Below are 57,671 nucleotides of genomic sequence, written 5' to 3'. Positions count from 1 at the left end.
AAGGTCAGAAGCTTGTCACGAGAAAAAACATGTTTCTGGCTATTATCAATCTTGCCAAGCATATTTTTACTTTCCATAATTTGCCAGGTTTTCTCGTTGGCGTATATATCCATGCCATATTTACGAGCTAAAACGCCTACACCATGGATGTGATCCTTGTGTTCATGCGTTACTAAGATTGCATCCAAATCACTCGGATCACGATCAATCTCAGCTAGCAAACTTGTGATTTTCTTACCAGACAAACCAGCATCTACAAGAATCTTCTTCTCTGGAGTTTCCAAGTAAAAGGAATTACCAGTTGACCCTGAAGCCAAAATACTATATTTAAACCCTAAATCTGAGGTCATTTTTACTACATCTCCCATTCATCAACCATCATGGCATCCTTGTCATATGGAAGCACAATTGTAAAAGTTGAACCCTTACCATACTCACTCTTAGCCCAAATAAAGCCCTTATGTTGTTTAATAATTTCTTTTGCAATGGACAAGCCTAGACCAGTTCCACCTTGGGCACGACTTCTAGCCTTATCAACACGGTAAAAACGGTCGAAAATCAGAGGCAAATCTTTCTTAGGAATACCCAAACCTTGGTCAGAAATAGAAACGATCAACTGTGAATCAGTTGTCTTCATAGACACTGTAATCTTACCACCATCAGGCGAATACTTGATAGCATTATTAAGAATATTATCCACGACCTGGGTCATCTTATCTGTATCAATCTCCACCCAAATTGAGTTTACCGGATAATCGCGAATGATTTCGTAAGTTTTACCTGTATTGGTTTCTTGACTTTTAATCTGATCAAAACGATTCAAGATATAGGTCATGAAGGCCGTGAAATTGGTCATTTCAACATCAAGTTGAGTACTCTTATTATCAATACGTGACAGTGCCAAGAGGTCAGAAATCATTCGCATCATACGATTGGTCTCATCCAAAGAGACTTTGATAAAGTTAGGAGCAATCTCTTCATCGAGAGCACCATCATCAAGTGCCTCCAGATAGGATTTTACAGAAGTCAAAGGTGTACGTAACTCATGACTAACGTTTGATACAAAGAGACGGCGTTCACGCTCTTCTTTTTCCTGCTCAGTAGCATCATGAAGAACGGCAACCAGACCTGAGATAAAGCCTGATTCTTTACGAATAAGGGCAAAGTTAACACGTAAGGTCACAAACTCATCATTGGCATCTCGACGTGACAAATGAATTTCAGGAGTCTTAGAGAGCAATTCACTATAAGTATAGGGATTTTCACCATCTAATAAATCTAAAATGGACATCTGTGTCGCTGTTTCAAAATCTAGATTCAACAAACGCTGAGCTGTGCTGTTAATCATGGTAATTTGACCACGTCGATTAGTCGCAATGACTCCATCACTCATGTAAGAGAGGACTGATGATAAGCGGTTTTTTTCCTGGGCTAGATTTTCATGCGTCAAACGAAAGACGTCCGATAAATCATTCAAGCTGTCAGCTAGCTCTAAAAGCTCTGGATCACCCTTTAAGCGTAACTCCTCGTTATAGTTACCTGCCATTAAGGACTTGACCCTCTTGGTCAACTTTCGAATATTTTTGACTCGTCGATAATCACGATATGCAAGAAAAATAAAGTAGAAAGCCACAAAGAGGAGCGTAAAGAGTAAGGCTAGTTCAAAGCTTGTGATGTTTAAGCCAATACTAGTCATAATTCTTCATATAATAACCAACACCACGACGCGTCAAAATATATTCAGGACGACTAGGTGTATCTTCAATTTTTTCACGGAGACGACGAATGGTTACGTCAACCGTACGAACATCACCAAAATAGTCATAACCCCAAACAGTTTCAAGTAAATGCTCACGCGTCATCACTTGTCCCATGTGAGTTGCCAGATGGAAAAGCAACTCAAATTCACGGTGTGTGAGCTCAACTTCATTTCCACGTTTTTTAGCAACAAACGCATCTGGAACAATAATCAACTCACCAATTGAAATCTCCTGCTTGCCAGAGTTAGAACTTTCCTCTGCTGCTGTTTCAATAGTCTCTGTACGACGCAAGTGAGCTTTGATACGTGCCAACAATTCACGATTAGAAAATGGTTTCGTCACATAGTCATCTGCCCCAATTTCTAGCCCGATAACCTTATCAAACTCGCTATCCTTAGCTGAAAGCATGATAATCGGTGTGTGACTTGTCTTTCGAATTTCTTTAGCAACTTCTAAGCCATCTAGTTCAGGCAACATCAAGTCCAGGATGACCAAGTCTGGTTTTTCAGCTTCAAACTGCTCCAAAGCTTCACGACCATCAAAGGCTGTAACCACTTCATAACCTTCTTTAGTTAGATTAAACTTGATGATATCCGAGATTGGTCTTTCATCATCAACTACTAGAATTTTTTTCATATAAACACCTCATCGGTTTTCTTAAGTCATTCAATTTTGTAAAGTAGAAAACTTTACGTATCAAACATATTATACCAAAAAATAGGTTAAGGACCAAGTTTCTACTATAGATATTAAGCTGATATACAAGCTTTCCTTGTTTTTTGAGGTAGCTTTGCTATCTGTAATCTGTTAAATGACGAACATTATGATTGAATTTTCAAACATTTTTGACATTTTACTATATCTATAGTAAAATACACTCTTGTTGTTACATATATTAATGTAAAATTTTAGGAGGCTCTTATGGCACTTATCGAATTTAAAAATGTCAATAAATACTACGGAGATTATCATGCACTTCGTGACATTAATCTAGAAATTGAAAAAGGACAAGTTGTGGTTCTCTTGGGACCTTCTGGGTCTGGGAAATCTACCCTTATCCGTACAATCAACGCCTTGGAATCCATTGATAACGGTACACTTATCGTTAACGGACATAATGTGACGGAAGCTTCTGCCAAAGATTTGGTTGAGCTTCGTAAGGAAGCAGGGATGGTATTCCAACACTTTAACCTCTACCCGCATAAAACCGTTCTTGAAAATGTAACCTTGGCACCTATCAAGGTTCTTGGAATCAGTAAGGCAGACGCCGAAAAGACTGCTGAAAAATTCCTTCGCTACGTTAACATGTGGGACAAGAAAGATTCTTATCCAGGCATGCTTTCTGGTGGGCAAAAACAACGTATCGCTATTGCCCGTGGTCTTGCTATGAACCCTGAGCTCTTGCTCTTTGACGAACCAACGTCAGCCCTTGACCCAGAGACTATCGGTGACGTGCTTGCGGTTATGCAAAACCTTGCCAAAGGTGGTATGAACATGGTTGTCGTAACCCACGAAATGGGCTTTGCCCGCAGTGTGGCTGACCGTATCATTTTCATGGCTGAAGGTCAGGTTCTTGTAGACACTACGGATGTGGATGGTTTCTTCGACAATCCAACTGAACCTCGTGCAGTTCAATTCCTTTCTAAGATTATCGACCACAACTCTGATCGTGTCCAAGTGGATGCCTAAGGAGGACTTATGTTAATCAAGAAACTTAGTCGCATTTTAGCTATCTCTGTTATAGCTTTTCTAGCAGTTCTCCTCTGGAACACTAAAAGTAGTCAGGCAGATGAAAGCAGTAAACTACTCAATAGTGCTGCAATTCAAAAAATTGTCAAAAAAGGGACACTAAACGTTGGTGTCAAACAGGATGTCCCAAACTTTGGTTACTATTCAGCCAAAACTAATACCTATCAAGGGATGGAAATTGACCTCGCTAAGAAAATTGCCAAAGAACTTAAGGTTAAGGTGAATTTTACAGCGGTTACCCCACAAACTCGTGAAGCCCTTATGGATAACGGAACTATTGACATGCTTATCGCTACTTATACCATTACAGATGAGCGTAAGGCTTCATATGCCATGTCAAATCCTTACTACTACGACCAAATCGGTTTCCTCGTTCAAACCAAATCTGGCTATAAGAAACTTTCTGACCTAAACGGTAAAACTATTGGAGTGTCTCAAGGGTCATCTGCCAAAGCTGCTGTTGAAGAGTACGCTTCAGCTAATAACCTTAAGTTTGACTACGTTCAACTTGGATCTTATCCTGAGTTAGCCGTATCACTCTATGCTTACCGTATTGACGCCTTTGCTGGTGATAAATCAATCTTGTCAGGTTACGAAAGTGATAAAACCAAGATCCTTGATGAAGGTTTCAAAACACAAGAGTACGGTATTGCTTCAAGTAAGTCTAACCAAGAGTTGATTGATTATACCAACGATTTGATTGCTAAATGGCAAAAAGATGGTAGCCTTCAAAAACTCTACGATAAGTATCACTTGAAACCAGCTAAGGCTGAAGATAAATAGAAAGGAGTCCTGAATTTATGTATCTTTTAACTGAAACGGCTAGTCCTTTCGCTCTTGAACGTTGGGCTGCTTTCTTCGCTAACTTTGGGCAATTTGCCAAAGGTTTCTTTTACACCCTTGGCATTTCAATTGGTGCCTTGATTGTAGCTCTTCTTCTTGGGCTTATCTTTGGAGCTATGAGTTCGACTCACAACAAGGTCCTTCGTGGCATTTCACGTGTTTATGTCGAAATCTTCCAGAACACACCCTTGCTTGTGCAATTCGTGGTTGTCTTCTATGGGATTTCAATCTTGACTGATGGTCATGTCATGATCCCAATTTCATTGACGGCTATCCTTTGTGTGGGTGTCTACACAGGAGCCTATATCTCTGAAATTATTCGTACAGGTATCGAGGCAGTTCCTAAAGGTCAAACCGAAGCCGCTTTGTCTCAAGGATTCACCTACGCTGATACCATGCGTATCATCATCTTGCCTCAAGCAGTCCGTACTATCTTGCCACCATTGACTAACCAAGTGGTTAACTTGATCAAAAACACTTCTACAGTTGCCATCATCTCTGGGGCAGATATCATGTTCACGGCTAAGGCTTGGGCTTATGATACCACTAACTATGTGCCGGCCTTTGCTGGGGCTGCCTTCCTCTACTTTATCATGTGTTTCCCTCTAGCTACTTGGGCACGTCGTAAAGAAGAAGAGAATAAGAAAGCTTACTAAGGAGGTCCACTATGTCAGAAGTTTTATCAGCTACTAACCTTAAATTCTTGGCACAAGGGATGTGGACGACTCTTTACTTGTCTTTCTTCATCATCGTGCTATCTACCCTGTTCGGAACTATTCTGGCGGTAATGCGTAACGGAAAGAATCCTATCCTTCGTTGGATTGCTTCTATCTACGTTGAGTTCGTCCGTAATGTTCCTAACTTGCTTTGGATTTTCATTATCTTCCTGGTCTTCCAACTCAAGTCAACCGCTGCAGGGATTACCTCTTTCACGGTCTTTACTTCAGCTGCCTTGGCGGAAATCATTCGTGGGGGATTGAACTCTATTGACCATGGCCAAACGGAAGCCGGCTTGTCTCAAGGATTTAACAACAAACAAATCTTTATTTACATCATCTTCCCACAAGCTATTCGTAAGATGTTGCCATCTATCATCTCTCAATTCGTAACAGTTATCAAGGATACTTCTTTCCTTTACTCTGTTATCGCCTTACAAGAATTGTTTGGTAAGAGTCAGATTTTGATGGGTGGTTACTACGAACCTAGTCAAATCTTTACCTTATACGGTATTGTGGCTTTAGCTTATTTCGTGGTTAACTTTGCCATCTCTAGCTACTCTCGCTACCTCTCTAAACAATGGGAGCAAGCTAGTGAATAAAACAAAAAATCACCTACGGGTGGTTTTTTGTTTGTTCATATTTATGTCAAAATAATGATTAATTATATAGCAAAACCCGAACGTTTTTGAAAGAATATTCGGAATTTTTTGACTTTCGGCTTTACTTATGCTAAAATTTAGTACATGTTAGAAAAGCTAACAACTAAATCCATTATTAGGAGGTTCTTATGGCACTTATCGAATTTAAAAATGTCAATAAATATTACGGAGACTATCATGCACTTCGTGATATCAATCTAGAAATTGAAAAAGGACAAGTTGTGGTTCTCTTGGGACCTTCTGGGTCTGGGAAATCCACTCTCATCCGTACAATCAACGCCTTAGAATCAATCGATAACGGTACGCTTATCGTTAACGGACATAATGTGACGGAAGCTTCTGCCAAAGATTTGGTAGAATTGCGTAAGGAAGCCGGTATGGTTTTCCAACACTTTAACCTCTACCCGCACAAAACCGTTCTTGAAAATGTAACCTTGGCACCTATCAAGGTTCTTGGAATCAGTAAGGCAGACGCTGAAAAGACTGCTGAAAAATTCCTTCGCTACGTTAACATGTGGGACAAGAAGGATTCATACCCTGGCATGCTTTCTGGTGGACAAAAACAACGTATCGCTATCGCCCGTGGTCTTGCTATGAATCCTGAGCTCTTGCTCTTTGACGAACCAACGTCAGCTCTTGACCCAGAGACTATCGGTGACGTGCTTGCGGTTATGCAAAAACTTGCCAAAGGTGGTATGAATATGGTTGTCGTAACCCACGAAATGGGCTTTGCCCGTAGTGTGGCTGACCGTATCATTTTCATGGCTGACGGTCAGATTCTTGTAGACACTACGGATGTGGATGGTTTCTTTGACAATCCAACTGAACCTCGTGCGGTTCAATTCCTTTCTAAGATTATCGATCACAACTCTGATAATGTCCAAGTGGATGCCTAAGGAGGTTGCCTATGATTTTCAAAAAAATCTTACGTTACCTAACTGTTGCAAGCTTGGCAATTCTCACTATTTTTCTTATCACGAGTCACAAGACTAAGGCGGAAGACACTAGTAAGCTTCTTGATAGTAAAGCAGTCCAAAAGATTGTTAAGCGAGGGACACTCAATGTCGGTGTGAAGCAAGACGTTCCTAACTTTGGTTACTATTCTGCTAAGACTAATACCTACGAAGGTATGGAAGTTGATCTTGCTAAGAAGATTGCTGATGAGTTAAAAGTTAAAGTGAATTATATCCCAGTAACGACGCAAACTCGTGAACCACTTATGGATAACGGTACTATCGACTTGCTTATCGCTACCTATACCATTAATGATGAACGTAAGGCTTCTTACGCTATCTCAACTCCTTACTACTATGACCAAATCGGTTTCTTGGTTCTTAAGGATTCAGGTATTAACAAAATCTCAGATTTGAATGGTAAGACTATCGGTGTTTCTCAAGGGGCGTCAACTAAGGCTGCGTTGCAAGAGTACGCTTCAGCTAATAACCTTAAGTTCAACTATGTTCAACTCGGATCTTTCCCAGAATTGGCTGTTTCTCTTTACGCTCACCGTGTAGATGCTTTCTCAGTTGATAAATCTATCCTCTCTGGATATGAAAGTAAGAAAACTAAAACCTTAAAAGAAGGTTTCAAAACACAAGAATACGGTATCGCTTCAAGCAAGTCTAACCAAGAGTTGATTGATTATACCAACGATTTGATTGCTAAATGGCAAAAAGATGGTAGCCTTCAAAAACTCTACGATAAGTATCACTTGAAACTAGCTAAGGCTGAAGATAAATAGAAAGGAGTCCTGAATTTATGTATCTTTTAACTGAAACGGCTAGTCCTTTCGCTCTTGAACGTTGGGCTGCTTTCTTCGCTAACTTTGGGCAATTTGCCAAAGGTTTCTTTTACACCCTTGGCATTTCAATTGGTGCCTTGATTGTAGCTCTTCTTCTTGGGCTTATCTTTGGAGCTATGAGTTCGACTCACAACAAGGTCCTTCGTGGCATTTCACGTGTTTATGTCGAAATCTTCCAGAACACACCCTTGCTTGTGCAATTCGTGGTTGTCTTCTATGGGATTTCAATCTTGACTGATGGTCATGTCATGATCCCAATTTCATTGACGGCTATCCTTTGTGTGGGTGTCTACACAGGAGCCTATATCTCTGAAATTATTCGTACAGGTATCGAGGCAGTTCCTAAAGGTCAAACCGAAGCCGCTTTGTCTCAAGGATTCACCTACGCTGATACCATGCGTATCATCATCTTGCCTCAAGCAGTCCGTACTATCTTGCCACCATTGACTAACCAAGTGGTTAACTTGATCAAAAACACTTCTACAGTTGCCATCATCTCTGGGGCAGATATCATGTTCACGGCTAAGGCTTGGGCTTATGATACCACTAACTATGTGCCGGCCTTTGCTGGGGCTGCCTTCCTCTACTTTATCATGTGTTTCCCTCTAGCTACTTGGGCACGTCGTAAAGAAGAAGAGAATAAGAAAGCTTACTAAGGAGGTCCACTATGTCAGAAGTTTTATCAGCTACTAACCTTAAATTCTTGGCACAAGGGATGTGGACGACTCTTTACTTGTCTTTCTTCATCATCGTGCTATCTACCCTGTTCGGAACTATTCTGGCGGTAATGCGTAACGGAAAGAATCCTATCCTTCGTTGGATTGCTTCTATCTACGTTGAGTTCGTCCGTAATGTTCCTAACTTGCTTTGGATTTTCATTATCTTCCTGGTCTTCCAACTCAAGTCAACCGCTGCAGGGATTACCTCTTTCACGGTCTTTACTTCAGCTGCCTTGGCGGAAATCATTCGTGGGGGATTGAACTCTATTGACCATGGCCAAACGGAAGCCGGCTTGTCTCAAGGATTTAACAACAAACAAATCTTTATTTACATCATCTTCCCACAAGCTATTCGTAAGATGTTGCCATCTATCATCTCTCAATTCGTAACAGTTATCAAGGATACTTCTTTCCTTTACTCTGTTATCGCCTTACAAGAATTGTTTGGTAAGAGTCAGATTTTGATGGGTGGTTACTACGAACCTAGTCAAATCTTTACCTTATACGGTATTGTGGCTTTAGCTTATTTCGTGGTTAACTTTGCCATCTCTAGCTACTCTCGCTACCTCTCTAAACAATGGGAGCAAGCTAGTGAATAAACAAAAACTCACCTGCGGGTGGGTTTTTGTTTTTCTAGATACTAAAAACGACTCCGGTTGGAGTCGTTTTTTCATTAATTCACCGTTACTTTCCCTGAATAATAATCTAGGGTAATTCCCTGTTGGACATTTGGAACGAAGACGTTGAACTCAAGCGAGCCATCTGCTGACTTGGCTTCAAGATGTGATCCTGATGGAATCAGGTTATCTCCTTCATAAATGAGGGTAACGCGATAACGGACACGTTTATTTTTATCTTGAGCTTTTCGTACCAGGCTTTCATAATAGTTTTGGCCTGTGGAAGTTTCGCTATTAGCTTGGTTAGCCCAAGCAGTTTGAACGGCAATATTTTCTGGATTTGAAGTCGAGGCATCAAATCCTTTGAGACCACCTACAAGTGCATAACCTAACAAATGGCCTCGGTCTACGGCATGGCTATACTCTCCTGAAAGATTGTGAACTTGATGCCATCCAGCTGGTGTCCAAGAAGTTGAGCCATTCCCTGTTTCTTGACGATTTTTGTACTGTCTGGTCGCTTTACTTAACAAGGCATTCGCAACTGTAGGAACCGTTTGTCCTTGAACCGTTTTAACTTGGTTATTAGCGTAGGGTTGGCTAGATACCTTAGCATTAAGATTGGTTTTATTACCGTTAACAATATAGGCACCAGCCCCATTCCATTCTATGGCGTTTCCTAGTTGACTCTTGACAGAGCTAGTCATCACCGTCTCTGCGAGTTGCTCTTGTGGCGTAGACTGCCCACTTGTTGAGCCGTTTGATTTGGCGGAGTTATTGGATTTTCCCGAGACTAGACTAGCTACCTGCTTGATTGGATTGTTAGGTGAGAGCTTATTACTCGTTCCAATGTAACCTAAAACTGCAATCAAAACCGCTATTAGTAACGAGACTAGCTGACGTTTCTGTTTATTTGTTAAAGATGTCTTTCTTTTTGCCATTGTTCTCTTTCTTTTATATGAATGTCATGACTAAAGGAGCGGGATTACTTCCCACTCCCTTTTATTTTCCTGTAAATTTAGCAACAATTGCCTGCCAAGTTTCTGGTTTTAAGATGCTTATTGGATCCTTGCCCTCTCCTAAAACAGCATAGCCAATCATCAAACCGATAGCTAGAAAAGCAAGGCCAATCACACACACACTCAAAACAAGTAATAATTGACGAAAAACATAGCCTTTACCAGTTTCCATACTAAGCCTCACTTACACGTGAAATATTTGCTCCTAGTTTAGCTAGTTTCTCATGGAATTGATAGTAACCACGATCCAAGTGTGTTAATTTACCAACAGTCGTTGTTCCTTCAGCTACCATTCCTGTAAGAATAAGTGCTGCCGAAGCTCGAAGGTCAGTAGACATAACTTGAGCACCTTGAAGTGGCAAACCACCGTGAATCATAGCCGTATCACGAAGGATTTCTGAATGAAGTCCCATACGACGCATTTCTTCCAAGTGTTGGAAGCGATTCTCAAAGACTGTTTCAATCATGGTTGATTCCCCGTTTACCACTGCCATAAGTGCTGTAAATTGAGCCTGCATGTCAGTTGGGAAACCAGGGTGAGGTAGAGTTTTAACGGTTACTGGTTTCAATTGTGAAACATCAGATTTAACACGAATGCCACCTTCTTCTTCCTTAACATCAACACCCATTTCCAATAATTTTGAAATCAAAGGACGGTTATGTTCCCAGATAGCATCTTTGATGAGGACATCTCCAGAAGTCATGGCTGCTGCTACCATAAAGGTACCTGCTTCAATACGGTCCTGAACAACTGCATGTTTAGTACCATGGAGAGCTTTAACACCTTTAATCACGAGCGTTTCAGTTCCAGCACCTTTGACGTCTGCTCCCATCTCGTTAAGAAGGAGGGCCAAGTCAACAATTTCTGGTTCACGCGCAGCATTTTCAATGGTTGTAACACCATCAGCCAAAGTTGCTGCCATCATAAGGTTTTGAGTGGCACCAACAGATGGGAAGTCCATATAAATGGTTGCACCTTTAAGGTTTTCTGCTGTCGCAGTAATGTCACCACCAACTTGGGTAATTTTAGCCCCCATTGCTTCTAAACCTTTAAGGTGGAGGTCGATTGGACGACTACCAATCGTACAACCGCCAGGCATTGAAACCTTAGCGTGACCATTACGGGCAAGAATAGGTCCGAGAACTACGATTGACGCACGCATCTTGCTAACATACTCGTATGGTGCTTGATCAAGAATTTCTCCACTAGCATCAACGACAACGGTATTGTTTTCTTCGTCAAAGTCTACAGCAATATCTAAACCACGAACAACATTATTCATCGTGTAAACATCTGACAAGATTGGAACATTAGTTAAGGTTGTTTGACCTTCCGAGGCCAAGATAGTCGCCGCCAACAAAGGGAGGACAGCGTTTTTAGCACCTTCAATGACAACCTCACCACTTAATCGAGTGTTGCCACCCTGCACAATAATTTTATCCATAAGGATTCCTTTCAAGGGTCATTTTCATCTTTTTGTATTATATCAAAAGTCTTTTAAAATCACTAATTTAAGAAATCGAGCTAGCCATATTCTGTCCAAAAGCTAAAACCGACAGAACAAAGGAGCTGATAAGATAGCCTAAGGCAATACTGATAAAGAGCAAAAAGAGTTTCAATTTTCCAGTATTTTCAATCGGATTTTTGATAATCTTCGCCCAATCAAAGAGGCTAATCAGCATTTGGTAGCTCAATCCTATAAATACAAGGTGACTCGCCAAAGTGACGAATTGATTAATAATAGTCATAATTTCATTATACCATAGAAAGCTAAGCTAAAACATAAAAAGAGGGTGAGACAGTTCTAAATCTGTAATCATTTAGTGACCGCTTCCACTCCTCTTCTCTTTATTTTTGAAGCTACTAGATTAGGGATAGTTTAAAATAATCTAGTGCTTATCTTACGCTCTCTAGGAACTGATAATTTGAGTTATGCTACTTAGTCTTCATAACCGTTTGGGTTAGTCGTTTGCCAACGCCATGAATCTCTAACCATTTCTTTCAAGGTCTTCTTAGCTTCCCAGCCAAGGACTTCTTTGGCCTTTTCAGGAGAGGCATAGCAAGTAGCAATATCACCAGCACGACGTCCTTGAATACGGTATGGGATAGCAACCTTGTTTTCAGCTTCGAAAGTCTTAACGAGATCCAAAACGCTATAACCATGTCCAGTACCCAAGTTGAAAATCTCAGCACCTTTATGACTCAAATTATATTTGACAGCAGCCAAGTGACCTGAGGCCAGGTCAAGAACGTGAATGTAGTCACGCACACCTGTACCATCTGGAGTTGGATAGTCATCCCCAAAGACGTTAAGCTCAGGCAGTTTACCGATAGCTACTTGTGTAATATATGGCATCAGGTTGTTTGGAATACCGTTTGGCAATTCCCCAATCAAACCACTTTCATGAGCACCAATAGGATTGAAATAACGAAGATTTGTGACAGACCATGACGGATCTGATGCAGCTACGTCTGTAAGAATTTGTTCCATCATCAACTTAGTATAACCGTATGGGTTGATAGCTGATGTTGGCATATCTTCGGTCATTGGAGAAGGATTATTGGTACCGTAAACTGTGGCACTTGAACTGAAGACGATGTTTTTAACATCATACTCCTTCATTTTTTCAAGAAGGGTAATGGTACCACTGATATTGTTCTTATAATATTTCAAAGGTTTTTGAACAGATTCACCCACTGCTTTAAAGGCTGCAAAGTGAATAACTAGCTCAATATTTTCATTTGTGAAAACCTTATCCAAGAAATCAGTATCTAAAATTGATCCTTGATAAAATGGAAACTTTTTACCTGTAATCTTTTCCAAACGTTCAAGTACTGCTGGTGAACTATTTGAAAAGTCGTCAACTAAGACTACATCGAAACCTGCATTAAGGAGTTCAACGGTTGTGTGGCTACCGATATAGCCAGCTCCTCCTGTAATTAAAATAGACATTTATTTTTCCTTTCTTACTTGCCAGTGCCTTTTTGATCCTTTTGAATCGTTGCTAATTTAGGCATGACTTCTCCTTCAAAACCTTTCATGGCAAAATGAACCGAAGGCTCTTGTGTCATTGGAGATAGAATTCCTAGCTTCACTTGATAGTTCTGATCTTTGGAATAGGCGAAACTTGCCTTAAGTTCAGTTGTTTGATCTGGAAGCAATTCAGACAAACGACAATCAAGTTGTTGTGCTTGAAGAACCTTGCCATTAGCATTACACAAGTATAATACCACAGGCCAATCCCCATATAAAGGGGCAACCCCAGAATTTTCCAAATTAAGGGTAATATCAACCTTGCTCTCTCCTTTAGAAATTGCCAAACCTGACACCCAGAGGCGATAGCCCATGTTCTTCAAAAGCTCCTTATAAGCAGCATGTCCGTCACCGATATCTTCAGCAACCTTTGGACCCAAGAAGGTCAAATGAGCAGCCTTAGCTTCTTCAGTTAACTCATCTAAGTTATTACCTAGTAAGCTAGACATAGACTGCGAACTTGTCAATTCACCACCGATAGGAGCCTTTTCCCAAGCCTTAGGCATAGCTTTCAAGGCGGCTTGCTCTTGGGTTTGATCGTATGAGCCACCATTTTGAATCCAATTTAACCAGGTTTTAGTTGCTGATTTGTCTCCAAAGACATCATTGTAGATTCCAAAATCACCTTCCAAACCTGTATCAAAAGGTCTTCTCATAAGAATCTTCGCTTTAGGAAAGGCTGGTTGAAACGGTGCGATGTAATCCTTACGAACTTCTTTTCGTGGTAATTGGCGAATGCCAGCATCTGAGTGAACATGCCACTCGCCCCAGTGTCCTAAGCCACCAAGTTCGATGTAGGCGATAAAATCATCATTGCCCCAACGCTGTCCCATAGCAGTCACAGCTTCTTTATAGTATTTTCTAAGCAGTTTATTTTGGTAATTTGGTGAAAATCCCTTACCGTAGGATGTGTTATAAGCATCCCCAAGGTCAGAAATTTCATTTCCTAACCAGTCAGGAATATCCTTATGACTTGATTTGCCAGGGTAATCTAGTAAGAAACGTAAGACGACCTGCTTGCCTTCTTTCTTCCATCGTTTGAACTGGTTACTTTCTTCAATCGTTTCCCAGTTATAGTGGCCCTTTTTAGGTTCCAATTCTTTCCATGTGATATCAACATAGACAAGATGAACATCTTCAGAAACTGTTTTTTCTTCCGCTGAAGGGACATAACCCATGAGCGGATTACCAAAGCTCTTGTCTGAAAGCGTATATTCAAACTTGGTACCTGTATTTCTGGTATTCAAATACACAAAAATGGCATAAAGACCACTCGTAATGATGATTAGACAGATGACGAGCCAAAGTTTCTTCTTTCGACTACTCCAACTCTTCTTCTCACGTTTACTAGCCATGGTATTCGCCGTTGTATTGGATCAGCGTAAGGTCTTTGACACCTTCGATAGATTTAATGTTTTCAACGAAGGTAAGGTCGTTATTTTTCACAAAGACTTCAATAGCCATCTCAACACTGTCTTTTCGCATAGTTTCAGACTTGATAAAGTGTTTGATGCGACCAAGTTCTTGAATAACTTTGTCACCTGTGTGCTCACCATCATAGTGAACCACAGCGATATACACCTTACCAGTCTCTTGCAAGCGGCTAAAGACAATAAGCATCAGTAGGATAACAAGGGACGTTACAACGGCTAGGACATACATACCTGCCCCTACCGTAATCCCTGAAGTAATTGCCCAGAACAGATAGAGCAAGTCCATAGGATCCTTAACAGCGGTACGGTAACGGACGATAGAGAGGGCACCGACCATACCAAGTGAGATAACGATATTTGAACTGATTGCCAGTGTTACCATTGACGTAAGCAAGGTCATACCGACCAAGGTCATGGCAAAACTGCGTGAATAAATAACGCCTGTAAAGAAATGCTGGTAAACCTTATAGATAAAGGCTCCAATCAACAAGGCAAGTAGCAAGACGATAACAATACGAAACGGCGACTGCGTCGCATAGTTATCAGACTGCAAGATTGATTTTTTTATAAAATCTTGAACACTCATAAATTCCCCTTCTTATACTAAGTTCTTTCAAACTTAGCACTTTTCCTATTTATATATTCCCATCTTCCCAGTATTCAAAACCATTTAGATACTGAGATTTTTCATAAGCCAATACGTACTTAGAGACAGCCATCATGTCTGCTTTCCCTGGCAAGACACTCTGGACAATCTTTGGCAGATACTCTGTATATTTAACTTCGAAAACCATCTTTTCTGGATCAATGACTGGAATTGTTGGTAAGTCTGGATCAAAAATATCAAAACTTCCAACCGCTACTCTGACATTTTGGTCAAAGGTTAAGCGAACTGTTCCAAAGTCATAGACCCAAGGCTCTCGCTCATAGTCAACGATGGTCCGTGGACGCATCATGTTACTAACGCATTCATAGTAAAATTCCTGACAGAGAGGATATGGACTTTTTAAGAGAAAGTCATAGTCCCCATCAATAATTTTATAAAATTCTTCAACGGTTAGAGGTGCATCCTCTTTCAAAATGTAGGTATCTACCTTTTTCTTACGCTCTAGTTTGATACTATTGGTCCCGAAATTATAGATACGAATCCGATATTTTTTACGAACTAGAATACCTGCGTCTTTTTCAGCATAGGCACTATTCCAATAGTCGTCAAAGTAAAGACTCCGAATGGTATAACCACCATTTGTCGCATGCTTATCCAATTGAATCAAATGTTTAAAACGCTCAGTCAGCAGAGCCTTTTCTGGTTCACCAATGACATATTTCAACTCATGGCGAAAGGGCTTCTCTTTAGTCTTCATAACCATCTACCCCAATTTTTCCATCTTCAAGGACAAAGAAGCTCATGATACCAAATTGTTTAGAGTTATCACTATTGACATAGTAGTCAAAGGCACGTTGTGATTGTCCTGCTTCGTTAGTTGCAGTCACACGCACAAAATATTGTCCCTTAGGCAAGGTATCTGTTTCAGCACTGAGGGTTTTGAGACCAGATTTTTCAAAGACCTTGTCTTTAAATTCATAGTCCTTAGCTAACTCAACTGTGTAAGTCAACTTGCTGTTATTGAAGTCGTAAGAGGCACCCCAACTTAATTTCAATTTGTTATTGGCCACTTCCGGCTTATTGATAAAGAATGGTTGCGGTTTTTCAAGACTTGTTTTGTAAATCTTGTAGTTGTTCTCCAACTCATTTGGCAAATCTGCCAAAATCTTGTCGTAATTATCAGGTGTTGTCTTAGCATGCATTTGGTCAGGCATCTTAGCTAGGTAAGGTTTAATAACTGCTGCGTATTCATTACTCATAGAAGTAATCTTGTCACCAGTAATCGTCTTACGTAGCTCATCCATCTTCTCATCTAGACCCTTGCGGAACTCTTTTGACTTGAGCAAACGTTGGAAAAGTTGGTTACCCCAATAGTTGCTGACACCGACTTCCCAGCTATTAGCTTGGTCACTGTCCTTACTTACCAAACGACGTTCATTCTTCATCAAGATACTATCGTTATCCCAAGGAATGATGTACCATTTGGTTGAGTTTTGTGGGCTATAGAGATACATGTTACGACTCTGTGTATCATCATTACCAAGCAACATCTGGAAGGCCATCCAATATTGGATATTCTCAGGATCTACATACTTGTCCATGATGGTTTCAATCTTCACCGATGGATCGTTGAGCTTGGTTAGAAAATCAATAAGTTTGGTATGATCATGGCTACCTTTAATTTCCAAAAGTTTCTCGAATTTATCCTTATCGAATTTAGGATCATCTTCTTTAACAATCGTATCTTCATAGCGGAAGAATTCGAAGAAGTTTGGTTTATAAAGGTTGGCATTTTCATCCAGACCGTGATCTTTCAGATAGTTTTTGTTAATCTGTTCGACTTGCGTGTAGAGACCATAATCTTCAAACTTACCTGAAGGATTGTCAGAGGTTTCATCTTTAACGTAGAGGTGAACAAAACTCGTTCTAGCACCCATGAGTTGTGGAATCTCTTCCATTAGATCATAGGACAACTTATTTCTAAAGCGAAGGGCTTCAGTCTGGTGTTTGTTAAGGTTGATAGTACGTTGACCGTTCCACTCACCTTTGTTCTTTTTAATCTTGATTTTGTAGTTCTTTTGGGCGTTCTTACTTGAACTTTCCCCACGAATCTGAACACTAGCATTTGGCACGTCTTGGTCATAACCTAACTCACCAGAGACGGGACCGTCCTCGTTACCAACTTGAAGGAGCCCTGCTACTTGATATCGTTTAACATGCATTTTCTGATAATCTTCAACGGAATATTGATTGACCTCAGACCATGAGTGATTTTGATTTTCTGTAGCATCTCCTCGACGTACTGTCAGGTACATGGTCGTTACCTTTGTATGATCCTTATCATAGAGACTCTTTTTGTCTCTTAAGTGTACATTAGAGATATCAGTGGCCGCTTGTTTATCTACTTTTTTAGTTGTCACACCGTTTTTTGTCTGTTCCTTGGTTCCACATGCTGTAAAACCAAAGACCGTACAGAGCAACAAAACCGCTGCTAAACTCTTTTTCCTATTCATTTCCCCCACCTCTTTTGTATGTTTTCTAAACGCTCAGTCCATTTTTCAAAATAGCCCACGTCTTTCTTAGATACCATGGCTTGGCTTCCTAAGAAATGATACTGAAGATCACTTGTGTATTTGTCGATTTCCTGACCACTTTCAATAAAAAGAACAAGAGAAGAAATCAAGAAGGCGTAGCCTAGGAAGGCTGAGTCCAAGAACTGAGAACCAAAACTCAAAACTACTGTCAGAATAGCAAAGTGTTTGGCAAGTTTCTTAGCTCCCTTATAATCTGCAAAATACATCAAAAGCAAGATATTTACATTACCAACAGCATAGAGTCCATAAGCCAGACATAGCGTTAAAAAGTACCCATGCATTTGATTGTTAAAACCAATTGGTAAGTAAGTCAAGGCCACGCTTCCGAAGAACATAATGAAAATTGTCGCTAGCAATTGTTTCCAAAAAACATATTTGAGTTCGTTACTCATGACATCCAGCATTTGAGTTTCAGCTTCCTGGATATCCGAAAGACTTCCCTCTTCATTGTATAGGTTAAAATAACGTCGGAAATGCGGATAGAAGGAAACCTCGACAGACATAACGAAATTAAGTGTTGATACCAAAGTCGTTAAGTAGGCTAGCATGGCTGGCACATCGTAGACTGGAGCTGTACGGAAGAAGCCGTCAAAACTCTTACTAATTGGCCCAAACCAGTTAATAATAATATGAGCAAAGAGGGCCACCAACATGTAAAGTCCAGTCTTGGCAAGATCAGAGAATTGATCAAACCATTTCAAAAACTCAAAGGACATTTTAAGATTAGATGGGAAATAGTCATGGATAAGACGAACCATCCAAAACATCATTCCACCGTATCCCAAACAAACACTTAGGAAGATACCATACTTTTGATGTAGGAAAATACTAAGTAACCCAGAGACAACCGTCACACCAATCGCTAAAAAGAAACCTTTGATAATTTCTTTATAGGATTTAATCGCTGTCAAGTAGGTAATGACATTCCAAACGAGACAGAGCTCACCAAAGAGCAAAACTCCCATAGCCACTTCTGCTAAGCTTCGACTAGCCAAGGCTAGATAAATCGCATACAGCGGTGTCCCAATCAAAAGCATCAAAGCACTCGACGCATAAAATGAGGGGATAATAGTCTCAAATTTTTTCTCGTAGAGCATGTCCGCAACAAAGCGGGTTACCACCAGAGAAAAGAGACTGGTAATCACGAGTGAAAAGATGATAGCGTAGGTTAAGTTCGAAAGAATATAATCACGCTCATTTTCACTGATTCCCGCTACCATTGTTAGAACAACGACACCAGCTGTAAGCAAAATCCCCAAAAGCATAGGACCGGTATAAACAATTCCAGCATAAGCGTAGGCCTTTTGTTTTGAAAAAAGGCTATCCTCGTTGTAAATTTTACGTAATTCAAATCCAATACCGGCCATTAAACAGCCACCTCCTCATATAAGCGTCGGTACTGACCGATCATTTGCGGATATTGATATATCGCCTCAACACGCTTACGCGCAATTTCACCCATTTCAAGACGTCTAGCATCATTAATCGCCATCTTCTTCATAGCTTCTGCAAGAGGCCCTGTACAAGTAGGTGGCGCACAAAATCCTGCAATCCCTAAATTGTCATCCTCACGACCTTCTAGCAATTCTCGACAACATCCGACATCTGTCGTCACACAAGGACGGCTAGCCGCCATTGATTCCAAAACAGAAAGTGGCAAACCTTCAGAAAGGCTGGTCAAAAGCGTAAAATCAATTTTCTTCATATATTCTCGAATATTAACACGACCAGTGAATAGGAGACGATCTCCCAAATCCATCTTATCGGCCAAGCTAAAACACTCATTCGCATATTCTTGGTCATCTATACCACCCATGATATGCAAACGAACGTTTGGCACTTGCTGAGCTAGTTCGTAGAAAGAATACAACATGGTTTTGATGTCCTTAATTGGAGCCAAACGAACCACGGCTCCGATATCAATCCAACCATCCGGTTCTTTCAAAGGAATTTGAGAAAACGCATCGTAGTCAATCCCGTTTGAAATAACCTGACATTTCTCTGGATCACAACCCATCTCAATCTGAATTTCCTTGGCCTTCGTAAAGAGGCTGGTAATTTTTTCAGCATTTTGATAAATCGCATCAGACAACATATAGAAGAACCTTACCCACTGTTGGCGCATTGTAGGTAAAACCCACTTGGCACGAAGCAATTCTTCCTCACGTTCACGTGTATAAATCCCGTGTTCAGTTAAGAAGAGAGGTTTGTCATAGGTCAAACTGCCCAAAGTTGCAAGAATACCACCATAACCTGTAGAGATTGAGTGGTAAACATCTGCTTCAGGAGGTGGACAAGATAAAATATTTAAAAGTGGAAACAGCATAGAACGGATCGTGTGAAAAACATCTGAAAAAGATAGCTGCGTGTAGCGTTCACTACAGAGATCCTTCAAGACCTGAAAAAAGGCCTCACTACTCAAGAGATCGTTAGGAACGACCTTACCATCCTGTAACAGTTTAAACAAGACTTTCCAATCAGGTTGTTGACAAAAAACCATATCTTTAAGCGCTTGTTTTTCCTCATCTGTAAACTGATGTGGCTCTATGTCTTCTTCTTTATCTGGCACAACATAGTCCAAAAAGACTTCGTGTACCTCTACGACATTTTCAGGAAGTTCATAAACAAACTTTCCCTTTTGCTCATGCGTTGCCCCCACAACCCAAAGAACAAATTCATGCTCTTTCATTTCTGTAATATATTGATGCATCCAAGTAGAGACACCACCGTGAACATACGGATAGGACCCTTCAAGAATTAAACATATCTTCATCGGCATTTTCCCCTATTTTGCCTTATTTTAATGTGATGGTGACTGACTTATTCGTAGCCTCCAATAGGTAAAGATCACCCGTTAAATGCGTAACCTTACCATTTTTTACCTTCTTAACTTCGTTTTGATTTAAACGAACCATAAGGTAAGCATGATCATGAAAATTCTCAAGATCAATTTTTAGGGCGTCTTTGGTATATTTTTGAGAAACTTTCAAAATACCGTAACGCTGAACAGCACCTGCTAATTCTGAACCTGTTAGATTCCTGAGCGAAGGTGACATATTGTGGACCCAACTAACTTCCTTGTCCAAGGCCTTATACATCTTTGCCCAACCCAATTCTGCACCACGATCGACATCAAGAACATCATCAGGGTGAAGGAAATGGTTATTGACATAGTGCATATTCATTTCAGAAAAGACCGTCATCTGTGAGAAATCGTCCCAAACCGCACCAGAAACTGTACGTGGCTCTTCAATCATTCCATCAGGTGACACTTCAAACTCTTGCGAATAAGTGAAATCTCCTGGGAAATAGTTACTTGAGATAGCCTTGATTTCTGGGAAATCATTAACGATTACCTCTCGCCCTTCTTTTGAAAGAATATTTGATGGTGGAACGTAGACTGATTTTTGCGCTTTAGGAAAGAGTTGGTTGACAAAACGAATCAACTCAGACAGACTGGCCTTCATAGCAGCCTTATCCTTCCAAGTCTTGTAGCTGGCATACTTTTCACCATAATTAACAGATGAAGGACTCAAAGGTTGGTGGTTGTAACCATGATATCCAAGCTCACCACCATTAGCCAAAAGTGAATTTCCAAAATACTTGAAACGATCTAAATCGTTTTGTTGAACAATTTTACCATCTGTCTGGGCCTCATAGTTTTCAATGACCACACCTGTATGAACGATACCATACTTTTCGTGCAGTTTAAGAAGGTCTGGCCACCAAACATTGGTATAAAATTCAGACACAGACATGTCGTAATCACGTTTAACGAAACGACCATCTCCAGCTGGAACAGGTGATGGGAAATCATCTATATAATAGGTAGAGCCATTGATTACCGGATAAACTGTCGCTTCAGTCAAAAGACTATAAGAAGCGGCATAAATACCACGGACATTACGCTCATAGATTCCAAGGTTATCAACGACAAACTTCCCTCTGCCGTATGATTTTTCCCAAATCAACGGTGTATGAGAATCATCTGTTGTTTTAGCATGCACCTTAACATCACTTTCAAGAGAGACTTTTCTGGCTGACTCAAAAGGTTCTTCAATTTTATAATTGCGTCCCCCACCAATCATGAAATCAGGATCCACGTAGATTTCCTTGACCTCATCCATCTCAAAGTTGGAATAACTCACGCCGAGATTGTGATCAATGGCATCAAGATTACTTTCTTTCCCCATAGTTACTGCAAAAAGGGTTTGACCGCCTTTTTCAGTCCAATCCATGAGTGGCTGAACCTGGTCCTCCATTCGAGAAAGGTCAGTTACAAGTAGAACCACTTTTTTATAGTCGGAAAGCGAATAGGACTCGTGTTTAGCCACATCGACTAACTTAGCTCCCATACGCATATCTTTTAGAATTTGCTCGAACTGTTTCCAAGCCCTCTGACTCGTTTCATTTTCACTATCATAAAGAACTAGCGTATCTTTATCTAAATTTTTGACGACTGAAGCCGTAGATGGTACTTTTCCTGTTAGATAGGCTTCCTTACCTTGAGTCGGGTACCATTCCCCTTTCTTTTGAACAAAGAGTCCAATGGCCAGACACAAAATAAGACCAACACCTAGCAAGGTTTCTTTGCGAATAACATTTTTTTTACCTAATTTCATGCCATCACCTCTTTTCCTTGCCAGAAGTTCAAGAGATCTTGCTTATCCTTAGAAAGAACAACCTTTTTGCCTTGCATCTCACGAATCATGTTCTTAAATTCAGCAAACTGACCGGTTTGATAGTAATATTCCAAATACAAATAATACACATCATCCGCATGTGATTTAATTGAAAGCTGTGTCAAATGCTTTTGGGCCAAGTCATAAAAACCAAGAGCTAGTTCATTATGGATAACTCTCACTAAGTCCGTAGCAGTCGTTCCATGACTAAGTTTCTGCAAGAGACGCTCCTCGTACTCCTTACGAAGCAAACCTTCCATTTGTTTGCTTAGAAGTTCCTTAGATAGGTAGTCTTCCATAAAGTCACAATACTCGGTTAAGAGGTCAAGGTCTTCTTCACCCTTTTCAAAACGTTTCTCAAAGGCACTCAACTTCTCATCGTATTGACTTGAAATTTCAGAAATAAAGGTTGTCGCATAGTGGACGATTTCACTATCCTCATTTAAACGAGCCAAGTAGAGCAAATCCATAAAATGAGACGGATCATCATTAGCCAATCCCATCAATTGTTGACGAGCTTCCTTAGCCTTATTCAAATAGAGAGATTCTTCAAGAGGTACGATGTCTTCTTCAGCCAATTCCTTCGGACGTTGAAAATCATCGATATTTCCAAAATCAATGGTCAAATCTTTAACTTTACCACCAACTGCTTCTTGACCACGGCGATGTCTACCAGGATTTGGTTTAGAAATCATATGAATCAGACCTGCCCCAAAGAAAGGTAAAGCAATCGGGAAAATCAAGTAAAAAATTGTTAAGTCTGATTTGCCACTGACAATAGCCTTATAGACAAGTGCTATAGATAAGAAGTAACAAACCGTTAAGATACTAGTAATAAGGACTGGAATCATTGTGCAACCCTCCCTTGAAGACTAGCTTGTTCAAGAAGTTCTGCCTTTTCAATGAAAGAACGACTCATTTTTGAAAGAACCTCAAGCTCGTTTAACACTTTAGTAGACATAGCTTCAAAAGGAACAGCCTCTACCCAAATGATAAAAGTACCCTCTGCCTTGGTCTTAACTTCCATGGCATACGCTGGACGATTCTCAAGCAATGATTTATTAGCCCAGACACGTCCATGACCAAAGGCCTCTCCAATTTCTTTAAAATCTGTCAAAGATACTTGCTTCTTATCGTTATCTCCCAAAAGAAGCTCGTATTGGAAAGGACCACCTCCATAAAGTGAAACAGGAGCATTCAAAATTTCTGAAACCAAATCAAGCGTCTGTCTAAGAACCTTCTCAACACTATTATGATCTAAAGTCACAAAGTAAGAATATGCTTTTCCAAGACCATCTTGACTTGCTAACAAGGCATTTTTCAGGTCTTTATTTTCATGGAGTAATGTATCGTAGGATTGATTAAGGATAAGATAGTCTTCCTTAACTGTTTCCAACTGTTTATCTAGTTGTAGCTTGTCATCTTTCTTCTTCATTTCCACAAAACCACAAACCACAGCGATAAAGATATAGGCAATAAAGGCAACCCAACGGTCAGTATTATATAGAAGCAGTTGCCAGCTAGTTCCAGACATAATTTGACTGATGGTCAAACCAATAATTGCAAGAACTGCCGAGAACAAGCCATACCCCATGCCCAAAACTGTACTAATCAAGACAACAAAGAGCAAACGTAGGTCGATCAATTGGAACTGTAACTGACCTTGAGTCATATATCGAAAAGCTTCAAAGACTAAGAAGGTCACGACAACAGCAGCAAGTTTCTTATTTCTCTTTTGCTTAACGATATTATCTATGATATTGCGGAACTTAGAAACACGTAGAGACCCTTTTCGCTGTTTTTGATAGTCTTCGTAAATATCTGGCAAGTCACGCACCAAAGCATAACGCATAAACCAAGCAAACCTATCACGCAAATCATGATGCTTTTCAGGATCATTATCATATTTACTAATTCTTCTTTCCTCTAGGAAATGAACCTGCTTATTAGGGAAATATTTATCCAAAGCTTGCAAGAGCTCCCCAAAAGTCAGTTGGAAAGGATCCGGAATAATAATGCTTTCATAGGTGTCATTCCATCGCTCACATAATTTGTGAAGCAAATCTCCCAAGTCAGATAGACTGATAAAAGTCGCCTGACTTTGTGATGACTCCTTTAACTCTACCTGTTCATGGTCATCTAAACGCACAAACAGTTTATAAAGATAATCTTCTTTATTAATAACTGAATAAAGAAAGGGACTATGTAGAACTTTAAGGTTGACCCCAAATTCTCGACTCCAGGATAATAAGGTATCCTTTGTTGTCGTCTGTAAACTTCTTTTCCCATCCTCAAGGATAGGACCTGTGATATAAAGTAATCGTTTGTTTTTTCTATCTTTAAGACACTCTAACAATCTGATGAGATTTTCAATCTCCCCTGAACTTTCATGTCCGTAATTGAGATATTCCGAAAAATAGATGATTTGATCATAATCATGAAAATCAAAAACGTCTTCTAATTGGTTGTTCTCATAATGCTTGGTATAAACGGTGATTTTATTCTTACGAGAGTTCTTTACACCTGTATGACCAAAAATAAAAACTGCTTGATTAGGAAACGTTTTCAAAATGAAATCGTTTGTTAATCCAGCAGTATTACCAAGTATCAAAATATTCATAAACTTCTCCCCACTTTTAAGAGTGTCCCCTTAACTACACTCTCTACCCATTCTAATCATTAGTCTCAAGTATTTCCCAATACTCTCAAGACCACAATGTAATGCCTTTCTTAAGAAAGCCCTTTGAAAGCTATGTCTTCCTCCCCAATGAGTGATAACCTAACTCTCATCAGAATCTCTTTTGAAGATTCTTAAAGATTTCAAAAAACATAAGAAAGAACAAGATTATCCTAAATAAACATTAAGTAAAATTAATATTATTAAAGAATAGATTAAATTGACTAATTAAATATCTTGTTATGTTGATTAGCTTCCCCAAGAAATCACAAACTAACCAGATCACTTTAGATTATCTAACACCTGTTAGACCTTATTTAAAGGTATTTCTTCTTACTCTATCAATCTAAAATGACTCTAGTTTCATATTTACATCGTCACTCTTATTATAGCAATTTTTTCTTATTTTTCAACTCCTTTCAAAGTTTTTCACCTAAAGAATTTATTTTTAGCTAGTCGTTTTTACCCTTTAATTACTCAATCCTTTGGGTTTACATGTGTCTGAAATCAGAAAATTCATATTATTCATTTTCAAAATAAAAAACAGAATTCAAAAAAATTAAATTCTGTTGTTTTGATATTATTAAATTGAAAGTTATATTAAATATTTTTAATCTCCTACAGCTGCTTTGAGGGCATCTACCTTATCCAATTTTTCCCATGGAAGATCGATGTCAGTACGTCCCATGTGACCATAGGCTGCTGTTTGACGGTAGATAGGACGTTTAAGATCAAGCATTTGAATGATACCTGCAGGACGCAAGTCAAAGAGATCACGGACAGCAGCTTCAAGTTTGCTTTCAGCAACTGTCGCCGTTCCGAAGGTATCAACACGGACAGACACAGGATTAGCAACACCAATAGCATAAGCCAATTGTACTTCTGCTTTCTTAGCAAGACCAGCAGCTACGATGTTTTTAGCAATATAGCGAGCGGCATATGAAGCTGAACGGTCAACCTTAGTGGCATCCTTACCTGAGAAGGCACCACCACCGTGTCTTGAGTAACCCCCATAAGTATCAACAATAATCTTACGACCAGTCAAACCAGAGTCCCCTTGAGGTCCTCCAATAACAAAACGACCTGTTGGGTTGATAAAGAATTTTGTCTCGTCATCCAAGTATTCGGCTGGAATAACTGCTTTAATGACTTTTTCAATGACGTCTTGACGAATTTGATCGTTAGTTGCTTCAGGATCGTGTTGCGTTGAGATAACGACTGTATCAACACGTACTGGTTGGTCATTCTCATCATACTCAACAGTAACCTGAGATTTAGCATCCGGACGAAGGTATGAAATCTCACCAGATTTACGCAAATCTGACAATTTTTTAACCAATTTATGTGAAAGGCTAACTGGAAGTGGCATAAACTCTGGAGTTTCATCAATAGCAAAACCAAACATCAAACCTTGGTCACCAGCTCCGATAAGATCAAGTGGGTCTTGGTCACCAGTTCCACGAACTTCAAGTGATTCATTGACACCTTGAGCAATATCTGGAGATTGTTCGATCAATGATGGGTGAACCCCAACAGATTCTGCTGCAAAGCCGTATTCTGCATTGTTATAACCAATTTCAGCGATAGTATCACGAACCACACGGTTAATGTCCACATAAGCTGTTGTAGAAACTTCACCGAAAACGTGGACAGAACCAGTGTAGACAGCTGTTTCTGCTGCAACGTGTGCATCTGGATCCTCTGCTAAAATCGCATCAAGAATGGCATCTGAAATTTGGTCTGCAATTTTATCTGGATGCCCCTCAGATACAGATTCAGACGTGAAAAGTTTACGTTCTGACATATAAAATGTCCCCCTTTTAATATGAAAAATAGTATTAGATAAAACAGATTTGACTGTCTCCTAATAGGTAAAACGCTATACTCCTAATAGAGCTAGACGCCGTTAAAAAGTTACAAAGAACCAACAGCCAACCCTAGGATGACTGTTGCCTTATCGGGACTTAATAACTACCTTCCATTATATCATGTTTTTTCAGTCTAGTCATATAGTTATTTATTATCAAGCCTTATCAATAATTTATAGTGAGCATTTTACCATCTTTTGTATTATACTTAGGATATGAAAACTTATGAACACGTTTATGACATCTTATCGAAGAGTCCTGACTTTGTGACGGGAGAAAGTTTGGCTAAAAGCCTTGGTGTCTCACGGACAGCTATTTGGAAGGCAATCCAAACACTACAAGAACAAGGAATTGACATTACAAGTGTACGGAAGAAAGGCTACTATTTAGAAAAGGGAGATATTCTTCTTCCTCAAGACATTTCTAAACAACTCAACATTCCAGTCTACTTTAATCCAGATTCTAACTCTACCCAACTTGATGCTAAACATGGCATGGAAAAGAATAATCCGACGCCCGCACTTTATCTGGCATCAAGTCAAAAAGCGGCCAAAGGACGATTTGATCGTCACTTCTTTGCCATTCCACAAGGTGGTATCTACATGAGTATCCACTTAAAGCCAAACTGTCATTTTGCTGACTTACCACCTTATACCATGATGGCGGCAGCAGCTATTGTCAAAGCTATCCAGCGTCTAACCGGTATCAATACAGAAATCAAATGGGTTAATGACATTTACCTCAACAACAAAAAAATGGCTGGTATCCTTACCGAAGCCATTAGTTCTATCGAATCTGGTCGCATCACAGATGTCATTATTGGGATTGGGCTTAACTTCTCAATCAGTGATTTTCCTGAAGAGTTAGCCAATAAAGCTACTAGCCTTTTTACTTCTGAAAAACCAAGTATCACTCGAAACCAGCTTATTTCAGAAATTTGGAAGCTCTTTTTAACCATTCCAACTAGTGATTTGGTAAAAGTCTATAAAGAAAAGTCCCTCGTTCTAGACAAACAAGTGACCTTTGAACAAGCTGGAAAGACTTATACTGGTGTTGCTAAAGAAATTGGCGACAAGGGCCAACTTCTCGTTCTTACTGATGATGGTCAGGAAAAATGGCTGAGTGCTGGCGAAGTGAGCCTTACTTCTTGGTAGACTTGTCGGCTGCACGCGCAATGCGTGAAACAACATAGGTTGTCCAAAGACGACGAAACAATAAATAACCAAAAAAGGCTGTAAAAAAGTAATAGCCGTGCTGTAAACTGTAATTAAAACAAACCGTTTCAAAAATAGTTTCAAGCGTAATAAACAAAATTTGTTGAATCATAAGATTATTATATCAATAGATAGAGCCTAGTACAAGCAGTCTAGGCTCTTTTCATTTTTACAAGGACAAACCTTCCAAATATCAGCTTTAGCAATCAAATAATTAATACTGGGTTGCCTCTCTATCTAATTTCTAGACTTAGACCTAAAAAGGTCCACTGGAACTTCCTCACTTTTTCATTTCTGGGCTCGGACCTAAAAAGGTCCACTGGAACTTCCTCGCTTTTTCATTTCTGGGCTCGGACCTAAAAAGGTCCACTAGAACTCCTCGCTTTTCTATTTCTGAGATCGGGCCTAAAAAGGCCACTGGACCTTCCTCGCTTTTCTATTTCTAGGCTCGGACCTAAAAAGGTCCACTGGACCTTTTTAGTCCTCTATTTCTACAACATCAGAGAGAAATTCAAGTTCTTGCGGGATATATTCTTCACGATCTTCTTTTTCTAATTCTTCCTTGGATTTGAGGCTTCGTGCAAATTCTGTTCGGAGTTTTTCAAATTCTGCTTTTGGCACAGCCATAATATTGGGTGAGAAACCGGCAGCTGAACTCATGATATTGCCAAACATATCATTGAGATCACTGCGTTTCATGACCTGTTCAGCATTAAAGGCAGCGTTAAAAGCCAGGATGGCATTTTCCTGATTGGCCAATACAGGCTCAGATCCATTCAAAAGGGCCCTATTTTGTGGGCTAATAGAATCCAAGATTTCAGGCCAAGTTGCCTTTAGGGCATCCAGACATTGGCGTGATTTCTGCGGATTTTCCATGGTTTCACGCATAATAGTGAGAATCTTTTCACGATCCACCTTATACTGATAAGCAGGTTTGGCTTTTCGAGTTGGTGCTACTTCTCCTTGGACTTTACCCTCTTTAAGAGCTTTACGTAGGCCTTCTACTTCGCGACGAAGACTATCTAACTCTTCTTGTAAATTTCCTGGAATTTCTTGTGACATCTGACTATGGGTTTCTGACAATTTTATAGTCAGCATCTCCGCATAGATTTTAGGATGTGTTCCAGTTTTAATTTCTGGCAAGGCACTTGTAACCAAGTCAATCAATTGGAAAAGTCGGTCTTGCTCTAGAGAAAGATTCTCTTCAAAAAGGGGACTATGATGACTGTTCTCTCCACCCGCTTTGACAATCAAAAGATCACGGAAATACTCCAAGAGATCAGTCGCAAAACGGCTCATAGACTTACCATTATCAAAGAGGGTTTCGAGATTTGATAAAGCTTGCGTAGTATCTTGATTGCGAACGTTAGCGACGAAACTATCCAAGGCTGTCAAACCAATAGAACCAGTGATTTCTTCAGCTACGGCTTGGCTGACATGATTGTCAGGAGACAGACTCAGTGCTTGGTCTAAGATTGACAAAGCATCACGCATACCACCTTCTGCACGACGAGCAATAATAGTCAAAGCCTCATCATCAAAGGTCAGTCCTTCTTTTTCCAGAATTGAAGCTAAGTGCTCTTTAATAGCTCCCTGTTTGATCGATTTAAACTCAAAGCGTTGGACACGAGAAAGGATAGTTGCTGGAATCTTATGTAATTCAGTGGTCGCTAGGATAAAGACCACATTTTCAGTTGGTTCTTCCAAAGTCTTCAAAAGAGCATTGAAAGCACCTGTCGAGAGCATGTGAACTTCGTCAATAATATAGACCTTGTAAGTCGCACGACTTGGGGCATAGGTCGATTTGTCACGAATTTCACGAATCTCATCAACACCATTATTGGATGCCGCATCAATCTCTATAACATCTTCGAGACTACCGTTTGTAATATCGCGACAAATATCACAGTGATTACATGGCTCCCCATCAACTTGATTAGGACAGTTCATAGCCTTGGCAAAGATTTTCGCCGCACTAGTTTTACCGGTACCACGCGGCCCAGAAAAGAGATAGGCATGGCTGATTTTCCCTGACTCTACCGCCTGTCTTAGCGTGGTTGAAATCACTTTTTGACCAACCATTTCGCCAAAGGTCTGACTACGGTATTTACGATATAAGGCTTGATACATTAGTTTACCTCAAACATTCCAAATGTAAGCTCGGTTTTCTCGAGTAGAATTTTGACAAATGCTTCAAGATAATCTTGGTCTACGTCGTTATAGTCTCCTACTTGGTGAGAATCCAAATCGAGAACACCAACTAATTTGCCATCTTTTACCATTGGTACAACAATTTCACTTCGAGCAGCGGAATCACAAGCGATGTAATTAGCGTGTTTGGTAACATCTTCGACAATTAAGGTTTTATTTTCTGCTGCAGACTGGCCACAAACACCCTTACCTAGGGCAATTCGAACACAAGAAACATTACCTTGAAAAGGGCCAAGGATTAACTCATTATTTACATTATCCATCAGGTAGAAGCCTGTGAACACAGAATTTGGTAGAGTTGTATTCAAGAGAGCCGAGGCATTAGAAAAGTTGGCCAAAGCATTGTCTTCATTGGCAAAAAGCACCTTAGCCTGTGCTAGCATTAATTCATAGGCTGATTTTTTTTCTTCGTTAGTCATAACTACCATTATAGCAAAGATTGGTTCTTAAAACTAAGATTGACCTACCTTTTCTCCTTCCCTTTCATTTAAAAATAATTCAAGATCTTGAACGACATTTTCAGGATATTCTGGACTAGAAATCTGATAAAACTTAACAGTCATTCGATTTCTGAACCAGGTTAATTGCCGTTTAGCAAATCGACGCGTATTTTGCTTGAGTTTTTCCAAGGCTTCGTCCAAGCTCTGGTTCCCAGCAAAATAAGGAAACAACTCCTTGTAGCCTATACCACGAGCTGACTGGGCATCAGGATAATTATCGTACATCCACTTGGCTTCTTCCAAGAGCCCATGTTCAACCATCTTATCTACTCGTGTATTGATGCGGTCATAAATCAAGGAACGTTCATCATCTAATCCGATAAGAAAGGGATCATAAGTCGTCTCAGTATTTTCAAGATTCTCCGAAAAACGATGAAGTTCAAGTGCTCTAATGGCACGACGACGGTTAATCTCTTTAATCTCAATACCTAAACTGTCAATCTTTTCAAAAAGTTCCTGATCAGATAATTGCTCTAATTCCGAGCGATAGGCTAAAACCTGCTCCTGATCGACCTGTCCTCCTAGGTGATACCCTTCTAGAAGGCTTTGTAAATAGAGACCTGTTCCTCCCACTATAATAGGCAACTTACCACGACTAACGATATCTGTAATGGCAGCCTCTGCCTCTGTCACAAAATCATAAGCTGAATAGGTCTCATCAACATCGCGAACATCAATCAGATGATGCACTGCTGCCGCCTGCTCTTCAGGAGTGGCCTTGGCGGTTCCTATATTCAATTGTCGGTAAACCTGCTGGCTATCTCCTGAAATAATTTCGCCATTAAAACGCTTGGCCAATTCAATTCCAAGCGCTGTTTTTCCTACAGCAGTAGGACCAGCTACTACAATAAGTTTGGTTTTCATAATGTTTTCACTTGCTATTCTAGATATTTTTTTAGATAATATAAGCATATTATAACATATACGGAGGATAGTCTCATGGCTAAAAAACATTCATTCGCTAAAGGTGTCGCTACTGGCGTTATCGGAACTGCTGCTACTGTAGCAGGTGCTGTCTTCGCAGTTAAGAAAACCATTATCGAACCAGAAGAAAAGAAATTGGCTTTCATCGAAGAAAACCGTAAAAAAGCAGCTCGCCGTCGTGTAAGCCGCTAAAACTAATGACCAGGGAAACCTGGTTTTTTACTGTAATTTTTACTCTTCATCTATGACTGAGAACGGAGCCAATTTGAAAAGAAAAAAATATAATATCATTACCTTCTCTTTGCTAGCTTTCTTCTTTCTCTTTGGTTTTTTATCAAAACATTTAAAAGAACCTGTAAAGCCAGCTGCAAAAACGCATCACATCTCTCACAGCCTTTCATCAAAAAGTAGTTCATCTCATAAAAAAGAGAAGACCAAATCTTCAACTACTACTTCAAAAGAAGATGAAAAAAAAGATGCTAAAGACGAAAATAAAGATCAAGCATCCCCTTCTGCTCAAGCACCAAATCAAAAACAAAACAACCAAACATCCCACCAAGATGGAAATCAAGAAAAGTCCAAGCCTGCTGAAGGTGGACGAGGTTGGGGCGGACCAGAAGATGGCTCCTATGCCACAAACGGAGGAGGCGGTGGAGGTCACGATGCAGCCTTTGCCGCAGGTGCTGGTGGAGGAAGCAATCACGCAAGCTCAACCGATCAGAGCAATGAGTGGGTTGACGACGTTGATAACAATACTTACGAGTACCCACAAGCTTCATCAAGCACAGATACAACTGCCAATTCCAATTAATGAGTTAACAGAATACTTAACATCATCTGTATTCTATTTTGAGCCCTAGTTAGGATAACCCTGACTAGGTTTTTTCTTATAAAAAAACACCTATAGTTCATTAGGCATCAAATAGATTTAGCTTTAATTTAGGGCAAAGTAGCTTAAAACCTTATCGTTACAAGCCCCAAAAGAACATAATGATAAAAAGATAAAAAAATGTGGACAAAATGCTTTAAAACCGCATGGTTAAAGGCTTAAAAATGTCCCCTGCCGGAATCGAACCAGCAACGACTCCTTAGGAGGGAGTTGTTATATCCATTTAACTAAGAGGACTTATGAAAAAATCTGCCACGAGGACAGATTTTTTATGTGAAATCTGTAAATTATTTACGGATTTCTTTGATACGTGCAGCTTTACCTTGCAAAGCACGCAAGTAGTAAAGTTTAGCACGGCGGACTTTACCGTAGCGTACAACTTCAATCTTTTCAACACGTGGAGTGTGGATTGGGAAAGTACGTTCTACACCGATGCCGCTTGAAATTTTACGAACTGTGTACATTTCTGAGATCCCTTGACCTTTGCGTGAAATAACTACACCTTCAAAGATCTGGATACGTTCGCGAGTTCCTTCGACAACTTTCGCGTGAACGCGAACAGTGTCACCAGGACGGAATGATGGGATGTCAGTACGAAGTTGACCTTCTGTCAAACTTTGGATCAATGGATTCATTTTTATATACTCCTATCTTACTAATCTTAAGAGCAACCTCTGTGTCTCAGCGGATTAGCCGTTATTTTTGTGTGTCCATTACACACTCTTAGTATCTTATCAAAAAATTATCAGGTTGTCTAGTATCTTATTGCATTTCTAGCATTTTTTGTTGCCCATAAATGCTCGTCTTATGATTGATGAGATAAGCAAAAGCCATGACAATCACATAAGGGAGTGCATTGGCGGGACCAAAGACTTCAACGCCAATGAAAATAGGCGCTAAAAGGGTATTGGTACTGCTACCAAAGACAGACAGATAGCCTAGACCTGCTACAAGTGGAATTGGAAGGCCTAGAACTGGTGCTAAAACAGCACCAAGACTTGCTCCGATGGCAAACAAAGGAGTTACTTCCCCTCCTTGGAAACCAAGAGATAAGGTAAAGACGGTAAGGAGCAATTTCAAGAGCCAATCCAATCGATAAATGGTATCACCACCAACACTTAAAGCAATCAAATTCGTTCCAAGACCTGTATAGCGTCCCTTCCACAAAATCAAAAGAAGACAGGTTAAGACGACACTTCCTAATAGAACACGATAATAGGGATTTGGTAGCAGACTTTCCACTTTCTTTTTAGCTACTGATAAGAGATAAGCAAAGAGATTTCCTGCTAGACCAAAGACCAGACCTAAAAGAGCTAATTTAACAAAGGTCCCAAGGTTAATAGTCAAACTATCGGATACAAAGTGGCTAAATTTTTCAAGACCTAAAAGATGGCTTGTTGTACTAGCCACAAAAGATGCAATAAGAGTTGGTACTAAAATTGGAAGGCTTAACTGTCCTAGGATCAAGACCTCAAGAGCAAAGAAGGTCGCAGCGATTGGTGTTTGAAAGAGCCCTCCAAAACCAGCTGCCATCCCCATGGTCAAGAAAATGCGTGAAGCATTAGGGAGCTTAAAATAGCGACTAAAAGCATGGGAAACTGTGGCCCCGAGCTGAACAGCAACTCCCTCACGACCTGCAGATCCGCCGAACAGGTGGGTCAGCCATGTGGTCACAGTCACAAGTGGAATTAACCTTAGGGGGACTTGATCCTCCTCATTATGTCCTACCTTGAAAATCAAGCCCATTCCCTGTGCTGCCTTGCCAGCAAGCTTTTGATAAAGGTAAACTATCAAAAGGCCTGCTAAAGGAAGTGCTGGGACCAGATAAAAGATATGATGGTCACGGAATTCCGAGAGTCCTATAAGCACGCGCCCAAAAACAGCATCAATCAGTCCAACCAGCACCCCTAACAAGATTGCATAAAGACTTAACATTACTAAATGTAAGTAAGAAAGACCTTGACTATCACTTAATTGTTTTACTTTCATTCTAGATGCCTACTTTTTTTCCAGCTTACTTGCTTGATAAATACGTGAATGCTTCATAATATCCGCAAAACTTGCGACGATAGCTTCTTTATATTCGGGATTAAGGACACTAGCGCCTACCTTGTCTAACAGGGCCTGCTCTCGTTCGGGATCATAAATCGCCTTTCCGGTGCGTTGTTTATAAGCACTTACTCGAGTTACCAATTTCATACGTTCTTCCAACAAAGCCACAATCTCATTATCAACGGCGTCAATCTGTTGGCGAATCTCATTTAAGTCCATACTGACCTCCTTTTTTCTCTTCATTATAACAAAAATGACCTGAGGACAAAAGAGCCTCAAGCCATTGAATTGCTTATAAAAAGAGTTTTCTTACCTGACTGATATTACTTTCATTAACAACCAAATATAAGGTTGCTCCTGCTTTTAGACGTGTGTCTCCATGAACAACCTCAGACTGGTCTTGAAAAATCTGAGTGGAAATCAAAACCCCGTCAGGTAAGGTTAAATCCTTAACCAATCGACCAGCTAAACTATCTGTAACTGGTAAATCAATCATCGTCGGTATATTATCAACTTGTTTTGGTTCGTGGGCAATCAGATTGTGAAGCATGACTTCATAGACGGGTTCTCCTCCCATGAAATCCATGACGAGATAGGCAATCAGAGTCACAACTCCGATTGTCATCAATTGGTGAAGGTCACCCACCATCTCAGTCACTAAAATCATAGCAGTTAGCGGTGCCTTGGATACCGCACCGAAATAACCAGCCATACCAAGAATGATAAAAATAGGGAACTGACTGACTTGTAAGAATCCTAGATTTTCAAAAGCTACCGCAAAGACGCTACCAGAAAGAGCACCTAAAGTCAAAATCGGCAAGAAAATCCCACCAGGAAAACCTGAACCAAAGGACAACATACTCCAAATAAAGCGAATAGCCAAATAAAGAATGGCCACAGTTAGAGCAGGATGTAAACCATTTAGGGCAAGAATCAATTCATTCCCACCACCTAAAAGATATGGAAAATAGAGGCCTATAGGAATGATAAACAGAACTGCCAGAAGGCCATGAAAATGAGATGGCAAGTGGAAGATTTTCCCTAACCCTTGGTAGACCTTGCCAATACGTAAGACAACCCACTCATAACCGTATCCAAGCACACCTAGAAAAATCCCCAAGACAATAAGAATCCAATAATCTTTCAAAGGAAATACGGGTAATTTTTCTGTCACAGCAAGAACCGCAACCTGACCAAAGATCCGTAAGGAAACAGCATTAGCCACTAAAGATGCCGTTAAAGCTGTCACCCAAACATGACGCGAGAAATGATGATAGACTTCTTCGACGACAAACAAAAGACCGGCAATCGGGGCATTAAAGGCAGCCGATAACCCTGCTGCCGCTCCTGCAGCAATCAAGAAGCGCTTTTCACGTGCAGAGAGCTTAAGACTCTCAGCTAAGCCCTTAGCAGTCATAGCACCAAGTTGAATACTAGGGCCCTCACGTCCCAGCATAAGTCCCATTGAAATCCCAAGGACTCCACCTAGGAACTTACGCCATAATACTGACCACCAAGACGGATGTAAGAGTCCCATCAGTTCCCCTTCAACATGGGGAATTCCTGAGCCCTTGATGTCTTTTTCCTGCTTAATAAGGTAACCAATAAAAAGTGCAATCAAGAGATTAACCAGGACAATTCCCAAAATCAGAAGTGGATTATGAAGGGCGTCTTTGTATATAGCTACAGAAAATGCGGCCCCTTTGGCAATTAACCAGCGAAAAAGACTGACCACTGCTCCTGCCGTCACCCCCACTAAGAGCCCTCGCCAAACGGACCAAAGAAGATGTTGAGATTGCGTCCTAAAATCTCTTTCTATTTCATTCATAAAAACTCCATTTTTGACTACAATAAAAGCAGACTTTACTCTGCTTTTTTTATGCTAATGCTTCTGAAATTTTTTCAGCGAAAGCTTCGAGGTTCTCGATATCTTCATCTTCAGCAGAAAGATCAACCTTGACACTATCTGCTCCTTTAGTCGCCCCTGTGAAAGTGAATTGATTTTCAAATTCATCAACTGAGTGACAGAAATAATCGTAGAAAGTATCTCCTGAACCTACAACACCAAAGATTTTACCTGACAAATCGAGATCAGCCAAATCTTCGTAAAAGTCAACGATTTCATCTGGCAACTCACCATCACCATAAGTGTAAGTCGCTACAATACAGATGTCCGCATCTTCAAAATCAGCGGCATCAACCGTTGTACACTCGTCTACATCTACAGTGTGACCCAATTCTTCCAATTTTTTGGCAACGATATCTGCGATTTCTTCCGTGTTACCGGTCATACTGGCATAAACGATTTTTGCTAAAGCCATAATGTCCTCCAAAATAATAAATTAGCTATATTATATCATATTTCTTCAGAAAATAAATGACCTAATAACTCAAAAAAACTGCCCTGATTGGCAGTTTTAAATTGACATTAATTCTTCTTTTTAGACTTTTCTTAGGTGAGTGCGGACGCTAGCGACTTCCTTCGGAATTCCATAGCTAAGTTTTGAGCCTAATGCCTCAAAACTTCCGAGTGCCTAAAGCTTTTAAACTTTAGGCACTTTTCTCACAACGAAAAGTCTTGTCTACAGCTCGCTCTGAAATTATTAAAGGAACTATCTCATTTCATCTACAGAAATTAGTCTATGTTTTGATAGCCAAGTCACTTGTTAGAGGAAACTAAAACTGCCCATTAGGACAGTTTTAGATTTTGTAAAAGTTCAAAATGTCGATAGACTAGCCATAAGCCAACACCAACTAACAGAATGATAATCACTGCTCTCATGAGACCTCTAAGAAAAGTCAAGAGCCAAGTGAGAAGCATAGAGGTGATTAGCCAACTCCATCCAGAAGCACTGTAAAGGGTTTGAATACTCTCTATGGAATGACTAGTCAGCGTTTTTACCCAAGTGGGAATATAAATCCAAATGCCATCACCTGATAGGCCCAAACGATTGGCAATCATGGTTCCTGTTGTTTGCAACCAAGTAAAGACGCCAGCATTGAAAAGAAAAAGGAAGGTTTGCATGGGGTAACGTCTAGCAAGGCGTTTCAAATAGCGCATGACAGCCCCTCCTTAATTAGCATAAAGAGCATGGACCGTATCAATGTCCACCTGTTGAATCCCGTAATAAGATCCAGCGGATTGCATAACGGATGTCTTAGAGTCATCATGGTCTAAGCCAATAGCATGTCCCAATTCGTGTTCAGCCGTATTAACAATACGCTTGTGAGTATAACCAAAATCACTATTCAAGAGGAAGTAACGATTTAACTTTACATCCACATGAGTGATGCGATTGGTCAAAACATTGGTTTGACTATCTGCTAAACCTGCTGCCTGTGAATTCGCATCGGAATAGTCTGTCGCAACAATGTCAGCCGTTGAGGCATCATCAGTTAAAGTAAAGATGAAAGCACCCGTGTTATTCCAGTTGGTGATAGCTTCCTTATAGGCGGCTACCAAGGTTTCGTCTGTAGATTGTATATAGATGCTGGCTGTATTTTGCGCCCATCTAGCTCCGTTAGACTCTGGAATAGTATCTGTCGTTGATAGGTTAGAGACAACTTTCTCAACGTCACTAGTACTGGTACCACTAAACCCTAGCTCTACTTGATGAAAGGCTTGGTTAATATTTGTGGCTAAGGTACTTGAAGAGTTATTGGCATAGTAGACGAGTCCATACCCAATGAGGGCTAGCACTAGGGCAAGTTTAAATATAGCCCAAATAAGATTCCAAATAAATTGTAAAAGAAGTTTGGGAATATAGAAGATTACTCTGAATAATTTTTTCATTATTGAGCCTCCTTTTCGAAACTTCCCTTAGTATATCAAGCTCTAATAGTTCTGACAAGTAAAAAATATCACTTTAAGCTTTTATAATCTCTTTGATAAGATGTTACAAACTTGACCTATTAAGACAAACGTTCTTCTTTAACGTAATCAATAGGTAACCATTCTAAGTAGGCTTCTAGTTGTTTTTCCCAATAATACCATTCATGTCTTCCATGGTCCGTGCGGTAGTCAATGTCCAAACCAAGAGCTTTCAAATCAGCTACTGCTTTGTTTTGAGAGTCAAAAAGGAAATCCTCAAGACCACACCAGGCAAAGAATTTGGTTTTCTTGTCATGTTGTTTGGCTAGATTGACCAGTTTATGCTGCTCAATGTCTTTTCCTTCTAAATCTCCAAAGACACCTTGCCAGTATTCCTTAGACTCACTCGTTTCATCAGTAATCATCTCCACTGATAATCCAAGGGCACCAGAGAAGGAACCCGCACAAGCAAAGTTATTTGTCGTTAAGGCGAGTTTGAAAGACCCATAGCCACCCATAGAAAGTCCAGCGATAAAAGTCTTTTCACGCTTCTTAGTCATACTTGGGAAGAAACGTTGCATGACTTGAGGAAGTTCCTTAGCAATGGCATCGTAATACTTAACACCGTATTTGGTATTTGTATACCATCCATTTTCAGAGTTAGGCATAATAACGATAAGATTAGTCTTACGAAGGAGACGCTGAATATTGGTACGAAAGGCCCAAGAATTATGATTGCCCCCCATCCCATGAAGGAGATAGAGAACCGGAATGTCCGTATCACTTTCCGTTTCAGCAATCTGGTCACGGTCTGGATAAATGACATCTACTTGACGGTACTGTCCTAGAACATCTGAAGAGTATTCAATTTGAAAAAAAGCCATTTGTATTTTCCTTTCTTAATGTTAGAAAAGCTGGGACACCCCAGCTTTTGATTTTAAAACAAAGTCTTGTTGAGACTTTCCTCAATGTCTATGGTGCAAGCGACACGCTCACACTCTTATGTTTTAGTCAGTTATTAGCGGACTTCCATAACTACTGGAAGGATAGCTGGGCGACGTTTGGTTTGGTCAAAGAGGAACTTAGCCACATCGTCGCGGACGGCTCCTTTCAGTTCACCCCAATCGAAGCTGTCTCCTGCCAAGTAATTTTCAACGGTAGCATTGACAATGTCAGCAGCCTCACGGAGAATGTCACGGCTCTTCTTAACATAGACGAACCCACGTGTATTCACACGCGCTTTAGAGATAATCTTACGTTCTTTCTTGTTCACAGTGATAGCTACGATAAAGATACCATCTTCAGACAAGACCTTGCGGTCACGAAGGACGATATTACCAACATCACCAATGGCATTACCGTCGATCATCACATCACCAGCTGGAACAGCTCCTTCATGAAGGAAACCTTGATCTTCAGACAAATGCATGATATCACCGCGTTTAACGATATAAATATTTTCTGGAAGAATACCAACTTCCAAGGCTAACTCTGCATGGGCTTGAAGGTCACGGTACTCACCTTGGACAGGGAAGAGATAATGTGGACGAAGGAGATTAATCATCAATTGAAGTTCACGAGCATTGGCATGTCCAGATACACGAAGGCTCTGCGTAATCATCTTAACAGTTCCACCAGCCTTATAGATAGCGTTGTTGACACGTGCCACTACAGCTTCTTTAGCAATGCTTGGAGTTGTTACGATATAAACCAGATCTCCATCCTTAATTTGAACGTAACGGTGACGACCAACAGCCATCTTTTGGAGACCATCGATTGGTTCACCCATACGACCATTTTCAAGGATAATCAACTCGTGGTCTTCAAACTTGTTCATGTCTTTTGGTTTGACAATAAGTTTTTCATGCTCCACAGTCAATTTTTTGAGACGGATGGCTGTGCGGACAATATTTTCAACGTCAAAACCAGTAAGAACAACGCGACGTCCGTGATCAGCAGCTGAATCGAAGACTTGTTGAATACGTACCAAGTTTGAGGCAACTGCAGCAACAATAACACGTCCTTCTGCATCGGCAATGACTTGGTCAATTTCTTGACCAACTTCTGCTTCCGAAGCTGTTTGTTCAGTACTTGTCGCATTTGCTGAGTCTGACAAGAGGGCCAAGACACCTTCACGTCCAATTTCAGCCAAACGACCTAAATCAGTTTTGTAGTAAGGACGGGCAGCTTGGTCAAATTTGAAGTCACCAGTATAGACAATATTACCTTGGTCAGTTCCAAGAACAATCCCCATTGATTCTGGAATAGAGTGCGTTGTTTTGAAGAATGAAACTTCAGCATTCTCAAATTCAATTTCAGTTTCTGCGTCAATAACATGGAAATTATTGAATTTCTTAACGCCAGCATTCTTCACAAAAAGCTTAGCCAACTCAATTGTGAGTGATGACCCAAAAACTGGTGCTTTGACTTCTTGCAAGATATAAGGTAGGGCACCAATGGCATCGGCATGTCCATGCGTCAAGAAAATCCCTTCGATACGATCTCTATTTTCAATCAAGTAATCTAAGTTAGGAATGACAAAGTCAACACCTAGTTGTTCATTTTCAGGATACTTTAGACCAGCATCCAAGATAAAGATAGAGTCGTTAATCTCAACAATATAGAGGTTCTTAGCATTTTCACGTACTCCACCTAGGGCAATAATTTTAATATCGCTCATGCTTGTTTTTCTCCTTTTTAGTTTGACTCTCTTCTAGAGCCTATTTTTACAGACGGTCCAAGAAGCTGAACGTTCGTGCGAACAGTCTCCTTGTCGATTTACAGGCCACAACAAAAAGTTGCATACTCTTTAAGTATACAACTTTTTAGCTTATTTTACAATTTAGAGTCAGACGAGACTTACTCAAACATAGCGTAGTAGTCTGTGATATCCAATTGACCTTTTTCTTCCTTGGTAAGGTCTTTAATGATTTGACCATCCTTCATAACGATAAGACGATTTCCGTATTTAAGGGCATCTTCCATATGGTGAGTAATCATCAAGGCTGTCAAGTGGTCGCCCGTCACAAACTCATCGGTCAACTCCATGAGAGCCACACTTGTCTTAGGATCCAAGGCTGCGGTGTGTTCGTCTAAGAGCAAGAGCTCAGGACGTTTAAGTGTCGCCATCAGAAGACTAAGTGCCTGACGCTGACCACCTGAGAGGAGACCTGCTGGTGTATCTAAGTGTTTTTCTAAACCATTACTGATACGTTCAATCAGACCTTGAAATTCCTCTGTGTAGAGATGAATTTGGCGTGATTTAAGTCCTCGCTTTTCGCCACGGTATTTGGCAATCAAAAGATTTTCTGCAACCGTCATACGAGGAGCTGTTCCCATTTTAGGATCTTGGAAGACCCGTGAGAGGTACTTGGCACGTTTCTCAGCAGGCAGAGCCGTAACATCCTCACCCATGATGAAAATATGACCACTGGTCAACATGAGGGTCCCTGCAATGACATTGAAGAGGGTTGATTTTCCGGCACCATTTCCACCAAGAATGGTAATAAAATCACCTTCTCTAATGGTAAGATTGACATGGTCCAGGATGGTTTTTTCGGTATCAAAACCATTATTAACCTTAACAGTCGCATCTTTAAGTTCTACAATAGCTGTCATCGTGATAAGGTCACCCCCTTAAAGAATTTTCGGCGTAGGACAGGCGAGATCAAGCAAATGGCCAGAACAATCGCACTAAAGAGTTTGAGGTAGTTCGTGTTAAAGCCAAGAGCGATAACTGCTGTCAAAAGGAACTGATAGAGGATTGAACCAATACAGATGGCAATCAAACGTTCCAACAGAGTCAAGTTAGTCGCATATAGGACCTCACCAATGATGATGCTGGCAAGACCAATGACGATAACACCAATACCTTTAGAAACATCGGCATAACCGTCCTGTTGGCTAATCAAGGCTCCTGAGAGGGCAATGATACCGTTTGAGATAACAAGACCCATCACTTCCATATTGTCTGTGTTGATACCAAAAGATTTGGCCATATCTCTATTATCACCTGTGGCAATATATGCTTGACCTAGGCGCGTGTTAAGAAAGGCAATCAAGGCAGTGATAACAATGGTTACAGCAATGAGACCAACAATCAAGAGGTTGTAGTCCTTGCTGAAAGGAAGTAAATCTTGAATAGTCTTAATATCAAGAAGTCCTAGGTTGGCCCTACCCATAATCATAAGCATGACTGAGTTAAGAGAAGTCATGACCAAAATCCCTGCCAAAATAGTAGGAATTTCTCCCTTAGTATAGAGGAGACCAGTTACAAGTCCAGCACCACAGCCGGCCAAAACAGCAACCAAGGTCGCCAAGATTGGGTTCCAACCAAAGTTCATAAGAGTTACTGCTACTGCCCCACCAAGAGGAAAGGAACCTTCTGTTGTCAAATCAGGAAAATCCAAAATACGGAAAGTCATGTAAATCCCAAGACCTAGGATTCCGTATAGAAGCCCCTGATAAATAGATGAAATAATCATAAGTCCTCCTTATTTATCAGCTTTAACAGCGATGTCTGACTGTTTAAGCACATCGTCAGGGATGGTGATGTTGAGGTCTTGAGCAACTTTAAGGTTGAGCGTTGGAGTACCATCATCAATAACATCAACTGGGACATCCTTAACTTTCTTACCTTTAAGAACCTTAACAGCACTACGAGCTGTGGCTTTTCCAAGTTCATATTGGCTTTGAGCAACTGAGGCCAAACCGCCCTCTTTCACCATAGTATCGACAGTCGTATAAACTGGAATCTTAGCTTGGTTGGCAGATGAGATTACTGTTGAAAAGGCTGAGGCAATAGTATTATCTTGTGGCGTCCAGATAGCATCTACCTTACCAGTCATGACTGACATGGTTGTATTGATTTCATTGGTTGATGGTACGGCATACTCGACCACATTTAGGCCATCTTTTTCAGCGAATTTCTTAAAGCTCTCAACCTGTGATTTGGAATTATCCTCGCTTGAAGCGTAGAGAATACCAATTGTCTTAGCATTTGGTGTCAATGATTTGACCAATTCCACTGTCTGCTTAATCGGCACTTGGTTAGAGGTACCAGTGACATTGCCTTCTGGATGCTTGAGGTCCTTAACCAATTTGGCCCCAACAGGGTCTGAGATAGCTCCCATAATGACTGGAATGTCCTTGGTAGCTGCCGCTAGCCCTTGTGCTGCTGGCGTTGCAATGCCGATAACGACATCATTCTTGTCATTGACCAATTGTTTAGACATGGTTTGAATTTTAGACTGGTCTCCTTCGGCATTTAGGAGGGTGATTTTAACCTTGTCTCCCTTATAACCAGCTTCCTTAAGACCATCCTCAATTCCCTTCTCGATTTGATCCAGGGCATCGTGAGTCACGAACTGGAGGATTCCTACTTTGACGACCTTATTAGCATCTTGGTGCTCTTTTTTGAAAAGATCTGTACCAATAGAACCGAGCGTCAAGATAGCTAAGAAAACCAAAGTCCAAATTAAACGCTTGTTTTTCATATGTGTCTCCTTCTATAAATTCTTCCTTTCTATTGTAAGTCATTTTCAGTCAATTAGCAATATTCTTAATTTATAAAAATTACCTTTCTCAAAGAAAAAGAATCAGACATCGTGTTCTGATTCTTTTTCCTATTATTACTGATATTGTGTCAAGTCTAGCTTCATAATATAAAAGTAAAGGTCGCCATATTGTCCTTTGTAGCCAATATCATGTCCGTTTATCGTCACCTTAGTGACTGGCGTTGAATCCGGTAAGGCAATCCAACAAGCTTGCTGTGCTCTGACAAATTCATTGTAATCTTCAAAAGAAGTGTGTTTTTCTTGCTTTGCAGTATTTAAATAAGTTACTTCAATCATCGAGGGACCTCCTTTTAATCCTTTAATTAAATTCTAGATTACGCTTCCTAGAGAGTAAAGTCAATCATGACGTCTTAAAAAAACTAGCAGGCTAGTCCATACAAATAGACCCCATGGCAAATGCCATGGGGTCTATTTTAATTGGAATCTGGATTCTTAAGGTCCTATCCGACCGTTAAATCATCTTAACGTTTGCGTCGTTTTGCGCCATAGAGTCCAAATCCAGCTAGAAGACTTGCCAAACCAAAGATTGCAAGGTTTGAATCCTCACTACCAGTTTCTGGAAGTTGAGCTGTCTTATCACTTGGATTGATAAAGTGAGCTTCTTCTTTTGTTTCTGGAAGTACTGGAGCCTTAGGCTCTTCTGTTTGTGGAGCTGGCTGTGGCTCTGGTGTCGGAGTTGTATCCGGCACTGGTGTTGGAGTCACAATTTGTTTGTAGATGTGTTGAGTATTACCATTTTCATCTACAATTGTCTTCACAAATTCATAACCTGGAATTTCTTTCTTAGGTTGTTGGCCATCTTCGGTTGGATAACCAGGGATTGGCGTACCATTTTCATCAACGTATGACGTCGTTACTTTCTCGTAGACATGTTCGATATCACCATTAGGTAATTTCTTAGTTTCTACAAAGCGGTAACCTGGAATTTCAGCTTTTGGCTGTTCACCATCAACTGTAGGATATCCTGGGATTTCCTTACCTTCTTTATCAACAAACTTAGTGATTGGAAGGACAGTTGGTGTGTAGGTTGCTGAAGCCTTAGTTCCGTTAACATCTTCACGAACCACTGTGACTGCTGGGGCAGTTCCTGTAAATTCAGTTTCTGGTGTGAATGTTACAGTGCCATCGGCAGCTACTGTGTAAGTTCCGACACCTGCAATAGTCTTAGTAGTTGAGCCATCTTCAAAGGTAGCTGGTACTTGGTTATTCATTGGTACACGGCTATCGCCTTCAGTGAAGCTTGGCTTACCTGTTTGCGTTTGACCTTTATTACCAATTGAAGTAACTGATTCTGCAGTTGGTGTTACTGGTGTTACTGTTGGTGTATAGGTAGCTGTAACGGCTGTACCGTTCTTATCAACACGTTTCACGGTCACACCTGTACCTGTTCCTGTGAATGCTTTTTCTGGGACGAAGGTTACAGTTCCGTCTGGAGCAACTGTGTAAGTTCCTTCACCTGGAATAACTTTAGTTGTTGAGCCGTCTTCAAAGGTAGCAGGTACATCATCATCCATTGGGACACTTGGGTTACCAGGCGTGAAGCTTGGTTTACCTGTTTGTGTTTGACCTTGGATATCTGTAGATGTTGCTGGCTCTGAAGTTGGTGTAACTGGAGTTACTGTTGGCGTGTAGGTTGCAGAGGCTTTGGTTCCGTTCTTATCTTCACGAACCACTGTTACAGCTGATGCAGTTCCTACGAATGATTTTTCTGGAACAAAGGTTACGGTTCCGTCTGCTGCTACTGTGTATGTACCAACACCGTCTACAGTCTTAGTCGTTGAACCATCGTCAAATGTTGCTGGAACATCGTCATTCATTGGTACACGGCTGTCACCTTCGGTGAAGGTTGGCTTACCGGTTTGAGTTGCACCTTGAATATCTGTTGATGTTGCTGGTTCCGCTGTTGGAGTAACTGGAGTTACTGTTGGTGTGTAGGTTGCAGAGGCTTTGGTTCCGTTCTTATCCTCACGAACCACTGTTACAGCTGGTGCAGTTCCTACGAATGATTTTTCTGGAACAAAGGTTACGGTTCCGTCTGCTGCTACTGTGTATGTACCAACACCATCAACAGTCTTAGTCGTTGAACCGTCGGAGAAGGTTGCTGGAACGTCATTGTTCATTGGTACACGGCTGTCGCCTTCTGTAAATACTGGCTTACCAGTTTGTGTAGCACCTTGAATATCTGTTGATGTTGTTGGTTCAGCAGTTGGAGTAACTGGAGTTACTGTTGGGGTGTAGGTTGCAGAGGCTTTGGTTCCGTTCTTATCTTCACGAACCACTGTTACAGCTGGTGCAGTTCCTACGAATGATTTTTCTGGAACAAAGGTTACCGTACCGTCGGCTGCTACTGTGTATGTACCAACACCATCAACAGTCTTAGTCGTTGAACCGTCGGAGAAGGTTGCTGGAGTATCTTCATCGATTGGAACATTAGGATCCCCTTCTGTGAAGATTGGTTTACCAGATTGTGTTTGGCCTTGGATATCTGTTGATGTAGCATCTTCAGAAGTTGGAACGACTGGAGTAATTTTAGGTGTGTAAGTTGTTTCTACAGTTGTTCCATTAGTATCCGCAGCTTGAACTTTCACTGGAACAACATCACCTGAATAAGATTTGTCTGTTGGTGTGAAGGTTACAACACCTGTCTCTTTATCAACGGTGAAGGTACCAATAATATTGCCTGCTGGTGATTTCGCAAACACTGCCGCTGCTGGTTGGCCATTTTCATCAAGAAGAGTAATGGTATCTTTGTCGATTGGAGCAACGGAATCTCCCTCGGTAAAGGTTACTGTTCCGGTCTGAACCACGCCTTGAGGACCAGTTGATTCTGTTGGTGTAGCAGTTGGAGTCACCGGTGTTACTGTTGGTGTGTAAGTCGCAGATGCTTTGGTTCCGTTCTTATCTTCACGAACAACCGTCACAGCTGGAGCTGTTCCAGTAAATGATTTCTCTGGAACAAAGGTTACTGTTCCGTCTGCTGCTACTGTGTATGTACCAACACCCTCAACAGTCTTGGTAGTTGAACCATCTTCAAATGTTGCTGGAACATCGTCATTCATTGGTACACGACTATCACCTTCAGTAAATTCAGGCTTACCTGTTTGGGTTTGACCTTGTTTACCTGTTGTTTCAACTGGTGTCGCTGTCGGTGTTACAGGAGTTACTGTTGGCGTGTACTTAGCTGTAGCTGGTGTACCATTCTTATCTACACGTTTAACTGTTACACCTGTACCTTCTCCTGTGAATGATTTTTCTGGGACGAAGGTTACTGTGCCATCAGGAGCTACTGTGTAAGTACCTTCTCCTGAAATAACTTTAGTTGTTGAGCCATCTTCAAAGGTTGCTGGTACATCATCATCCATTGGGATTACAGGGTTACCAGGTGTGAAGCTTGGTGTACCTGTTTGTGTTTTACCTTGGATGTCTGTAGATATTGCAGGATCAGCAGTTGGGACAACTGGAGTAATCTTAGGTGTGTAAGTTGTTTCTACTGTTGTACCATTTGTATCAGCTGCTTGAACCTTAACTGGGACAACATCACCTGAATAAGATTTATCCGTTGGGGTGAAGGTCACAACACCTGTCTCTTTATCAACGGTGAAGGTACCAATTACATCACCTGCTGGTGATTTCGCTTCTACTGATGCTGCTGGTTGACCATTTTCATCAAGAAGAGTAATGGTATCCTTATCAATTGGTGCAACTGGGTCACCTTCAGTGAAGGTTACTGTTCCAGTTTGAACCACGCCTTGAGGTGCTTCAGATTCAGCAGGAGTTGCTGTTGGAGTTACTGGAGTCACAGTTGGTGTGTAAGTCGCAGAAGCTTTGGTTCCGTTCTTATCTTCACGAACAACCGTTACGGCCGGCGCTTTACCTGTGAATGATTTCTCAGGAACAAAGGTTACTGTTCCGTCAGCTGCTACTGTGTATGTACCAACTCCATCAACTGTCTTAGTCGTTGAACCATCGTCGAAAGTAGCTGGAACGTCATCGTTCATTGGTACACGACTATCACCTTCAGTAAATTCAGGCTTACCTGTTTGGGTTTGACCTTGTTTACCTGTTGTTTCAACTGGTGTCGCTGTCGGTGTTACAGGAGTTACTGTTGGTGTGTACTTAGCTGTAGCTGGTGTACCATTCTTATCTACACGTTTAACGGTTACACCTGTACCTTCTCCTGTGAATGATTTTTCTGGGACGAAGGTTACTGTGCCATCAGGAGCTATAGTGTAAGTACCTTCTCCTGGAATAACTTTAGTTGTTGAGCCATCTTCAAAGGTTGCTGGTACATCATCATCCATTGGGATTGCAGGGTTACCAGGTGTGAAGCTTGGTGTACCTGTTTGTGTTTTACCTTGGATATCTGTAGATGTTGCAGGTTCAGCAGTTGGGACAACTGGAGTGATCTTCGGTGTGTAAGTTGTTTCAGCAACTGTTCCGTTTGTATCTTTACCTTGAACCTTAACTGGGACAACATCACCTGAATAAGATTTATCAGTTGGTGTGAAGGTTACAACACCTGTTTCTTTATCAACTGTGAAAGTACCAATTTCTTTACCTTCTGGTGATTTAGCAACTACAGATTCTGCTGGCTGACCATTTTCATCAAGAAGAGTAATGGTATCCTTATCGATTGGTGCAACTGGGTCACCTTCGGTGAAGGTTACTGTTCCATTTTGAACAAGACCTTGAGGGCCAGTTGATTCTGCTGGTGTTGCTGTTGGGGTTACTGGAGTCACAGTTGGTGTGTACTTAGCAGTAACTGGAGTACCGTTCTTATCGACACGTTTAACCGTTACGCCTGTACCTTCTCCAGTGAATGATTTTTCTGGTACGAAGGTTACTGTTCCGTCAGCTGCTACTGTGTAAGTTCCTTCACCAGGAATTGTCTTGGTTGTTGAGCCATCTTCAAATGTTGCAGGTGTATCATCATCCATTGGAACATTTGGATTACCTGGTGTGAAGGTTGGTGTACCTGTTTGCGTTTGACCTTGTTTGTCAGTAGATGTTGTATCTTCTGCAGTTGGTGTAACTGGTGTTACGGTTGGTGTATAAGTTGCAGAAGCTTTTGTTCCGTTCTTATCTTCACGAACCACTGTTACAGCTGGTGCAGTTCCGACGAATGATTTTTCTGGTACGAAGGTTACTGTTCCATCTGCTGCTACTGTGTAAGTACCAACACCGTCTACAGTCTTAGTCGTTGAGCCATCGTCAAATGTTGCTGGAACATCATCGTTCATTGGCACACGGCTATCGCCTTCAGTAAATACAGGTTTACCAGTTTGTGTAGCACCTTGGATATCTGTAGTTTCAACTGGTGTTGCAGTTGGAGTTACTGGAGTTACTGTTGGTGTATACTTCGCTGTAATTTCAGTACCGTTCTTATCCACGCGTTTCACTGTTACGCCTGTAGCAGTTCCAGTGAATGATTTTTCAGGAACGAAGGTTACTGTGCCATCTGGAGCAACTGTGTAAGTTCCTTCACCATCGACAGTCTTCGTAGTTGAGCCATCTTCGAAGGTAGCTGGAGTATCTTCATCGATTGGAACATTTGGATTTCCTTCGGTGAAAGTTGGTTTACCTGTTTGAGTGGCACCTTGGATATCTGTCGTTGTTGCAGGTTCAGCAGTTGGGACAACTGGAGTGATCTTCGGTGTGTAAGTTGTTTCTACTGTTGTACCATTTGTATCAGCTGCTTGAACCTTAACTGGGACAACATCACCTGAATAAGATTTATCTGTTGGTGTGAAGGTCACAACACCTGTTTCTTTATCAACAGTGAAGGTACCGATCACGTCACCTGCTGGTGATTTCGCTTTTACTGATGCTGCTGGCTGACCATTTTCATCAAGAAGGGTAATTGAATCCTTGTTAATTGGTGCGACTTCATCACCTTCAGTAAAGGTAACTGTTCCAGTTTGAACCAAACCTTGAGGTCCCGTAGATTCAGCTGGTGTTGCTGTTGGAGTTACTGGTGTCACAGTTGGTGTGTAAGTCGCAGAAGCTTTGGTTCCGTTCTTATCTTCACGAACAACCGTTACGGCCGGCGCTTTACCTGTGAATGATTTCTCAGGAACAAAAGTTACAGTTCCGTCAGCTGCTACTGTGTAAGTACCAACTCCATCAACTGTCTTGGTAGTTGAACCATCGTCGAAGGTTGCTGGAACGTCATCGTTCATTGGCACACGGCTATCACCTTCAGTAAATTCAGGCTTACCTGTTTGGGTTTGACCTTGTTTACCTGTTGATGTTGTATCTTCTGCTGTTGGTGTAACTGGTGTTACTGTTGGGGTGTAAGTCGCAGAGGCTTTGGTTCCGTTCTTGTCTTCACGAACAACCGTTACAGCCGGTGCAGTTCCGACAAATGATTTCTCAGGAACAAATGTCACCGTACCGTCGGCTGCTACTGTGTAAGTACCAACGCCGTCAACTGTCTTAGTCGTTGAACCATCGTCAAATGTCGCTGGAACATCTTCATTGATAGCTACTGTTTTCTCAACGCCATCAACGGTTACTGTTCCACCCTTGAATTCAGGTTTACCAGTTTGAGTAGCACCTTGGATATCTTTTGTTTCAGCTGGAGTTGCTGTCGGTGTTACCGGTACGATTTCAGGCGTGTAAGTTGTGTCCACCTTGATACCGTTTGAGCTTTCAGCTTGAACCTTGGCCGGTGTGACTACACCTGTGTATGATTTATCAGTCGGTGTGAAAGTTACTTGACCAGTAGCTGAATCGATAGAGTAAGTACCGATTTCAGTTGTACCATCAGCAGCATAAGCTGGTGTACTTGTCACTTCATTGCCATCATTATCCAAAAGCGTGTAGCTATTATCTTTAATCGTAATAGCTTTATCTTCACCATTCACTTGAACAGTTGTTCCTGAGAAGGTTGGTGTGCCTGTTTGAGTGGCACCTTGGATATCTTTAGATGTAGCTGGTTGAGCTGTTGGAACAGCAGCTACAACTGTTGGTGTGTAGGTCGCATCTGAAGTAATGGTTGCAGTCTTACCATTAGCATTTGTAATCGTAGCAGTTGCCTGAACAGTTACTCCTTTTGCAGTACCAACAAAGTCTTTTTCTGGCGTAAATGTTACTGCTCCAGTCGTTGGGTCGATAGTATAGCTACCTTCTCCTGCTACTGTTACTGTTGTTTCATCAGTAGGCTGACCAGTTGCTGGATCTACCAATTTCTTGCTTGTGATTTCAGCAGTCTTATCATTACTCAAATCAAAGGTTGGTGTTTGGGTTTGAGGAACGTTTTGAACATCCGCAGAAACCTTGTCTGTAGGAGTCACTGTGATTGGTGTTACTGATGGTGTGTAAGTCGCTGAAGCTTTTGTTCCGTTCTTGTCTTCACGAACGACTGTAACCGCTGGTGCTGTTCCTGTAAAACTTGGTTCTGGAACAAATGTAACAGTACCGTCTGCTGCTACTGTGTAGGTACCAACACCGTCTACAGTCTTAGTCGTTGAGCCATCATCAAATGTTGCTGGAACATCATCGTTCATTGGCACACGGCTATCGCCTTCAGTAAATACAGGTTTACCAGTTTGTGTAGCACCTTGGATATCTGTTGTTTCAACTGGTGTTGCAGTTGGAGTTACTGGAGTCACAGTTGGTGTATAAGTTGCAGAGGCTTTGGTTCCGTTCTTGTCTTCACGAACAACCGTAACAGCCGGTGCAGTTCCGACAAATGATTTCTCAGGAACAAATGTCACCGTACCGTCGGCTGCTACTGTGTAAGTACCAACGCCGTCAACTGTCTTAGTCGTTGAACCATCGTCAAATGTCGCTGGAACATCTTCATTGATTTCAACAGTCTTCTCAACGCCATCAACCGTTACAGTTCCACCCTTGAATTCAGGTTTACCAGTTTGTGTCGCACCTTGAATATCAGTTGTTTCAGCTGGTGTTGCTGTTGGGGTTACTGGAACGATTTCTGGTGTGTAAGTTGTATCCACCTTGATACCGTTTGAGCTTTCAGCTTGAACCTTGGCCGGTGTTACTACACCTGTGTATGATTTATCAGTCGGTGTGAAAGTGACTTGACCAGTAGCTGAATCAATTGAGTAAGTACCAATTTCAGTTGTACCATCAGCGGCATAAGCTGGTGTACTTGTCACTTCATTACCATCATTATCCAAAAGCGTGTAGCTATTATCTTTGATCGTAATAGCTTTATCTTCACCATTCACTTGAACAGTTGTTCCTGCAAAAGTTGGTGTCCCTGTTTGCGTTGCACCTTGGATATCTTTAGATGTAGCTGGTTGAGCTGTTGGAACAGCAGCTACAACTGTTGGTGTGTAGGTTGCATCTGAAGTAATGGTTGCAGTCTTACCATTAGCATTTGTAATCGTAGCAGTTGCCTGAACAGTTACTCCTTTTGCAGTACCAACAAAGTCTTTTTCTGGCGTAAATGTTACTGCTCCAGTCGTTGGGTCGATAGTATAGCTACCTTCTCCTGCTACTGTTACTGTTGTTTCATCAGTAGGCTGACCAGTTGCTGGATCTACCAATTTCTTGCTTGTGATTTCAGCAGTCTTATCATTACTCAAATCAAAGGTTGGTGTTTGGGTTTGAGGAACGTTTTGAACATCCGCAGAAACCTTGTCTGTAGGAGTCACTGTGATTGGTGTGACAGTTGGAGTGTACTTAGCTGTTGCAGTCTTGATGTAGTCCTGTTGGATCTTACCATCTTTGTTTCGACCAACTGGCGCTGACAATGTAACATCCACACCTTTGGCTGTACCAGTAAAGCTTGGATCTGGAATGAAGGTTACTTCACCCGTTGAAGGATTAATGGTGTAAGTTCCTTCCCCTTCAACTGTTACAGATGGCGCATCAGTAGTGAGACCTGTGGCAGGATCCACCAACTTAGCAGGATATTCTGCACTTGGAGTGATTGCAATCTTGTCACCATTTGAGTTAGTCTCAGTTGTGTTAAAGGTCGGAGTTTCTTTTTGAGTCGCCCCTTGAACATCAGTCGAAGTTTTGTCAACTCCTTCGATTTCAATTGGAGTGACTGTTGGAACGTATTGACCATCCATGGTATTCAACTGACCATTAATGTTTGGTTCTTGATCTGGGAATTTTGTTGACCAACCAGTATCATAACCGTTGTTATCTGAACGACGGATAGAAATACCATCAGCTGTTCCAAGGAAGTTATCTTCAGGAATAAATTCAACGTCTACATCTTTACCGTTGGCAGTAATCTTATACTTACCTTGTCCTGGAACGACATAGTAACCGTCCGCATCAAGAGTTGCACGGTTGCCATCTTTATCAACGATGTATGGTTCTACCGTTTCGTCAATAACGGCACTAGAATTAAGCTCATACTTGTGTTCTCCACGTGCTGTAAAGGTTACAGTTGCAGTTTGCTTCGCCCCTTGAAGACCACTTGTTTCCTTGAATTCCCCTTTTGGTGGGTGCGTAATTTGAGTTCTGAAGTCTTCCACTTCCCCTGAGAAGGCCATACCAGTTGGGCTCTCAATCTCGGTAGCCTTCTTGGCAATACGAACACGAGCACCTAGTTCTTTAACGCTAGGGTCGATATAAGTCTTGCTATTTGCAAAGGTCAACTCAACGGTGCCGTCATTTGTGATTCTTGCAAGATTAGAGCGTTCATCTTCATCAAAGGTACCATTTTGGTTAAAGTCTATCCAACCGTAGATATAAGCTTCTGAAGCTCCATCTGTATGGGCTTCTATTGACAGCTTGTAGTTACCTGGGCGTGTACGATCCATCTTGATCATCTCATTGGTTGAACCTTTAAGCTCATCTGGAAGCAATTGGTCAATTCCTTCATCGGCCGTAGTTGCCTTATCATCACCGAACCAGTCAAGAACAGTATTCTCATCCATATCTGGGCTCACATTACCAATATATGGTTGATTTACTTTAGCACCAGTTATACCATCTACAGTTGCAATGGTATGCATAGCTTTTCCGTATGACTCAGGAGCGTCCCCTTCATCAATTGGGAAGAATCCTAGCATTGCTGACTGTTTACCACCTGAAGCGACATAAAGTCCAACTTCAGAGGCACCACGCGTCATAACGATTGGAACAGTATAATTACCTTCAGAAATGTTTGGTCCAAAGATACCGGTTCCTAGACCACCTGTAACTTGGTCAGGATTTCCAAAATACTTCCAAGCTACTGGTTTCTTTTCTGGTCCAACTTGAGTAGATCTACGAAGTTGGTTTAAGTTGGTATTATTAAATTTAGGATTAGGTCCAAAAAGATTTTCAGTATCTTGTGGTGAATATGTTACAGAAGTACTTGGTCTGGTAAACTTTTTCCATTCTCCAATATGCTGCCAACCTTCTCCATTGGTAGTAAACATAACTAATTCACCTGGGTTAGCAGACTCCCCATCAGCCATAACAATAGCTGGCTTAACTGTCTTACCACGGAAGGTTGCAGAGATTTCAAACTGAACTCCAATATTTCCACCATTCAAAGCTGAACTTATGGTAGTCTTCTTGGTTTTCGTATCAATATTCTCAAATCTGATTTCAGTCCAATTATTTTGGGCATCAGCGACGATTTTGGCCTCTTCACCATTGTTAAAAGCTTGCTTAGCAGCATTTGAAGTGACTCCACTTACATAACCATTTTTTGCATTTGGATCATAGGTTGCTTTTTCAGCTTCTGTAGCCCCTTGATTTTCCATCCGTTTCTTATAGATTTCAGTCGCTTGGAAAGGTTTCAAAGATTTGACTTTTACAGTAACTACATAACCAGGCATGATTTCCTTGGTATAGGTAGACCCAACTTGAAGAGCCAATTTTTCTTCTAAGTTCTCAGTTGGTTTAACTTCACTTTTAGGAACTAATACTGTAGTAGTTCCTGTCCAGTTAGCTACATCTCCAAAGTCCAACCATGAGATTTGGCTAGCCATTGATTTGGCATCAACATTTGTAGTAAAGCCTGGTTTTTCAACTTTTGGAGTTGAGGTTGCGTCTTCTACATCATCACCAATCAAGTTTGGATCATTGGCATCACCAAGGGCACGACGTGTACGACGGCGACCAGAAGTTTCTGCTGTTACAACAGGTTGCACTACAGCAGACGCTTCGGCACCACTTGAAAGAGCATTCGTTGTAGAAGCTTCTGCTTGAACGTCCACACCTTGTGCTTCAGATGCTGTTTCTGAAGCAGGTGTCTCAGATGATGCTGATGTAACAGAGGCTGTTGTTGAAACTCCCGTAGTATTGCCTACACTTGTAGAGCCAGCAACACTAGTGGTAGATGCTGCAGTAGTTGCTGACGTTGATGTAGCTGCTTGAGATGTTGTCTCACTAGAAGCTTGTGTTGTAGACGTTTCAGAGGTAGCTGCGCTAGCATTTGAAACGGTTTGAGACTGACTATTAGTCTCAGAACTTGATAAGATATTTGCGACTTCCGTCGAAGCTTGAGCAGCAACAGCATTCTGAGAAGATGTCTCATCACTCACTGTAGCAGTAGTGCTAGCTACATCTCCTGCTTGGACTTGGTTAGCTGTTTCATCGGCAGATACTTGACTAGCAGTACCAACCATAACCAGAGTTCCAAGAAGAACGGAGCAAACCCCTACATTCAGCTTACGAATCGAAAATCGACTTATACGATCATTAAATAAATCTTTACCCACTTTGGTAATCCTCCACACTTATACTATTAAGTATCTCACCCCTCAATGAGATTAAAAGTATTTAAAAATACTAATCGTTAAATATTTTAACAAAATTCCTAATATTTGTGAAAAGAAATGCTCTTATTTTCAATTTTTTTATAAGGTTCACTTAAAAATAATCATGTAAACAGTAGAATGATTATAGATATCACTATTTTTATAAACATTTCAATTAATAATTTTATAATTATTTACTTTTAGAATTGTCAGTAAAAAGAAACTTATGATTTCATTTTTTTCAAAAATCGATTTTCAGAATTAATAATTCATTAGAACTTTTAAATTAGTAAGTCATTATTGAAATAAAAATGGTTGGTTATCTACTCAGTCCTTCTAAAAAATATAGCTTATAACCATCTTAACTATAGTTTAGAAGCCTATTTAACGACATTTTTTATCCTGTTGTTTTCAAGAAAAGTTAAATTTCTTTGAAAAGATAATTTCCCTCTTCTCTAAATACCTTCTAAGTCATATGACACTTAGAAAAAAATCTGTTGAAAATACAGACCAAATCAGCCATCTTGCTTTAAACCATTTGGAATAAATATGATATTCCTCACTTGTTATTATTATCCAATTGATTTACCTACCTACGAAAAAAGCTCTATAATCTCTTCAAAAGTTTAACCTACTAAATCGATTATAGAGCCAAAAAAAGAAGATCCAAAGACCTTCTTTCAATTTAAGTTCTACTTAAATTATTTTACTGTGCGGATACGCATAGTGTTTGTACCACCTGTACCTACTGGAACACCAGCAACGATAACAATGTTATCACCAGATTCTACAAGACCTGATTCCAATGCAACTTTTTCAGCAACATCAAACATATCATCAGTTGAGCTTGGTTTTTCAGTAACTACTGGAATAACACCCCAGTTAAGCATCAATGATTTTTGAGTAATTTCATCGAATGTTACAGCCAAGATATCAGCTTCTGGACGGTATTTAGAAATCAAACGAGCAGTGTTACCTGATTCAGTAAGAGCAACAACAAGTTTGATATCCATTGAGTTAGTAGCATCTTTAACTGCAGACGCAACTACTTCAGTCTTAGTTGAACGGTCAAATGTTGATGAATCAAGACGACCATACTCTTTAAGAAGAGTTTGAGCGTTTTTATCAATTGTAGCCATTGTGCGAACTGATTCAACTGGGTATTTACCATTTGCAGATTCACCAGAAAGCATTGTAGCATCTGTACCATCGATAACTGCGTTGAATACGTCAGATACTTCAGAACGAGTTGCACGTGGTTTTTCTGTCATTGTTTCAAGCATGTTAGTAGCTGTAACAACAACTTTACCAGCAGCGTTTACTTTTGTGATGATCATTTTTTGGTAAACTGGAACCATTTCGAATGGTACTTCGATACCCATGTCACCACGAGCAATCATAATACCGTCAGCAGCTTCGATGATTTCATCAATGTTATCGATACCTTGTTGGTTTTCGATTTTAGCCAACAATTGAACGTGACCATTACCAGTTTCTTCACAGATAGCACGAACTTCTTGTACATCTTTTGCAGTACGTACGAATGAGATAGCGATAAAGTTAAGACCTTGTTCAAGACCAAAACGGATATCAGCGTTATCACGTTCAGCAAGTGCTGGGAAAGGAATTTTAGTGTAAGGGATGTTTACACCTTTTTGTTTAGCGATGATACCATCATTTTCAACATCAACGATGAATTCACGTTTTTCAGCATCTTTGTCTACAACACGAAGACCAAGTTTACCATCATCGACAAGAACTTGTTTACCAACTTCTACATCGTCAAAAACGTCAAGTGCACCTGCAACGTTCAAAGCGATAACGTCGCGAGTTGATTTGATACCTTGTTTAGTAGCAACACGAATTTGTTCACCAGTTTTGTACGCATACTCTTTAGCATCACCTTCGAACAATTCAGTACGGATTTCAGGTCCTTTTGTATCAAGAAGGAAACCTACTTTTTGACCAGCAAGGTCTTCTGCCATACGAACAACATCCATACGTTCACCTTGTTCAGCGTGGTCACCATGTGAG

General features: G+C 40.8%; 48 protein-coding genes and 1 tRNA gene (2 of these 49 cut by a window edge). 11 read left to right on the top strand and 38 right to left on the bottom strand.

The genetic code is table 11. The features are described from left to right. The 3 genes in view from NYE32_RS04585 to yycF are tightly spaced (at most 5 nt apart) and all read right to left on the bottom strand, a layout consistent with a single transcriptional unit that may run on beyond the window. Positions 1 to 350: the start of an MBL fold metallo-hydrolase gene (locus tag NYE32_RS04585; protein ID WP_339157105.1), read on the bottom strand. 463 nt of this gene lie to the left of the window's left edge; the window shows 350 of its 813 coding nt (coding positions 1-350); the start codon lies at positions 348 to 350; the stop codon falls past the left edge of the window. A 5-nt stretch (positions 351 to 355) separates the two neighbouring features. Continuing rightward, the gene (gene vicK / locus NYE32_RS04580) at positions 356 to 1,696 is read right to left on the bottom strand and encodes a cell wall metabolism sensor histidine kinase VicK (protein WP_013990681.1); all 1,341 of its coding nucleotides are present in this window, start codon (positions 1,694 to 1,696) and stop codon (positions 356 to 358) included. Continuing rightward, complete coding sequence (gene yycF, locus NYE32_RS04575; protein WP_002884978.1) at positions 1,689 to 2,396, bottom strand: response regulator YycF; 708 nt, start codon at positions 2,394 to 2,396, stop codon at positions 1,689 to 1,691. Before yycF ends, vicK begins: the two co-directional genes overlap by 8 nt. A 285-nt stretch (positions 2,397 to 2,681) precedes the next feature. Between yycF and NYE32_RS04570 the strand changes: the two genes are divergently transcribed. The 8 genes from NYE32_RS04570 (at position 2,682) to NYE32_RS04535 (ending at position 8,849) form a co-directional block, all read left to right on the top strand. After that, entirely contained in the window at positions 2,682 to 3,449 is a 768-nt protein-coding gene (locus NYE32_RS04570) for an amino acid ABC transporter ATP-binding protein (RefSeq protein WP_038675884.1), read from the top strand. Positions 3,450 to 3,458: 9 nt separating this feature from the next. Continuing rightward, positions 3,459 to 4,292 carry a transporter substrate-binding domain-containing protein gene (locus NYE32_RS04565; RefSeq protein ID WP_037611665.1) on the top strand — a complete coding sequence of 278 codons (834 nt, stop codon included), beginning with the start codon at positions 3,459 to 3,461 and terminating at the stop codon, positions 4,290 to 4,292. Positions 4,293 to 4,309: 17 nt separating this feature from the next. After that, positions 4,310 to 5,008: an amino acid ABC transporter permease gene (locus NYE32_RS04560; protein ID WP_002886251.1), complete on the top strand. Its 699-nt coding sequence runs from the start codon at positions 4,310 to 4,312 to the stop codon at positions 5,006 to 5,008. Positions 5,009 to 5,019: 11 nt separating this feature from the next. Then, entirely contained in the window at positions 5,020 to 5,670 is a 651-nt protein-coding gene (locus tag NYE32_RS04555) for an amino acid ABC transporter permease (protein WP_002886253.1), read from the top strand. A 188-nt stretch (positions 5,671 to 5,858) separates the two neighbouring features. Next, entirely contained in the window at positions 5,859 to 6,626 is a 768-nt protein-coding gene (locus NYE32_RS04550) for an amino acid ABC transporter ATP-binding protein (protein WP_151405000.1), read from the top strand. 11 nt (positions 6,627 to 6,637) lie between these two features. Next, positions 6,638 to 7,471 carry a transporter substrate-binding domain-containing protein gene (locus NYE32_RS04545; RefSeq protein WP_339157104.1) on the top strand — a complete coding sequence of 278 codons (834 nt, stop codon included), beginning with the start codon at positions 6,638 to 6,640 and terminating at the stop codon, positions 7,469 to 7,471. A gap of 17 nt (positions 7,472 to 7,488) precedes the next feature. Continuing rightward, on the top strand, positions 7,489 to 8,187 hold the full coding sequence (locus NYE32_RS04540; protein ID WP_002886251.1) for an amino acid ABC transporter permease: 699 nt from the start codon (positions 7,489 to 7,491) through the stop codon (positions 8,185 to 8,187). Positions 8,188 to 8,198: 11 nt separating this feature from the next. Continuing rightward, positions 8,199 to 8,849 carry an amino acid ABC transporter permease gene (locus NYE32_RS04535; RefSeq protein ID WP_002886253.1) on the top strand — a complete coding sequence of 217 codons (651 nt, stop codon included), beginning with the start codon at positions 8,199 to 8,201 and terminating at the stop codon, positions 8,847 to 8,849. 74 nt (positions 8,850 to 8,923) lie between these two features. Here NYE32_RS04535 and NYE32_RS04530 read toward each other — a convergent pair whose 3' ends face one another. The 15 genes from NYE32_RS04530 to metK all read right to left on the bottom strand — a co-directional run bounded on the left by NYE32_RS04530 (position 8,924) and on the right by metK (position 26,715). Further along, on the bottom strand, positions 8,924 to 9,805 hold the full coding sequence (locus NYE32_RS04530) for a DNA/RNA non-specific endonuclease (protein ID WP_013990683.1): 882 nt from the start codon (positions 9,803 to 9,805) through the stop codon (positions 8,924 to 8,926). Positions 9,806 to 9,866: 61 nt separating this feature from the next. Beyond that, the gene (locus NYE32_RS04525) at positions 9,867 to 10,055 is read right to left on the bottom strand and encodes a DNA-directed RNA polymerase subunit beta (protein WP_003097027.1); all 189 of its coding nucleotides are present in this window, start codon (positions 10,053 to 10,055) and stop codon (positions 9,867 to 9,869) included. 1 nt (position 10,056) lies between these two features. Beyond that, a complete protein-coding gene (gene murA, locus NYE32_RS04520; protein ID WP_013990685.1) occupies positions 10,057 to 11,328 on the bottom strand; it encodes a UDP-N-acetylglucosamine 1-carboxyvinyltransferase in 1,272 nt (423 codons plus the stop codon). A gap of 67 nt (positions 11,329 to 11,395) precedes the next feature. Continuing rightward, positions 11,396 to 11,632 carry a DUF1146 family protein gene (locus tag NYE32_RS04515; RefSeq protein ID WP_013990686.1) on the bottom strand — a complete coding sequence of 79 codons (237 nt, stop codon included), beginning with the start codon at positions 11,630 to 11,632 and terminating at the stop codon, positions 11,396 to 11,398. 191 nt (positions 11,633 to 11,823) lie between these two features. After that, on the bottom strand, positions 11,824 to 12,837 hold the full coding sequence (gene galE / locus NYE32_RS04510) for a UDP-glucose 4-epimerase GalE (RefSeq protein WP_175063675.1): 1,014 nt from the start codon (positions 12,835 to 12,837) through the stop codon (positions 11,824 to 11,826). A 14-nt stretch (positions 12,838 to 12,851) separates the two neighbouring features. Next, entirely contained in the window at positions 12,852 to 14,273 is a 1,422-nt protein-coding gene (locus tag NYE32_RS04505; RefSeq protein ID WP_073686323.1) for a DUF4832 domain-containing protein, read from the bottom strand. Continuing rightward, positions 14,266 to 14,937: a DUF4956 domain-containing protein gene (locus tag NYE32_RS04500; protein WP_002883515.1), complete on the bottom strand. Its 672-nt coding sequence runs from the start codon at positions 14,935 to 14,937 to the stop codon at positions 14,266 to 14,268. Before NYE32_RS04500 ends, NYE32_RS04505 begins: the two co-directional genes overlap by 8 nt. Positions 14,938 to 14,986: 49 nt before the next feature. Continuing rightward, positions 14,987 to 15,715, bottom strand: a complete 729-nt coding sequence (locus NYE32_RS04495) for a polyphosphate polymerase domain-containing protein (RefSeq protein ID WP_002883511.1) — start codon at positions 15,713 to 15,715, stop codon at positions 14,987 to 14,989. Beyond that, the gene (locus tag NYE32_RS04490) at positions 15,705 to 17,471 is read right to left on the bottom strand and encodes a CotH kinase family protein (RefSeq protein ID WP_225998806.1); all 1,767 of its coding nucleotides are present in this window, start codon (positions 17,469 to 17,471) and stop codon (positions 15,705 to 15,707) included. Before NYE32_RS04490 ends, NYE32_RS04495 begins: the two co-directional genes overlap by 11 nt. Then, positions 17,468 to 18,919, bottom strand: coding sequence for an exopolysaccharide Pel transporter PelG (gene pelG / locus NYE32_RS04485; RefSeq protein WP_048790583.1), 1,452 nt, complete (start codon positions 18,917 to 18,919; stop codon positions 17,468 to 17,470). Before pelG ends, NYE32_RS04490 begins: the two co-directional genes overlap by 4 nt. Further along, the gene (gene pelF / locus NYE32_RS04480) at positions 18,919 to 20,325 is read right to left on the bottom strand and encodes a GT4 family glycosyltransferase PelF (RefSeq protein WP_175062863.1); all 1,407 of its coding nucleotides are present in this window, start codon (positions 20,323 to 20,325) and stop codon (positions 18,919 to 18,921) included. Before pelF ends, pelG begins: the two co-directional genes overlap by 1 nt. 22 nt (positions 20,326 to 20,347) lie before the next feature. Beyond that, positions 20,348 to 22,174: a DUF2194 domain-containing protein gene (locus NYE32_RS04475; protein ID WP_156685403.1), complete on the bottom strand. Its 1,827-nt coding sequence runs from the start codon at positions 22,172 to 22,174 to the stop codon at positions 20,348 to 20,350. Continuing rightward, a complete protein-coding gene (locus NYE32_RS04470) occupies positions 22,171 to 23,085 on the bottom strand; it encodes a hypothetical protein (protein ID WP_156685404.1) in 915 nt (304 codons plus the stop codon). Before NYE32_RS04470 ends, NYE32_RS04475 begins: the two co-directional genes overlap by 4 nt. After that, a complete protein-coding gene (locus NYE32_RS04465; protein ID WP_156685405.1) occupies positions 23,082 to 24,854 on the bottom strand; it encodes a DUF4118 domain-containing protein in 1,773 nt (590 codons plus the stop codon). The genes NYE32_RS04470 and NYE32_RS04465 overlap by 4 nt, the downstream gene beginning before the upstream one ends. A gap of 667 nt (positions 24,855 to 25,521) precedes the next feature. After that, positions 25,522 to 26,715: a methionine adenosyltransferase gene (gene metK, locus NYE32_RS04460; RefSeq protein ID WP_155213003.1), complete on the bottom strand. Its 1,194-nt coding sequence runs from the start codon at positions 26,713 to 26,715 to the stop codon at positions 25,522 to 25,524. A 279-nt stretch (positions 26,716 to 26,994) separates the two neighbouring features. Between metK and birA the strand changes: the two genes are divergently transcribed. Beyond that, positions 26,995 to 27,933: a bifunctional biotin--[acetyl-CoA-carboxylase] ligase/biotin operon repressor BirA gene (birA, locus tag NYE32_RS04455; protein WP_048674638.1), complete on the top strand. Its 939-nt coding sequence runs from the start codon at positions 26,995 to 26,997 to the stop codon at positions 27,931 to 27,933. On the opposite strand, the gene NYE32_RS04450 is transcribed toward birA, so the two are convergent. The 4 genes from NYE32_RS04450 to miaA all read right to left on the bottom strand — a co-directional run bounded on the left by NYE32_RS04450 (position 27,920) and on the right by miaA (position 31,568). Beyond that, a complete protein-coding gene (locus NYE32_RS04450) occupies positions 27,920 to 28,105 on the bottom strand; it encodes a DUF3272 family protein (RefSeq protein ID WP_002883500.1) in 186 nt (61 codons plus the stop codon). The two genes, birA and NYE32_RS04450, sit on opposite strands and share 14 nt — an antisense overlap. Positions 28,106 to 28,470: 365 nt before the next feature. Continuing rightward, a complete protein-coding gene (gene dnaX, locus NYE32_RS04445; protein ID WP_156685406.1) occupies positions 28,471 to 30,123 on the bottom strand; it encodes a DNA polymerase III subunit gamma/tau in 1,653 nt (550 codons plus the stop codon). Then, the gene (locus NYE32_RS04440; RefSeq protein WP_339157103.1) at positions 30,123 to 30,623 is read right to left on the bottom strand and encodes a GAF domain-containing protein; all 501 of its coding nucleotides are present in this window, start codon (positions 30,621 to 30,623) and stop codon (positions 30,123 to 30,125) included. The genes dnaX and NYE32_RS04440 overlap by 1 nt, the downstream gene beginning before the upstream one ends. Positions 30,624 to 30,656: 33 nt before the next feature. After that, on the bottom strand, positions 30,657 to 31,568 hold the full coding sequence (gene miaA / locus NYE32_RS04435; protein ID WP_156685408.1) for a tRNA (adenosine(37)-N6)-dimethylallyltransferase MiaA: 912 nt from the start codon (positions 31,566 to 31,568) through the stop codon (positions 30,657 to 30,659). A gap of 75 nt (positions 31,569 to 31,643) precedes the next feature. Here miaA and NYE32_RS04430 point away from each other — a divergent pair, with 75 nt between their 5' ends. After that, on the top strand, positions 31,644 to 31,820 hold the full coding sequence (locus NYE32_RS04430) for a DUF3042 family protein (protein ID WP_002883513.1): 177 nt from the start codon (positions 31,644 to 31,646) through the stop codon (positions 31,818 to 31,820). A 73-nt stretch (positions 31,821 to 31,893) separates the two neighbouring features. Continuing rightward, positions 31,894 to 32,439, top strand: a complete 546-nt coding sequence (locus tag NYE32_RS04425) for a hypothetical protein (protein ID WP_148512654.1) — start codon at positions 31,894 to 31,896, stop codon at positions 32,437 to 32,439. 243 nt (positions 32,440 to 32,682) lie between these two features. On the opposite strand, the gene NYE32_RS04420 is transcribed toward NYE32_RS04425, so the two are convergent. From NYE32_RS04420 to pyk, 16 genes are all read right to left on the bottom strand, one after another. Then, positions 32,683 to 32,754: transfer RNA gene (locus NYE32_RS04420), tRNA-Arg, on the bottom strand. 50 nt (positions 32,755 to 32,804) lie between these two features. After that, positions 32,805 to 33,152, bottom strand: a complete 348-nt coding sequence (gene rplS / locus NYE32_RS04415; protein ID WP_002883489.1) for a 50S ribosomal protein L19 — start codon at positions 33,150 to 33,152, stop codon at positions 32,805 to 32,807. Positions 33,153 to 33,279: 127 nt separating this feature from the next. Beyond that, positions 33,280 to 34,506, bottom strand: a complete 1,227-nt coding sequence (locus NYE32_RS04410; protein WP_156685409.1) for a voltage-gated chloride channel family protein — start codon at positions 34,504 to 34,506, stop codon at positions 33,280 to 33,282. A gap of 9 nt (positions 34,507 to 34,515) precedes the next feature. Further along, positions 34,516 to 34,788, bottom strand: coding sequence for a chorismate mutase (locus NYE32_RS04405; protein WP_110981194.1), 273 nt, complete (start codon positions 34,786 to 34,788; stop codon positions 34,516 to 34,518). Between the two features lie 73 nt (positions 34,789 to 34,861). Beyond that, complete coding sequence (locus tag NYE32_RS04400; RefSeq protein ID WP_156685410.1) at positions 34,862 to 36,397, bottom strand: ClC family H(+)/Cl(-) exchange transporter; 1,536 nt, start codon at positions 36,395 to 36,397, stop codon at positions 34,862 to 34,864. Positions 36,398 to 36,446: 49 nt separating this feature from the next. Then, the gene (locus NYE32_RS04395; RefSeq protein ID WP_002888085.1) at positions 36,447 to 36,890 is read right to left on the bottom strand and encodes a flavodoxin; all 444 of its coding nucleotides are present in this window, start codon (positions 36,888 to 36,890) and stop codon (positions 36,447 to 36,449) included. A gap of 368 nt (positions 36,891 to 37,258) precedes the next feature. Next, positions 37,259 to 37,630: a hypothetical protein gene (locus tag NYE32_RS04390; protein WP_037600183.1), complete on the bottom strand. Its 372-nt coding sequence runs from the start codon at positions 37,628 to 37,630 to the stop codon at positions 37,259 to 37,261. A gap of 12 nt (positions 37,631 to 37,642) precedes the next feature. Next, entirely contained in the window at positions 37,643 to 38,362 is a 720-nt protein-coding gene (locus tag NYE32_RS04385) for a matrixin family metalloprotease (protein ID WP_002890801.1), read from the bottom strand. A 119-nt stretch (positions 38,363 to 38,481) separates the two neighbouring features. Next, positions 38,482 to 39,264 carry an alpha/beta hydrolase family protein gene (locus NYE32_RS04380; RefSeq protein ID WP_061652391.1) on the bottom strand — a complete coding sequence of 261 codons (783 nt, stop codon included), beginning with the start codon at positions 39,262 to 39,264 and terminating at the stop codon, positions 38,482 to 38,484. Between the two features lie 134 nt (positions 39,265 to 39,398). Further along, a complete protein-coding gene (locus NYE32_RS04375) occupies positions 39,399 to 41,060 on the bottom strand; it encodes a ribonuclease J (RefSeq protein WP_156685411.1) in 1,662 nt (553 codons plus the stop codon). 179 nt (positions 41,061 to 41,239) lie between these two features. Next, positions 41,240 to 41,998 carry an ABC transporter ATP-binding protein gene (locus NYE32_RS04370; protein WP_037600160.1) on the bottom strand — a complete coding sequence of 253 codons (759 nt, stop codon included), beginning with the start codon at positions 41,996 to 41,998 and terminating at the stop codon, positions 41,240 to 41,242. Beyond that, on the bottom strand, positions 41,995 to 42,864 hold the full coding sequence (locus NYE32_RS04365) for a branched-chain amino acid ABC transporter permease (protein WP_002883493.1): 870 nt from the start codon (positions 42,862 to 42,864) through the stop codon (positions 41,995 to 41,997). Before NYE32_RS04365 ends, NYE32_RS04370 begins: the two co-directional genes overlap by 4 nt. A 9-nt stretch (positions 42,865 to 42,873) precedes the next feature. Next, positions 42,874 to 43,875: a tryptophan ABC transporter substrate-binding protein gene (gene trpX / locus NYE32_RS04360; protein WP_155124010.1), complete on the bottom strand. Its 1,002-nt coding sequence runs from the start codon at positions 43,873 to 43,875 to the stop codon at positions 42,874 to 42,876. Between the two features lie 135 nt (positions 43,876 to 44,010). Continuing rightward, the gene (locus NYE32_RS04355; RefSeq protein WP_037600156.1) at positions 44,011 to 44,232 is read right to left on the bottom strand and encodes a DUF4649 family protein; all 222 of its coding nucleotides are present in this window, start codon (positions 44,230 to 44,232) and stop codon (positions 44,011 to 44,013) included. 185 nt (positions 44,233 to 44,417) lie between these two features. After that, complete coding sequence (locus NYE32_RS04350; RefSeq protein ID WP_156685412.1) at positions 44,418 to 55,598, bottom strand: GEVED domain-containing protein; 11,181 nt, start codon at positions 55,596 to 55,598, stop codon at positions 44,418 to 44,420. Between the two features lie 740 nt (positions 55,599 to 56,338). Next, on the bottom strand, positions 56,339 to 57,671 hold the 3' portion of the coding sequence (gene pyk / locus NYE32_RS04345; protein WP_002890793.1) for a pyruvate kinase. 170 nt of this gene lie beyond the right edge of the window; the window shows 1,333 of its 1,503 coding nt (coding positions 171-1,503); its start codon lies beyond the right edge, outside the window; the stop codon is at positions 56,339 to 56,341.

The organism is Streptococcus sp. FSL R7-0248 (assembly GCF_037967965.1).
Classification (GTDB): Bacteria; Bacillota; Bacilli; order Lactobacillales; family Streptococcaceae; genus Streptococcus.
The sequence above is the reverse complement of the archived record's forward strand: the minus strand, read 5'-3'. Positions and strand labels throughout refer to the sequence as shown.

What these genes read in the sequence shown, in the direction of transcription:
- NYE32_RS04555 (WP_002886253.1), top strand. Translation starts at nt 5,020, where the DNA reads ATGTCAGAAGTTTTATCAGCTACTAACCTTAAATTCTTGGCACAAGGG.
- NYE32_RS04380 (WP_061652391.1), bottom strand. Translation starts at nt 39,264, where the DNA reads ATGGCTTTTTTTCAAATTGAATACTCTTCAGATGTTCTAGGACAGTAC.
- vicK (WP_013990681.1), bottom strand. Translation starts at nt 1,696, where the DNA reads ATGACTAGTATTGGCTTAAACATCACAAGCTTTGAACTAGCCTTACTC.
- NYE32_RS04390 (WP_037600183.1), bottom strand. Translation starts at nt 37,630, where the DNA reads ATGCGCTATTTGAAACGCCTTGCTAGACGTTACCCCATGCAAACCTTC.
- NYE32_RS04470 (WP_156685404.1), bottom strand. Translation starts at nt 23,085, where the DNA reads ATGATTCCAGTCCTTATTACTAGTATCTTAACGGTTTGTTACTTCTTA.
- miaA (WP_156685408.1), bottom strand. Translation starts at nt 31,568, where the DNA reads ATGAAAACCAAACTTATTGTAGTAGCTGGTCCTACTGCTGTAGGAAAA.
- NYE32_RS04500 (WP_002883515.1), bottom strand. Translation starts at nt 14,937, where the DNA reads ATGAGTGTTCAAGATTTTATAAAAAAATCAATCTTGCAGTCTGATAAC.
- NYE32_RS04400 (WP_156685410.1), bottom strand. Translation starts at nt 36,397, where the DNA reads ATGAATGAAATAGAAAGAGATTTTAGGACGCAATCTCAACATCTTCTT.
- birA (WP_048674638.1), top strand. Translation starts at nt 26,995, where the DNA reads ATGAAAACTTATGAACACGTTTATGACATCTTATCGAAGAGTCCTGAC.
- NYE32_RS04475 (WP_156685403.1), bottom strand. Translation starts at nt 22,174, where the DNA reads ATGAAATTAGGTAAAAAAAATGTTATTCGCAAAGAAACCTTGCTAGGT.
- NYE32_RS04540 (WP_002886251.1), top strand. Translation starts at nt 7,489, where the DNA reads ATGTATCTTTTAACTGAAACGGCTAGTCCTTTCGCTCTTGAACGTTGG.
- NYE32_RS04370 (WP_037600160.1), bottom strand. Translation starts at nt 41,998, where the DNA reads ATGACAGCTATTGTAGAACTTAAAGATGCGACTGTTAAGGTTAATAAT.
- NYE32_RS04535 (WP_002886253.1), top strand. Translation starts at nt 8,199, where the DNA reads ATGTCAGAAGTTTTATCAGCTACTAACCTTAAATTCTTGGCACAAGGG.
- NYE32_RS04515 (WP_013990686.1), bottom strand. Translation starts at nt 11,632, where the DNA reads ATGACTATTATTAATCAATTCGTCACTTTGGCGAGTCACCTTGTATTT.
- NYE32_RS04545 (WP_339157104.1), top strand. Translation starts at nt 6,638, where the DNA reads ATGATTTTCAAAAAAATCTTACGTTACCTAACTGTTGCAAGCTTGGCA.
- NYE32_RS04410 (WP_156685409.1), bottom strand. Translation starts at nt 34,506, where the DNA reads ATGAAAGTAAAACAATTAAGTGATAGTCAAGGTCTTTCTTACTTACAT.
- trpX (WP_155124010.1), bottom strand. Translation starts at nt 43,875, where the DNA reads ATGAAAAACAAGCGTTTAATTTGGACTTTGGTTTTCTTAGCTATCTTG.
- NYE32_RS04465 (WP_156685405.1), bottom strand. Translation starts at nt 24,854, where the DNA reads ATGAATATTTTGATACTTGGTAATACTGCTGGATTAACAAACGATTTC.
- NYE32_RS04530 (WP_013990683.1), bottom strand. Translation starts at nt 9,805, where the DNA reads ATGGCAAAAAGAAAGACATCTTTAACAAATAAACAGAAACGTCAGCTA.
- NYE32_RS04375 (WP_156685411.1), bottom strand. Translation starts at nt 41,060, where the DNA reads ATGAGCGATATTAAAATTATTGCCCTAGGTGGAGTACGTGAAAATGCT.
- yycF (WP_002884978.1), bottom strand. Translation starts at nt 2,396, where the DNA reads ATGAAAAAAATTCTAGTAGTTGATGATGAAAGACCAATCTCGGATATC.
- NYE32_RS04505 (WP_073686323.1), bottom strand. Translation starts at nt 14,273, where the DNA reads ATGGCTAGTAAACGTGAGAAGAAGAGTTGGAGTAGTCGAAAGAAGAAA.
- pelF (WP_175062863.1), bottom strand. Translation starts at nt 20,325, where the DNA reads ATGAAGATATGTTTAATTCTTGAAGGGTCCTATCCGTATGTTCACGGT.
- metK (WP_155213003.1), bottom strand. Translation starts at nt 26,715, where the DNA reads ATGTCAGAACGTAAACTTTTCACGTCTGAATCTGTATCTGAGGGGCAT.
- NYE32_RS04385 (WP_002890801.1), bottom strand. Translation starts at nt 38,362, where the DNA reads ATGAAAAAATTATTCAGAGTAATCTTCTATATTCCCAAACTTCTTTTA.
- NYE32_RS04355 (WP_037600156.1), bottom strand. Translation starts at nt 44,232, where the DNA reads ATGATTGAAGTAACTTATTTAAATACTGCAAAGCAAGAAAAACACACT.
- NYE32_RS04490 (WP_225998806.1), bottom strand. Translation starts at nt 17,471, where the DNA reads ATGAATAGGAAAAAGAGTTTAGCAGCGGTTTTGTTGCTCTGTACGGTC.
- pelG (WP_048790583.1), bottom strand. Translation starts at nt 18,919, where the DNA reads ATGGCCGGTATTGGATTTGAATTACGTAAAATTTACAACGAGGATAGC.
- NYE32_RS04495 (WP_002883511.1), bottom strand. Translation starts at nt 15,715, where the DNA reads ATGAAGACTAAAGAGAAGCCCTTTCGCCATGAGTTGAAATATGTCATT.
- NYE32_RS04440 (WP_339157103.1), bottom strand. Translation starts at nt 30,623, where the DNA reads ATGACTAACGAAGAAAAAAAATCAGCCTATGAATTAATGCTAGCACAG.
- NYE32_RS04365 (WP_002883493.1), bottom strand. Translation starts at nt 42,864, where the DNA reads ATGATTATTTCATCTATTTATCAGGGGCTTCTATACGGAATCCTAGGT.
- NYE32_RS04565 (WP_037611665.1), top strand. Translation starts at nt 3,459, where the DNA reads ATGTTAATCAAGAAACTTAGTCGCATTTTAGCTATCTCTGTTATAGCT.
- NYE32_RS04570 (WP_038675884.1), top strand. Translation starts at nt 2,682, where the DNA reads ATGGCACTTATCGAATTTAAAAATGTCAATAAATACTACGGAGATTAT.
- dnaX (WP_156685406.1), bottom strand. Translation starts at nt 30,123, where the DNA reads ATGTATCAAGCCTTATATCGTAAATACCGTAGTCAGACCTTTGGCGAA.
- NYE32_RS04525 (WP_003097027.1), bottom strand. Translation starts at nt 10,055, where the DNA reads ATGGAAACTGGTAAAGGCTATGTTTTTCGTCAATTATTACTTGTTTTG.
- murA (WP_013990685.1), bottom strand. Translation starts at nt 11,328, where the DNA reads ATGGATAAAATTATTGTGCAGGGTGGCAACACTCGATTAAGTGGTGAG.
- galE (WP_175063675.1), bottom strand. Translation starts at nt 12,837, where the DNA reads ATGTCTATTTTAATTACAGGAGGAGCTGGCTATATCGGTAGCCACACA.
- NYE32_RS04430 (WP_002883513.1), top strand. Translation starts at nt 31,644, where the DNA reads ATGGCTAAAAAACATTCATTCGCTAAAGGTGTCGCTACTGGCGTTATC.
- rplS (WP_002883489.1), bottom strand. Translation starts at nt 33,152, where the DNA reads ATGAATCCATTGATCCAAAGTTTGACAGAAGGTCAACTTCGTACTGAC.
- NYE32_RS04395 (WP_002888085.1), bottom strand. Translation starts at nt 36,890, where the DNA reads ATGGCTTTAGCAAAAATCGTTTATGCCAGTATGACCGGTAACACGGAA.
- NYE32_RS04405 (WP_110981194.1), bottom strand. Translation starts at nt 34,788, where the DNA reads ATGGACTTAAATGAGATTCGCCAACAGATTGACGCCGTTGATAATGAG.
- NYE32_RS04550 (WP_151405000.1), top strand. Translation starts at nt 5,859, where the DNA reads ATGGCACTTATCGAATTTAAAAATGTCAATAAATATTACGGAGACTAT.
- NYE32_RS04560 (WP_002886251.1), top strand. Translation starts at nt 4,310, where the DNA reads ATGTATCTTTTAACTGAAACGGCTAGTCCTTTCGCTCTTGAACGTTGG.
- NYE32_RS04450 (WP_002883500.1), bottom strand. Translation starts at nt 28,105, where the DNA reads ATGATTCAACAAATTTTGTTTATTACGCTTGAAACTATTTTTGAAACG.